This is a genomic window from Egibacteraceae bacterium (assembly GCA_035540635.1).
Taxonomy (GTDB): domain Bacteria; phylum Actinomycetota; class Nitriliruptoria; order Euzebyales; family Egibacteraceae; genus DATLGH01.
Window position 1 is genome coordinate 1 of sequence record DATLGH010000063.1, and the last position, 43,642, is coordinate 43,642.

A 43,642-nucleotide genomic window follows, 5' to 3' on the forward strand; every position below is an offset into this window, starting at 1 on the left:
GTCCCCGGGGCCGGAGGGGCTGGGGAGGTGAGAGCAGAAGGCTGCGAGCGGGGCGACCGGCCCGCCGCGACGTCGGCCGTCGGAGCGATCGTGGGCGCGCCGGCCGTCGGCGCCTCCTCGGCCGTGGAAAAGCCGTCCACGACCACGACGCGGTTGCGGGGATCCTGGGGCGAGGTGCCGAACCCGAAGAAGCCGCCGTTCAGCATCATTCCACCCCCGATGAGCACGGCGACGAGGACGAGCGCGCTCAACGCCGCGGCCGGCAAGCCGGTGCGGTTCTGCCCGTCGTCCACCCTCTTCTCCTTCTCCCGGAGGCGGCGAACGCCTCGAGAGGTGCATCGGCACGTGCGCGCCGCTCCTTGAGAGACTCCTCCGTTATCCCCGGACGACAGCCAACCCACCCAGCGCCCAGGCGACCACCACGGCTCCCAGTGTGCACCTCACGGCCGCCTGATGGATCCGCCGGCGGGTGACCCTCGCCACTGTAGCGATCCGCGGTTGCCGCCCGGGGGTGGTGGGCGGCTCACGGCGAGCCGGGCCGGAGGCCGCGACGCGAAAAGTGGGCGGACGGTCGGAATGTCCTGGGGGCGCACGGCGTTGTGCCCGACGTGACCCGCAAGAAGTCGCTGTCCACCGGGCTCTCCCGTTCCGATCGGGCCGCTCTCTCCCGCCTCGTCGCGGCCGAGACCGAGCGGACGACGGCGCGGGTGGCCGCCCTCACCCGTGACCTCAACGCCATCGTGGAGTCCGCGGGCAGTGCCTCGGTCGACGACGAGCACGACCCGGAGGGCGCGACGCTGGCTTTCGAGCGGCCCAGGTTGCGGCGCTGCTCGCGCAGGCGCGCGGCCATCTCGGCGAGCTGGCGGACGCGGACGGGCGGCTGCGCGCAGACGCCTACGGGACCTGTGAGGACTGCGGGCAGCCGATCGCACGCGAGCGGCTCTACGCGCGACCGACGGCGCGGGCCTGCGTGAGCTGTGCCGCCCGCAGCGCACGCTGACCTGTAGTCAGTCCAAAGGGAGTAGTCAAGTCCCGGCTCGTTTCGTCCGAATCAACCGCTAGCCGCGGGACCCGCCCCGGCAAGCGATCTCGAGGAGGACACCCCCATGCAGTCTGAGCCGTCGGTCTCCGCGTCCCTGTTCATCCCTGACGACATCACCGCCGTGTTCGCAGACGACGCGCGCGTGCAGGTCAGAAGCACCCGACCCCCGGCACCCGGCCCCGTCGGCCGCAGGCCAGCGTCCTCGACCACCGGGCTGAACGCGGCGTTGCAGCGCACCAGCCGCCAGCAGCAGCTCGTCATCATGACGGCGGTGTGGATCGCGCTGGTCGGCCTCGGTCTTTGCACCGCCTGGTGGACCAACCTCTCCATGAACAGCGCGTCGGCCGCCTGGACGGCGTTGTCCTGGGGCGGCGGCGCGATCTGGGTGCTCGGCACGGCCGTGGCGCTGTCGGTGCGCTTCGGACCGGTCGAGGACCACGCCCCGGACCGGGCGCAGCGCTGACGCCACCAGGTCGAGCCCGCGTCCCGTCAGTGACCGAGGAGGGCGCCGAACCGCTGGAGGTAGTCGGCGAAGGCGGCGCCCACCCTCGCGGGTGACAGCCCGAAGTGCGCGGCCTCGTACCGGTGCGCTCCGTGGCGATCGGCGGGATGCTCGGCCACCCATCGGCGCATGGCCTGCTCGACGTCAACGTCCATCGGGGCGCCGAGCCGTTCGCAGATGGCAGCCGCTGTGGCCACCGGGTCGGCGACCAGTGCCGGGTAGGACACGTCCAGGAAGCGCCCGGCATCCGTGGCCGCCCGCACGTCGAGTGCCCGCCGGAGAGCGGTGGCGCATCTGCGCAGTGCCTGGTTGCCCGCCACGACGGGCGACACGTCGGCACTGTGAGGCCGTCGCACGGTGGTGATGAGGCTCGCATAGGAGGCCACCGCCTGCGAGGGGTCGCGGTGGCAGTGGACCACCGTCGCCCCCGGAAGCACCCGCAGCAGCGCGTCGAGGTGTCCGGTGTGACCCGGCGACTTCAGCAGCCACTCCCTGCTGCCCCGGTCCTCGCCGAGGACGCGTAGCTGGAGGGCGTAGTATGCGTACTCACCGTGCAGGTCCGCGCCGGCGAACCATCGTGAGTAGGCCTGGGCGTCGAACATGTCGTCGAAATGCTGGCTCGCGAAGGCGTTCTGCAGTAGGGCATCGCATTCCTCAGGGCCATGGGGGGTCAGGGGATGGATGGCCTTGAACTCGGGCGCCAGCGCGTAGAAGCGCTCGAGCCAGCGCTCCGCCCTGGCCACCAGAGTCGCCTCGTCGGGCTGTCCGTCCCCCGGGGGGACCGGGTGCAGCGCCTCCCACAGCCGAAGGGGACGGTAGCGCGGGTGCTTCGCCAGCAGGTTGTGGAGCAGGCTCGTTCCCGTGCGCGGCAGGCCGGTGACGACGACCGGGCGCCCGAGTGGCCGCTCCGGCGTCTCGGGGCGCCGCTGGAGGTAGGCCTGGAGGAGCAGGCGGTTGCGCAGACGCCGTATGAGCAGACTGCGCAGCACGCCCCGGCCCTGCGGGGTGAGACGGCCGGTGTCCTCACACGCCGCCACGAGCAGCGACAGCGGCTCGGTGAAGCCCAGGTCGCCCCAGTCGTCGTGGCCGGCCGCCCGGGCAGCCTCGGCCATGAGCGTCGACGGGTCGAGGTCACCCCGGGTTTGGTCGGGCTCCACCGGGTGTCAGGAGCGCGACATCAACCCCGGCTCCCGCACGGCCGCTTGGGGAGTGTGTCCTCGACGTCGTCGCGCAGATCGACCACCATCTGCGGGTCCGTGTCCTCGGCGGATGGCAGGGGACCAGCCGGGAAGTGCTCGGCGATGAGCATGATGGGCAGACCGCCGGACACGACGCGGTAGACGCGGAACAACAGCTGGTCGGCGCTGTCGCAGCCGAAGTCGCCGGCCAAGGCGCCTACGGGGCGCCGGCCGGTGCGCAGGATCTCCCTGAACGTCTCCACGCGGTGCCTGCGCAGCACCCGGCCGATGGGCTCGGCCGACGACAACAGCGACTCCCGAACCGGCGCGGACAGCCGGTCGAGCACGACCGCGGTGTCGGCGTAGACGTAGTTGCGCCCGGTGCGCCGGCCCCGGAGGAGAACCCTGCGCCGCAGGATCGTCTCGTGCCCGGCCGGCTGGAGGTCCTCGTCGGTCAGCTGGACCGGGGTGATGAACTGCTCGTGTCCGGCCAGCTCGATCGGGTCGTCGAACCATGACTCCAGCAATTGCACCACGGTGCCGTCGGTGGTCAGCAGGATACGCTGCAGGGCGTCCGGTGACGCCCCGGCCCGCAGCCCCGCGTCCAGCGTGTCGTGGGTTCCGGTCATATCCACTCTCCCGTCATGCGCCTCGGTCAACACCAGTTCCTTTCCCACGCGGGCATCGGCCGATCCCCAAAGGACAACTGTAGCCCCCGAAAGGTTGATGGTAAGAAGATATTGTCGCCAGCGGTAGTGGTGGGCGACATATAGGTGCGCATAGCAACGTTGCTGAGCGGGTGTTCTCTAACGCGCAAGGCCGTGCGGTGGCGCCAGACAGGAAAGCAGCGGCTAGGATCGCCCCCCATGTCAGTGCCTGAGGGGGCCCGGTGAGCACCCCGGCGAGCGTGGCGCCGTTGAGCGCGACCCTGGAGGAGGCCTGCCTCCGGTGGTCGCCACGCCCGGCCGTCAGCGCAGCCGGGACCACCCTCACGTACGGCCAGCTGTGGGAGCGGGTCCTCGCCCTCGCGGCAGCCTACGAACGGCTCGGGGTGGGGCGCGGCGACCGGGTCATCTGCCAGCTGCGCAACGGCCCCGAGCACCTCGCGGCCGTCGCCGCCGCATGGCTGCGTGGGGCGGTCCACGTCGGAGCGGACAACGACCTCACGGGCCCGGAGCTGTCACGGCTCGCGCAGCGCCTGGGCGCCGCTGCCCTGCTCTACCAGCCGCCCGCGGACGCCGAGGAGCCGCTGGCCCCACTCGACGTGGTCGCCGAAGGGTCCCCGGCCACCCGCTTGATCGTCCACGGAGCCTCGTCGGGGCCCTACGAGCCGCTGGACCGGCTGCTGGCCTCGGGCGGGCCGGTCACACCTGCCCCGCCCGGTCCGCTCGACCCCGCCGTGGTATTCCTCACGTCAGGCACCACGGGAGAGCCGAAGGCGGTCCTCGAGACCCTGTCGGCCCACTGGGCGAAGATGCAGCTGTTCACCGACGCGTTCAGGCCCGGCCCTGAGGACGTGCACCTGCTCTACCTACCCATGGCGCACGTCTTCGGCCTGCGGCTGGCGTTCCTGGCGCTGCTGCGCGGCGGCCATCTCGTCCTGCTCGAGCGGTTCTCTCCCGACCGTGCCCTCGCACTCGTCGCGCAGGAGCGGGTGACCGTTCTCCCTGCCGTGCCGACTCACCTGCGACTGCTGCGCAACCGTTACGACCCCGACCGCCACGACGTCAGCAGCCTGCGCTGGGTGCTGTCGGCGGCATCCGGACTTCCCCGCCCGCTGGCGGAGTGGGTCTACAACGTCCTCGGCGCCAACATCACCTACGTGTTCGGCTGCAGCGAGGGATTCACCACGGTGACCGCGGACCCGGAGGACATCCTCGCCGGCTCGGTCGGCAGGACGGTGTTCAAGGGGCCGCCCGGCACACCCGCCGACGGGACGGTGCGCATCATCGACCCGGCCACAGGCGCCCCGCTGCCCCCGGGGGAGACCGGGGAGATCGCCTTCGGCGCGGCTACCCCGGTGCGCTACTGGGACCACGCCGACGCAGCCACGGACGGGTGGTACCGCACGGGCGACCTCGGGCGCATCGACGACTCCGGGCGACTCTACGTCGTGGGCCGGCTGAAGGAGCTCGTCAACCGGGGTGGACTCCACGTCTCCGCAGCGGAGGTCGAGATGGCGCTCCTGCGCCATCCCGCGGTGGCGGACGCCGGCGTCATCGCCGTCCCGGACCCGATCCTCGGCGAGGCCGTCTGCGCGTGCGTCGTGCCCGCGGAATCCCCGCCCCCGACGCTGCCGGAGCTGCGCGACTTCCTCGCCCGCAGCCTCGCCCGCCACAAGCTTCCCGACGAGCTCTGCGTCGTCGACGTCATCCCGCGCACGGTCATCGGCAAGGTCGACCGGCCGGAGCTGCGGGTCAGGGTCGTCGAGGGCGCGCTCCCGCGGGAGCGCGCCCGGCCCTGAGCGGGCGGCGAGTCGGTCAGTGCTGGTTGGCGAAGGCCTGCCTGATCGAGGCGGCCACGACGTCGGGACGCTCGAGGGGGCCGAGGTGACCGAGACCGGAAAGCGCCTCGGTGCGGGCGTCACGCAGGCGCCCGGCGAGGTGCGCGAAGATGCGCGCGTCGGCCGCCTCGGAGTCGGCGCCCCGGACGAGCGTCACCGGGCAGCGGACATCGGCCAGGCGGCCGTAGCAGCCGTGCGCCGTGGCCATCTCGTAGATCCGCGCCTCGTCCTCCGGCCGGCACTTCAAGCGAACCGTCCCGTCGCCGACGTCCCGCATGCCGTGCGCGACGTACGCCCGCAGCACCTCGGGGTCGAGGTGCGCGAGTGGCGGCTTGGCCGCGTAGTGCGCGAGGGCCTCGTCCGACGAACGAAACGTCGCGCGCCTCGCGCGGGCACGGGCCGCCAGCCAGCTGTCGGGGTCCCGTCCGAGCGGTGGGTCGGCGGGCACGAGCACGGGCTCGTAGCAGTACAGGGCGGCGAAGGTGCCCGGCCGGCCTTGCTCGGCGAGCAGCAGTGCGGTGCCGCCCGACGAGTGGCCCACGCCGAGCGGCCGGGCGAGCCCGTAATGGTCGACCACCGCAAGGATGTCCGCCGCGAACCGCTCCCAGGCGAAGTCGTGCCCGTCGCCGACCGAGTCGCCGTGAGCGCTGAGGTCGGGGGCCAGGCACCGGAAGTCGCCGAGCTCACGCGCGACGGGGCCCCACACGAGCCCGTGGAAACCTGTAGCGTGCGCGAGCACGACCGGCGGCCCTGCTCCCCCCAGGTCGTGGACGGCCAGGTCCGTCGAGTCGGCGCGCACGGGGATGCGGTGCGAAGGCCGCGTGTGGTGGTCGATGCCCAAGGCGAGGTGACCATACCGGGACGCCCCTGACGTTGACAAGGCGTTCGCTGATGAGGGTTCGAAACCGCCAGGCTCGACTAGACTTCGGGCTTATGCGCGCGTCCGCTTCTCGACCGCAAGAACCCGCGGGTACTGCGGCCGACGGGTCGGAGCCGGCTGACGTGCCCCCTGGGGAAGCCATCCGGACCGAGGGCCTCCGCAAGGTGTATCCCGGTGGGCTCGTCGCGGTGGCGAGCCTCGACCTGACCGTCCGCCCCGGCGAGATCTTCGGTCTGCTCGGCCCTAACGGTGCGGGCAAGACGACGACCGTCGGCATGCTCACCACGAGGATCGTGCCGACGGAGGGGGCTGCCGTCGTGGGCGGCGTCGACGTGGTCAGCGATCCCGCCCGCGCCCGCCAGGTCATCGGCGTGGTGTCGCAGGCGAACAACCTCGACCGGGGGCTGACCACCTGGGAGAACCTGTACTTCCACGGGCGCTACTTCGGCATGGGGGTGAAGGCCGCCCGCGCGGCGGCGGACCAGTGGCTCGAGGCCTTCCGCCTCACGCACAAGGCCAAGGCGCGTGTCGACGCGCTGTCCGGCGGGATGAAGCGCCGGCTCGTGCTCGCGAAGGCCATGCTGCACGGCCCCGCCGTCGTGTTCCTCGACGAGCCCACCGCCGGTCTCGACCCCCAGAGCCGCCTCGCACTCTGGGAGATCATCCAGGCGCTCCATGCCGCCGGGCAGACGGTCTTCCTCACCACCCACTACATGGAGGAGGCCGACCGCTTCTGCGACCGCGTGGCGGTCATGGACCACGGCGGGATACTCGCGCTCGACACGCCCACGAACCTCAAGCGGTCGCTGCGCGCGGGCGTGTCGGTCAGCGTCCGGGCCGAGGGCGACGTCGAGCGTCTCGCCGATCAGCTGGGAGCCGTCGACGGGGCGACGGGGGCATGGGCCAAGGACGGGGCGGTGCGCCTGCACCTCGACAGCGCCGACGGCGCCCTCGGCAAGATCCTGACCGCGGCGGAGCAAGGCGGGTTCCGCGTCACCGACGTGTCGGTGAGCGAAGCGACCCTCGAGACGGTCTTCTTCAGCCTGACCGGCCAGGACCTGCGCGAATGACGACCCCCGTCACCGTCCCCGCCACCCGCGCCACACCCCGCTCCCCCCGGTCGGCCACGCTAGCCGCCTTCCGGGCGCTGGTCGTGCGCGATCTCACCGTGCTCGACAAGAACCTGGGCCGGTTCCTGCCGGGTGCGCTCATGCAGCCGCTGCTGCTCGTGTTCGTCTTCACCTACCTGTTCCCGCTCATCGGGCAGGGGGTGGGCGGCGAGGCCGGTGCGGCACGGTTCTCCACGCTGCTCCTGCCCGGCATCGTCGCGCACTCCATCATCTTTGTAGGCATCTTCACCGTCGGCATGAACCTCATCACCGAGCTGGAGGCCGAGGAGCTCGAGGATCGGGTCCTCGCGCCGACGCCGACCGCCACGGTCGCGGTGGCGAGGATCGCCGCCGGCGCCCTCCAGGCGCTGATCGCCGGACTCGTCGTGTTCCCCGTGGCCGCCTTCCTGCCGGCGACGCCGGTGTACCTCCAGCCGGACTGGCCCGTGCTGCTCACCATGCTGCCGTTGACCTGCCTCACCTCGGCGGCGCTGGGCCTCGCGCTCGGTGTCCTGTTCGAGCCCCGCTCCGCACCCTGGCTCTTCAGCGTCGTCGCCCTTCCGCTGAGCTTTCTCGGCGCGATCTTCTACACCTGGCAGTCGCTCGAACCCCTCCCGGTGCTGCAGTACGCGGTGCTGCTGAATCCCCTCGTCTACATGAGCGAGGGATTGCGGGCCGCGACGGTCACCGGCATGGTGCACCTGCCCCTACCGACCGTCTACGGCGCACTCGTCGTCTTCATCGGCGTGTTCGCCGTGGTCGGCGTCCGCGGGTTCCGCCGGCGGGTCCTGAGCTGACGCCGTGAAGCGCCTCGCGGTCGTCGTCGTCGTCGCCGTCGCCGGTTTCGCAGCCGCCTTCTCCGCCTTCGGCGACGCCGCCCGGCGCGGGTGCGTGACCGACGCCCCGCCCGATCCCACCTACGAAGTGGCATTCGCCGGGCCGGTGCACGTCGGGGAGGACACCCACGTGCTCGGGGTAACCCGCGCCGGCGACCCGGTGACGGGAGCCTGGGTCTGCGTCACCATCGAGATGGCCGGGATGTCGGCGATGGGGGCCAGCGCCGAGGCCCGGGAGGTCGGTGGGGGCCACTACGAGGTGTCGCTGCCGTTCGCGATGGAGGGGACATGGCAGGGCACGGTGCTCGTGGGGGCGCACGAGACCGTTGCGGACGTGGGCATCCCCGTGACCGTCGAGGTCACCGCCGGGGACGCGCACGGGTCGTGATGCCCTCCGGGGCGCCCGCCGGAGGCGCGTAGGCCCATGGTCGCAGGGCGGGCGGGCCCTGCGGCTGACGTGCGGGACGTCAGCCGCTTCTAGCATCCACGCGATGCGGGCAGACGGGCACGGGGCAAGGGTGCCACCTCGTGCGCACCCCTGAGCGGCGCCGGACGCGCGCGAGCCCGTGCGGGAGGCAGGCGAAACGATGGACATGGAAGTCACCGCGTGGATGTCGCTGTACAACGCGATGCACGCGCAGCAGGACCGCCGGCCGTTCTCCACGGCGACCCTGCGACGCATCTTCGCGTTCGCGCGACCGCACCGGCGGCAGCTGCTGCTGTTCCTCGCCCTCAGCGTCGTGACCGCAGGGCTGGCGGTCGCGACGCCGGTGCTCGCCGGGCGTGTCGTCGACGCGATCGTCGGAGGGGCGGCCCTGCGGGTCGTTGTGGGGTTCGCGCTGCTCATCGCCGGGATAGCGGTGGCCGAGGCGGGCATCGGCATGGTGACGCGGTTGTTGTCGGCGCGCATCGGCGAGGGCCTGATACTCGACCTGCGCACCACGGTCTTCGACCACGTCCAACGCATGCCGATCGCCTTCTTCACACGGACGCGTACCGGCGCTTTGGTGAGCCGGTTGAACAACGACGTGATCGGCGCGCAGCGCGCGTTCTCCGACGTGCTGTCCGGGGTGGTGAGCAACCTTGTGACGCTCGTCCTCGCGCTCCTCGTCATGCTCGGCATCTCGTGGCAGGTCACGGTGCTCGCGCTCCTGCTCCTCCCGGTGTTCGTGCTGCCGGCCCGGCGGATGGGCGTCCGCCTGGCCCGCCTGGAACGTGAGGCGGCGAATCACAACGCGACGATGAACACCCAGATGACCGAGCGGTTCTCCGCGCCCGGTGCCACGCTCGTGAAGCTCTTCGGCCGACCCGCGCAGGAATCCGCCGGCTTCGCCTCCCGGGCTCGCCGTGTGCACGACATCGGGGTGCGGACGGCGATGGTCCAGTGGGTGTTCATCACGGCACTGACGCTCGTGTCGGCGTTGGCGCTCGCCCTGGTGTACGGGCTCGGGGGCTTCTATGCGCTGCAGGGTCGGTTGGAGGCCGGCGCGGTCGTGGCGCTGGCCCTGCTGCTGACCCGTCTCTACGCCCCGCTGACGGCGCTGGCCAGCGCGCGGGTGGAGGTCATGAGCGCGATGGTGAGCTTCTCGCGGGTGTTCGAGGTGCTCGACCTCGATCCCCTCATCGCGGAGCCGGCCGACGCCGTGCCGCTGCCGGACGGTCCCGTGTCCGTCGAGTTCGCCCATGTGCGCTTCAGCTATCCCGCAGCCGACAAGGTGTCGCTCGCTTCGCTGGAGGAGGTCGCGAGGCTCGACACCCGCGGGGGCGTCGAGGTGCTCCACGACGTGTCGTTCCGCGCTGAGCCGGGACAGATGGTGGCGCTGGTCGGCTCGTCGGGCGCCGGCAAGTCCACGTTGGCCCAGCTTGTGCCGCGGCTCTACGACGTCGACGCCGGCGCCGTGCGGCTGTCGGGGGTGGACGTGCGGGACCTTTCGGCGGAGGCGATCCGCGAAGCCGTCGGGATGGTGACGCAGGACGGGCACCTGTTCCACGACTCCGTCCGCGACAACCTGCTCCTCGCGCGACCGGAAGCCACGGAGGAGGAGCTGTGGGACGTGCTCCGCCGTTCCCGGCTGGGCGATCTCGTCGCCGGCCTCCCCGACGGCCTCGACACCGTCGTCGGGGAGCGGGGGTACCGCCTGTCCGGCGGCGAGCGCCAGCGGCTGACCATCGCCCGCCTGCTGCTCGCGCGGCCTCGCGTGGTGATCCTCGACGAGGCGACCGCACACCTCGACTCGACGTCGGAGGCCGCTGTCCAGGCGGCGCTGGGCGAGGCCCTCGCCGGGCGGACGGCCGTGGTGATCGCCCACCGCCTCTCGACCGTGCGAGCCGCAGACCTCATCCTCGTCATCGAGGACGGGCGCGTCGTCGAGCGCGGCACGCACACCCGGCTGCTCGCCGGCGGAGGGCGCTACGAACAGCTGTACCGGACGCAGTTCGACCAGTCGCCGGCGCCGCAGCCGGCCGCCTGAGCACGCTGCGTCCCGCCGGATCGCAGCATCGGTCGCCCATCATGCGACCGATGCTGCAACCTACGCACCAAGGGGGCCGGCCTCAGGAGCGCCTCTTGGTCGAGAAGATCTCGTAGACCGTCCCGTGCGTGAGCGAGACGACGTAGAGGTTGCCGTTCGGGCCGGTCTGGATGTCGGTGCTCACCCCAAAGCCCTCGCCGAACAGCAGCGTCTCGCTCTCCGTGCCGTCGAACTTGTGGTGGTTGTCGGCGACGCGATCCTCGAGGCGGGGGTCGTCGACGGCGACCTCGCGCCGGTTGCCGGTCAGCTTCATCCGCAGCAGGTGGCCCTCCGCCAACAGCGGCCGTGCCGCTCCCACGAACAGGTCACCGTCGAACTGCGGGCCGAGGCCGCGTCCACGCATGAAGCCCATCCCGCCTGGCGCCACCTCGTACCTCCAGCTGAACGCCGGGTCGCGGTAGTGGGCACCGGGCAGCATGAACAGGCGTGACAGGGCCTCCTCCGGGGTGTCGGCGATGTTCTCCGGGGACCAGCGGAGCTGCTGAAGCCCGAAGTAGACGTTGCCTGCCAGGGGATCGCGACTGCTGCTCGTCTCGATCGCCTTGTACTCGGCGATGCGGTCAACCGGTCCCATGATCTGGACCCAGCCGCCGTTCATCCCGGCCAGCACCCGGTTCAGCTCGGTGAAGGTGTCGTCGCCGTTCTCCGCGAGCCACAGGTTCCCGGAGCGCGGGTCGAAGGCCATGCCGATCGCGTTGCGGTGCCCGTAGGAGAAGATCTTCTGGATGTTGGCACCCACCTCGCCGCCGAGGGCGGCGCCGGCGGCGGCGAACGGGTTGTCCGCCGGGGTGGTCCCGTCGTCGTTGAGGCGCAGGACCACGCCGGTGAGGTGGGCGTTGTCGGGCTCCGGTCCGCCGAACTGGTCGTCGGGGACCGTTGGCCCCGGGCAGGTGGCAGTCGGGCCGCACGGCAGGTTCTGCAGCTGGCCCCGCCGCCCCACGTCACCGACGAAGACGTGCAGCTTGCCGTCGGGACCGAATCGTATGACCCCGCCGTTGTGGTTGCCGCGCGCGGGTTGACCGGCGTCCTCCTGCAGCGCACGAATCCGCACGAGGTTGCGGTCGAAGGTCAGCGTGGACCCGTCCCAGTTGAACCGGTCCACCCGGTTGCCGAGCAGCGGCGTGTTCGCGAGCACGTTCGTGTCGGCGCCGGTGGTGCTCTCCGTCCAGTACAGGTACACCCCGGGGTTGGCCGGGAACTGCGGGTGCAGCGCCATGCCGAGCAGCCCCCGCTCGGAGGCGAAGTTGACCGCGAGGTCGAGCACCGTGCTGTGCAGCGCGCCGCCGACGATGCGCTGGACCTTGCCGGTGTTCTTCTCCGTCACGAGCATGTCCCCGGCGCCGAGGAAGGCGAGGCTCACCGGCGTGACGAGACCCGATGCCGCAGTCCGCACCCCCAGGTTGGGATGCGCGATGCGCGGCCCGTGGTTGTCGGCGGCCACGCCGCCCACGCCGGCTGGTACGAGCAGCGCGACGGCCAACGCAAGAACGAGAAAGCGACGCATGATCTCCCACCTCACCCGGCTGGCCGGGAATTGCCACAGCGCTGGCCCACAGACAGCGCGCCCGGGAGCCAGCATACGCCCTCACCGTCTCGATGAGAAGGAAAAACCCGGCGCAGTGGGTTTTATTGCCGCGCCGGCACGGCACGGCGCTGACCGTGGGACGGGGGTCACCCGAAAGCCTGCCGCTGCCGGGAAGATGTATCAGGCGGGCCGCCCGGTACCTCGGTAGGGGAAGACGAAGGCCAAGGGGGGAACCATGCCGACGATCCGCACCATCTGCCCTTCCTGCCGGGGCGACGTGCTCTTGGAGGCAGGACACTGCGCGCTGCTCGGCGGTCACGACGGCCAACCCGTCGCCTACGCGTTCGTCTGCCCTGACTGTGGGGAGCCGGTCGTGCGGCGAGCCGACCGCCGGGCCGCTGCGCTGCTCACGGCCTGCGGCGCGTCGCCGCGCGGCGTCCGGGAGCGGGCAGCCCGCTTCCCCCATCCCGAACAGCCCGGGGACGGGCCGCCGCTCACCGCGGACGACCTCATCGACTTCCACATGCTGCTCGCGGACCCACACTGGGCGGTGCAGCCGGCCCCGGACGCGCCGCCGCCGCCGCCCGCCTCAGTCGAGCAGTGACACGGCGAGTTCGCGCAGTCTTCCGGTGCTCGGCGCCGCGGGGTCGTGGTCGACCGGTGAGGCGCCGGCCCGGTCTGCGGCGAGCACGGCGGCTAGCGACGGGAGCGGACCCGGGCGAGGACGATCCGACCGACCTCTCGCCCCTGGTCCTTGCCGGCCTCGACCCCCATGGGGAAGTGAATGCCCCCATAGATGCGCGACTGCGCGGCCTCTTCGGCGGCGTGGAGGAACGAGGCGAAGTGGCGTGTGCGCTCGGCGTCAGCCAGGTCGCCGACGAGGTCGTGACGGTCGGCGTACGGGAAGGACCCGAGCAGGTCGGTGAGCACGACGGCAGCCGCCACGGAGGACACGGAGTGGCCCGAGGTGTACTCGGGGAACGGCGGCGTGCTCATCAGCGGCAACCAGGAAGGGTCGATGTGGGCCTGCACGTACGTCACGGGGCGCAGGACGTTGAGCATGTACTTGCAGTGCCAGCACGACAGGAGGGCGTCCGCGAGCGCGATCCCCGTCCGGGCGAGGGCCTCCACGGTGACGTCGAGCTGCAGCGAGCGCTGCGCCGCCACCTGCCCGACGGTCAGCATCCAGTGTCCCGGCGGCAGACCGGACTGGAGCGGGTTGTCCGCCCAGAACCGCGCGACGCTGCGCTGCTCCGCGGTGAGCACCAACCCCGCTTGGTAGGTGCGCAGGGCCTCCCCGTGGAACGGTGACCCCCGCTCCTCGGAGAAGGGCACGGGGGGGTCGGGCGTGACCTCGCCGGCGCTGCGCAGCACGAACGGGCGGATCCCGCTCCAGTACGGCTCCAGCGCAGGGGCGAAGCTCGGTGGCGTCGGCTGCCACAGGCCCGGGCCCGTGGGTGGCGTGTAGCCGTGTTCGGCGGCTCTCCGGCGGACGTCGGTGTAGCCGTCGGCGTCGATCCATGGCCGCAGGGCCGATGCAACGGCCTCTCCGTGCGCGAGTGACGCGGCGATCGTGGCGGCCGGCACCCCGGCCTCACGGCGGGCCCGGACCTGCGCGATGTGGAAGGCGTCGATGTCCTGCCGGCTGGCCTGGCGGGTGAACAGCGAGCTTGCGGTGCCGGCCACGGCCGCCGACAGGGCGGTCGGCCAGTCGTGGCGGGTCGCCGGATGGGCGCTGGGCATGGTGGGCATGCCCGTGAGCTGGCCGGCAAGCGACCGGTGTGCGTGCATGCCGCCGACGACCGCCTCGTACATCGCGATGCCGGCGTAGGCGTACAGCCGAGCCGCCGAGGTCGGCGTGAATCCCTGGAGGTGGTCGAAGCCGTCGGCGTTCTGCTGCCCGCTCGGCGCGCTGCCCGTTGGCGCGTACCCGTCTGCCCGCACGCGCAGGAAAATGCGGCGTATCCACGCCTGCGCGATCTCGTGGCCGTGGTCGCGGGTGAGCACCCGCGGCCCTGGGCCGCGCGTTGGGGCTCCGTGCGCGGCCACGGGCGTCGCGAGCAGCGTGGGGCTCAACGCCGCAAAAGCGAGCGTGCTCGCGTGCCGGAGGAACGCCCGCCGCGACGAGCGCAGCTCGCCGTCCGCTCCCCGCTGCCGACCGCCCGCGAGCCCTTCTTCAGCCATGCGCGGCGGGCACCCACGAGCGACGCCGGAAATCAGCCACGGGAAACCCCCCGTCGGAATATCCCCACCGCGACCGTGCGGAGTTACGCGGCCTGCGGGCCCGTGCACAAAAGCCCCCACCAAAGTACGGCTTACGGCACCCGCCCTGGGTGCGCGGAGCATTATAGGTCCTTCGAGAACCAACCGTCAATGTCGGACAGCCGGGAAATAGGATGGGACGCCAGCGGTCAGCGCGGCGGGGGCGCGGCCGCCTCCCTCGCCGGCGGCCGGAGCCGCTCCCGGGGCCGGTCCACCTCTCCCGCGAGGGCCGACACCGCCGCGCGGTCGATCTTGCCGACACTCGAGCGGGGGATGGACTCCACGACGCAGAGCTCGTCGGGGAGCTTGTGGCGGGCCAGGCGCCCAGCGAGGTGCTCGCGGACCTCCGGGAGCGTGGGGGGCCGACCGCCGGCGGGCACGACGCAGGCGCAGATCGCCTCGCCGAGGACGGGATCCGCAGCGGGTACCACGGCGCAGTCGGCGACCGCTGGGTGCTCGGCCAGGACCGCCTCGATCTCTCCCGCGGCCACCTTGAGCCCCCCACGGTTGATGACCTCCTTGAGGCGTCCGGTGATGAACAGCCGTCCGTCCTCGTCGAGCCTGCCCAGGTCGCCGGTGCGGTACCACCCGTCGGTGGCGGCCGGCGGCTGACCCCAGTAGCGAACCGGGCGCGTCGCGCCGAAGGCGATCTCGCCTTCCTCCCCCGCGGGCAGGCGGATGGGGCGGTCGGGGTCGAGGATCGCCACCGACCCGTCCGGGGGCGCGGGCGGGTTCGCCGTCGACCCCACGAAGACCCGGCTGCCCACCGAGCCCCGCACGATCTCGTCGGGGTCGGTGGTGCAGGTGAGGAAACCCTCGCTGCAGCCGTAGACGTAGAGCAGGTCGACGCCCAGGCGCTCGATGAGCGCCGGCACGAGCCGGGGGCTGAGCGGCGCGGCGGCGGTCACCACCCAGCGCAGGCTCTCGACGCGGTGGCGGTCTGCGTCGAGGTGGCCGACGAGCAGCGTGAGATGCGTGGGGCTGCCCGAGACGACCGTCACCCCTTCGGCGCCTACGAGGCGCAGGGCCGCCTCCGGCGAGAAGGGATCGAGGAGGACGAGCCGTCCGCCGGTCCCGAGCGCCATGAGTGCGAGCTTCAGGCCGAAGACGTGGGCGATCGGCAGGTAGACGAGATGCACGTCGTGGGGCCGGGGGGAGAGGGCGTCGGCGAAGAACCCGATCTTGGCCCAGAGGCCCGGGAGGGTCTCCTCCACGGCCTTCGGCTCGCCGGTCGTCCCCGACGTGCGCAGGAGCAGTGCCGTGTCCCCGGAGGTGACGGGAGCCGGCGGGTGAGGGTGAGGGCTCGGTCCGGCGAGCAGGGCGGACAGGACCTCCACGTTCTCGGGGGCGTCGGGGAGGCCGTGCGCGATGACCCTCGGGCGGGGCCGAGAGGCATGGACCGCGCGCAGGGACGCGAGCGGGTCGTCGAGGCGGGGCGGGGGCTGCACGACGACCGCCCCCGCCCCGGTGCGCTCGACGAGCGCCGCGAGCTCCGGTGGCGTCAGGTCACGGTGAGCACCGACGTGGACCGCCCCGCAGGCCCACGCCGCACCTGCCGCGACGAGGTGCTCCGGGCAGGTGGGCAGCTGGCACACGACCCGGTCGCCCGGCCGGATGCCGAGGGCCTGATAGGCCCAGGACAGGGCCAGGACCTGCTCCCAAAGCTGCCCGTACGTGAGCGTGCGGCCCCGGAAGGTCACGGCGGGGCGTTCCGACCATCGCTCGCACGCGGCTTGGAGATCCGGGACGAGGTCCGCACGGCTCACGGCAGCACCCGCCATGGGCTCCCGGGGACCGACGCACCAGCACCGAGCGGCTCGAACAACCCGTTGAGCCGGGGCTGGTCGGGCAGCGCGCCGAGGTCGGTGCAGACCTCGGCGCAGGCGACACCCTCCTCGGCCAGTGCCGCCTCCCAGACGGCACCGGGTTGCCCCGCGATGCGGTCGGCGATGACCGGATCGAGGCCCTCCCCCAGGGACGGGTCGACGTCGCAGACGCGGCACAGGCGCCGGACGTCCTCGTCGTCCTCGACGGTGACGACGAGGAAGCCGTCAGCGGTCGGCAGCGGATGGTCCAGGGGACCCCAGACCGGACGGCCGCGCCGCCGCCCCTTCTCCTCCCCGGAGGCGATCGCCTCGAGCACGTGCGCCTGGAGGGCCACCGCCCCTGACAGCAACGAGGCGTCGACCCGCTGTCCGCGGCCGGTGCGCTCGGCGGCGTAGAGTCCGGCAAGGACCCCCTCGCAGGTCACAAGGGCGCCCGCGTAGTCGGTGAACAGCGCTCGCGACGGCAGCGGGGGCTCGCCGGCGGGGCGGATGCCCGCCCCGAGACCGGCGTGGGCCTGCACGAGGAAGTCGGTGCCGAGCAGGTGCGCGAGCGCCGGGCGGCCACCCCACCCTGACGCGTAGGCGTACACCAACCGGCCGTTCGCGGCGGCGAGGTCCTCCGCGGCGAGGCGCCACTCCGCCGCCTTGCCCGGCCTCCAGTTCTGGAGGAACACGTCGGAGCCGGCCGCGAGGTCGACGAGATCGCTGCGGCCGCTCGGCGTGGCGAGGTCGAGCTCCACGGGCTCCTTGCCCCGGTTGAACGACAGGAAGAAGGAGCCCGTGTCGCCCAGCAGGGGTGGCACGGTCCGGAAGAGGTCCCCGCCGGGGGGTTCCACCCGCACGACCGACGCGCCGAGCATCTCGAGCAGCAGCCCCGCCAGGGGTCCCTGCATGCGGTTGGTCGCCTCGAGGACCCGCACGCCGGTCAGCGGCAGTGCGCCGAGCCCCGCCGGCACACCGGCGCCGGGCCGGGGATGGTGCGGCTCGCCGAACGGGCGGCAGCCGGGGTGGCCGTCGGAGGGGCCGAGCTCGTCGGCGATCTCGTCGTAGTCACGGACGCGCCGCAGGCTCACGTTGCACGCCTCGGCGGCGGCGGTGATGTGGTCCAGCCCCAACGCGCGGGTGGCCTCGTGCAGCCCGGGGGGCAGGGTGCAGGTGCCGCGGAAGTAGCGGGGGCGGAAGAGCTTCCACGCCCAACCAAGGTCCGCGCCGCCCGCGCCGAGACGCTCCCAGAACGCCTTCCATGCGAGCGGGTCCAGGGTTTCGATCTCGAACCACGGGCCGTCCGCGCTGCGGAACGGCGGCCCGGGGGCGGGACCGGCCGGCGCGGGGACCCACTCGTGTCCGGAGCTGTCCGCGGCGAGCCGGTGGGAGACGAGCAGGAGGCCCGCCTGCAGGACGGAGCTCTCCACGCGGGTGACGGTCAGCCCCCGGATGCGGGCGATGAGGGTCGCGAGAGCGGCGTGGCCGGCGAGGATGCCCGCCGCGACCGACGCCACCTCGAGACCGATGCGGCGGGGCCCGTCGCTGTCGCGGCCGTGCACCTGCATGAGGCCCGTCATCGCCTGGACGGCCGCTTCGCTACCGCGCCGTGCCGTCATGGCCGCGGGTCCGTACCACGACAGGTCGAGCTCGATCGGGTCGCCGGCCATGCGCCCGGACTCTCCCCAGTCGAGGCGAACGCCACCGTCGCCGGGCGACAGCGACGTGGCGTCGGCAGGTCGTGCGCCGATCGGCGCGAGACGTCTGGCGCAGGTGGCCACGGCCAGTGCGGGTCCACGCACCTCAAAGGGGATCACCATGGTCCTCCTCGATATTCGGCGGGGGATGCTACGGGCAAGCGGTCACCCGAATAAAGGCCTGACACACATAGATCGATTGGTGAATCGCCCGGAGTGGGAAAACGGGTGCTTCGAGGTCGTGGCCGGATGCCTGCTCGCGGCCTCGTGGACGCCCCCGCTCAGGGGCTCAGGCGGTCGGGACCGCGGAACAGGTAGGTGACCTCCCGGACGTCGCCGACACCGAAGAGGCTCATGAGCATCCGGGTGAGCCCGAGACCGAAGCCGCCGTGCGGGGGGCAGCCGTAGCGGAAGAAGTCGAGGTACTGGTGGACGACGTCCACCCGCACGCCCCGGGCCCTCGCCTGCGCGACGAGCCGGTCGTAGCGGTGCTCGCGCTGGGCGCCGCTCGTGATTTCCAGACCTTTCCACAGCAGGTCGAAGCTGCGCGTCTCGACCGAGCCCTCGTCGCAGCGCATGTGATAGAAGGGCCGGGAGACGTCGGGGTAGTCGGTGACGAAGACGAACTCGTGGCCGTGCTCCCGGGCGACGTGGGCGGCGAGGCGCCGTTCCCCCTCCGCGTCGAGGTCGTCGGCGTCCCCGCCGACCCCCCATCCCGTCGAGGCGACGATCTTCTTCGCCTCCGCGAGGCTCAGTCGCGGGAACGGCATGCGCGGCACACGCACATCGGTGCTGAACCAGCGGGAGATCTGCGGGGCGTGCGCGTCGCGCACCGCGCCGAGGACCCGGCACAGCAGCTGCTCCTCGTGCACGAGCAGGTCCTCGAGACCGTCGATCCACGACATCTCGATGTCGACGCTCGTGAACTCGGTGTCGTGGCGCGCCGTCGGGTCGGCCTGGGCACGGAAGACCGGCCCGATCTCGAAGACGCGGTCGAAGCCGGCGGCCATGGCCATCTGCTTGTAGAACTGCGGCGACTGCGCAAGCCAGGCCCGCTGACCGAAGTACGCGACGGCGAACAGCTGGTCCCCCGACTTGTTCGGGATCGGCTTGAGCTTGGGGGAGTGGACCTCGAGGAACCCCTGCTCGTGCCAGAAGTCGCGCATGGCACGCTCGGCCGTCGTCTGGACCTCGAAGATCAACCGGTTCCGCGCGTGGCGCAGGTCGAGGTAGCGCCAGTCGAGCCGTTCGTCGAGCGGGGAGGCGGCGGTCACCGGCAGGGGTTGCGCCGCCCCGCCCGCGACGCGCAGGTGGTCGAGGGCGACCTCGACGTGGCCACGCGCACCCGTTACCGTCCCGGTCGCCTCGACGGCCGACTCGACGGTGACGTCCGTCAGCGCGCCATCCCCTCCCGCGAGGGGCGTCCCGACGAGGATGGCCGTCCCGGTGTGGTCACGCAGCACGATCGCCGGCGGGTCGTCCGTGCCGCGCACCTCCTTCGCCCACCCGCACAGACGGATCCGCTCGCCGAGCCGGCGCCCGATCTCGGACACGAGCGTGCGCGGGAGGGGATGCGCCGTCACCGGGTCAGCGGGCCTCGGCGACGGCGTGCTCGACCGCGCGGGCGAGCTCGGCCACCGTCGGCTGCTCGAAGACGGCGGTCACCGGCAGGTCGATGTCGAACGCGTCGCACAGCCGGGCGACCACCTGCGCGGCGGCGAGCGACTGGCCGCCGAGGTCGAAGAAGTCGTCCTGCACGCTGATGCCCTCGCGTCCCAGCACGGCCTGCCACACCGCCACAACCGCCGACTCCGCCTCGCTGCGCGGGCTCTCCGCCACCGGGGCGGTGACCGCCCGTGCCACGAAGCGCTCGCGCAGCTCCGTCTTCAGCACCTTGCCGGACGGGTTGCGGGGGAGACGGTCGACGAAGAAGACCTGGCGGGGGACCTTGTGCTCCCCGAGGCGCTCGCGGGCGAAGGACTGCAGCTGCCGCACCTCGACCCCCGAGCTCGCGACGACGGCCGCGGCGACCGCCTGCCCGAGCACGTCGTGGGGGATGCCGAAGACCGCTGCCTCCCGCACAGCGGGGTGCGCGGACAAGACGTTCTCGACCTCCACGGAGGAGATGTTGAGCCCGCCGCTGATGATGAGGTCCTTCTTGCGGTCGACGAGGTAGAGGTAGCCCTCCTCGTCGAGGTAGCCGAGGTCGCCCGTCCGCAGCCAGTCGCCCGCGAAGGCGTCCGCCGTCGCGTCGGGGTCCCGGTAGTACACGCGGCGGGGCGCGCCGGCCCGCCGCAGCCAGACCTCGCCCGTCTCACCGGCCGGCAGGTCCGCCCCCGTCTCGTCGACGACCCGGACCTCGGTGCGACCTACGGGCCGGCCGACCGACCCCGGGCGTCGCGGGTCATAGCCCATGAGGGTGCGGGCACTGCCCGACTCGGTGAGGGCGTAGGCGTTCCACAAGGTGGCGTTCGGGAAGGCGGCGGCCAGGCGCGGCAGCAGCGCCGGGGGCACGGGTGCGGACGACAGGGTGACCCGCTCGACCGACGAGACGTCGTGGCGCGCCGCCGCCCCGGAGGAGACGACCATCTCCGCCATGGCGGGCACGAGCTGCAGCCGCGAGATCCGCCGTTGCGCCACGAGCGCGCAGAGGCGGTCCGGGTCGAACGTCGGCAGCACGAAGGCGGTGACCGGCCGCCGCAGCGGCATGCGCAAACACTCCTGGCCGGCGTTCGTGCCGACCGGGAAGGCGTGCACGAACGCGACCCTGCCGCTTGGTGCCTGCGGCGGCAGGTCGTGGACGAGGATGCTTTCGTGGGTGCAGGCGACGCCCTTGGCCGTGCCCGTCGTGCCGGAGGTGTAGATGATCTCGGCGAGGTCCCCCGCGTGGCTGGACGGCGCGCTCAGCGGGGGGGCGGCGGCGCCTGCACGCTCGAGGAAGCCCGGCTCGACGACGGGATCCAAGCCCGTCGACGCGGTGAGGTCGGAAGGTCCGACCGTCATCGCCACGCCCGCGTGCTCGGCGATCGCCGCGAGCTCGGCCGGGGAGAAGCGGGACGACAGCGGGACCGCGACCGCACCGAGCTTGAGCACCGCGAGGTAGCACACGGCGTAGTCCGTCCATCGCGCGTTGTCGAACAGCAGCACGACCCGGGCGCCGGCGGTGACCCCCTCGGCGGACAGGCCGCGGGCCGTCGCGTCCGACCGCTCGTCCCAGTCACGGTAGGTCAGGGCAGGGCCCCCGTCCACGACGAGGGCCAATGCGTCAGGCTCCGCGGCCGTTCGAAGCCGAAGAAGATCGGGAACACGCGTCGCCTTGGGCTTCATCCGCGCAAGAAGGTTACCACCGCGTACGGTGGCGTTGACGGTCTTCTCGACCGTGCAGTACCGTCGCCACCATGGCCCCGTTGCGTGTCATGTGCACCTGCCTTCCCGGTTGGGGTCACTTCCTGCCGATGCTGTCGCTGGCCCGGGCGGTCGCCGAGGCCGGCCACGTCGTCGCCTTCGCGACCGCCGAGGACTTCTGCCCCCGCATCGAGCAGACGGGGTTCGCTGCGTTCCCCGCCGGCCTCAGCCTCCCGGAGCAGCTTGCGCAGGCGGCACGCCGCTTCCCGGAGCAGCACGCCCTGCCGCACGGCAAGGAGCGCTTCTGCGAGTTCGTTCCCCGCATGCTCGCCGGTGTCGCCGCTCCCGAGCGCGCCGGCGACCTCATGAACGTGTTCGCGCGGTGGCGACCCGACATCCTCGTGCACGACGAGACCGACTTCGGCGGTCCGGTCGCCGCGGCCGTCTGCGGGGTGCCCTACGCCGACCACAGCGTCGGGTTCCTGCGGCCCCTCCGCATGGCCCGTCTCGCCCGGGCCATTCTCCACCCGCTGTGGGACCGGTGGGACGTCGACCTCGGGGAGCACGGGGGGCTGTTCCGCTACCTCTACCTCGACGTCTGCCCGCCGAGCCTGCAGTCGGCCGAGATCGGTGAGATCGCCGTCGCCCACCCGATGCGCAACACCGACGTCGACCCCGGCGGCGACACGCTGCCCTCGTGGGTTTCCAAGCTGCGGCCCGCGCCGACGGTCTACGTGAGCCTCGGCACGATCTTCGACCGGGGGCAGGAGGTCTTCGCCGCCGTGCTGGAGGGCCTGCGCGACGAGTACCTCAACGTCATCGTCACGGTGGGCAACCAGAACGACCCCGCAGCGCTCGGCCCCCAACCCGACAACGTCCACATCGAGCGGTTCATCCCTCAGGCGCTGCTGCTGCCCTTCTGCGACGTCGTCGTGAACCAGGGCGGCACGGCGATCCTGCCGATCCTCGCCCACGCGCTGCCGCTGCTCGTCCTTCCGCAGCGGGCGAACCAGTTCCACAACGCGGAGGCGTGCGTGGCCGCCGGTGTGGCACGCCGGCTGCTGCCGCACGAGGTCACCGCCGAGGCCGTGCGGACCGCTGTCCTCGCCCTGCTGCGCCAGCCCACGTACCGGCGGCGAAGCCGGGAGGTCGCCGAGGAGATCGCCCGCATGCCCCACCCCGCGGAGGCCGTCCGCCTCCTGGAACGGCTGGCCGAGGAGCGCGCGCCGCTGACCCGGGCTCCGCTGTAGACCATGACGGGTCTGCGGTTCGAAGACCGGTTGGCGGACCTCGACGAGGAGCGCCTTCCCGCCGTGCACACCGACATCCCGGGGCCGCGTTCGGCGGCCCTGTGGGAGCGCGACGCACGTTTCCACGCGAGCAACGCCTCGTTCCCCGCGCAGTCCCTGCGTCTGGTGATCAACGACGGCTCGGGAGCGCTCGTGCGGGACGTGGACGGCAACGTCTTCATCGACTTCTCGTCGGGGATCGTCGTCACGAACCTCGGCCACGCCCCGCCCGCCGTCGTCGAGGCGCTGACTGCCGAGGCCGGCCGGCTGCTGCACTTCTTCGACTTCGCCACACCCCCGCGGGTGGCGTTCTTCGAGGCGCTCTCGCGAACGCTGCCGCCGAGCCTGCAGACCTATCAGATGTACACGACCGGAGCGGAGGCGGTCGAGGCAGCCATGCGCCTGGCCAAGGCCTACACGGGCAACTACGAGTTCATCTCGTTCTTCGACGCCTGGCACGGACGCACCCTCGGGGCCATGTCGCTCATGGGCGGGTTCCCGTTGAAGCACGGCTACGGCCCCTTCGCACCCGGGGTCCTGCACAGCGCGAACGCGTACTGCTACCGCTGCCCGCTCGGACTGGAGCGCGACCGCTGCGAGGACGCGTGCGCGGCGTTCGTCGACCGGGTGTACGCGCAGTCGAGCGAGCGGCGGCTGGCGGCGGTCATCATCGAGCCCGTCCAGGGCGTCGGCGGAGCCATCGTCCACTCGCCGGCGTTCCTGTCGCACCTGCGCGAGTTCTGCGACCGCACCGGTGCGCTGCTCATCTTCGACGAGATCCTGACCGGGGTCGGGCGCACCGGCTCCATGTGGGCGTTCGAGCAGACCGGGGTGGTGCCCGACATCCTGATCGCGGGCAAGGGTCTTGCGTCGGGGTACCCCGTCTCGCTCATCGCCTCGCGCCGCGAGATCCTCGACGTCCTGCCCTTCGGGCAGCCCGGAGCGGGGGCGTCGACGTTCGCAAGCGGCAACCTCGCGTGCGCCGCGGGCGCGGCGACGCTCGACCTGCTCGCCGACGGCACCGTCCTGGCCGGCGCGCGCCGCGTGGGCGGCGAGCTGTTCGCCGGGCTGCGCGAGCTCGCCGAGCGCCACCCCATGATCGGTGAGGTCCGCGGGCAGGGGCTGCTGCTCGCCCTCGAGCTCGTCAGGGACCGGCAGACGAAGGAGCGCGTCCCCCCCGAGGTCGGGCGGGAGCTTCTCGCAGCCCTCGCCCGGCGTGGGGTGCTCGTCGCCGGCGGGGGCGCCGTCGTGCGGATCACGCCGCCGCTCGTCGTCAGCCAGACGCTTGCACGGCGTGGGCTCGCGCTCCTCGACGAGGCGCTGACCGAGGTCGAACAGGGGCTCGCCATGGGGGCCCCGGGAGGATGAGCGGCACCGCCTTCGGGGGCGTGCACCACGTCGGCATCACCGTCACCGACCTCGCCGCTGCCGCGGCCTTCTGGGAGCGCCTGCTCGGCGCTCCCCCGCGGGACCGCCGCACCCTCGACGGTCCCCAGCTCGGCACGCTGGTCGGCTACCCCGGCGTGCGGATCGACTCGTGCTGGTTCGATCTGCCCGGTGGCGTCGCGCTCGAGCTCCTGCACTACCTCGACCGCCCGGAGGCCCCCTACGACCCGGGGACTGCCCACCCCGGCAACGTCCACGTCTGCCTGCGGGTGGACGACATGGCCGCCGCCCATGCCCACGCGGTGGCCTGCGGGGCCCGGCCGGTCAGCGAGGCGCCGATCGAGGTCTTGCACGGTCCCCGGGCCGGCACGAAGGTCGCCTACCTCCGCAGCCTCGACGGGGTCACCATCGAGCTCCACCAGCCCGGGAGGGCAGATGGCTAGCGGATCGGGCACGAGGCTCGTGCTGCTCGGGACCGCCGGCGGGCCCCTCCCGTCGCCGGTGCGGGCGGGCATCTCCCAGGCGGTCGTCGCCGGGGGTCGCGCCTACCTCGTCGACTGCGGCAGCGGCGTCACCCGCCAGCTGCGCCGCGCCCGGCTGCTGTCGAGCCTGCACGCGGTGTTCCTCACCCACCTTCACTCCGATCACGCCTGCGACTACTTCAACCTCTTCCTGCTCGGGTGGCCCATCCTGCAGTGGGGTCCACCGGTCGACGTCTACGGGCCCGGCAGCGCGGGCCGGCTGCCTGCGCCGACCACGGAGCGCCCGGCGGACCGCCCCCTGTCCATCGTCAACGCCTCCAACCCCGTGCCCGGCCTCGCCGACCTCACCCGCTCGCAGATCGCCGCGCACGCCTACGACATCAACGTGCGGATCCGTGAGGCGGGCCGCACCGACCTCACCGAGCTGGTCGTGCCGCACGAGATCGCGCTGCCGCCCGACCTCGAGGCCGGCCCGGGGCGTGTGGCTCCGCCCATGGCGCCGGTTCTCGTGGCCGAGGACGACCGCGTGCGGGTGACCGCCGTGCTCGTCGAGCACGCCCCGGTCTTCCCGGCCTTCGCCTACCGGTTCGACACCGCCGACGGTTCGGTCGTCGTGTCGGGCGACACGGCGCCGTGCGGGAACCTCGTCGCGCTCGCGCGTGGCGCCGACGTCCTCGTCCACGAGGTGTTCGCCGACGACATCTGGGCGCAGCGTCCGGAGGAGGTGAGCTGGGAGGCCAGCCAGCGCGAGCATCATCTCTTCACGGCCCACACCGCGCTGAGCCAGGTGGGCAAGGTGGCCAGCGAGGCGGAGGTCGGCCGGCTGGTCCTCACGCACTTCGTACCCGGCGACGACGTCCTGCCGGACGAGCACTGGCTGCGCGGACTGCGCGGGACGTTCGACGGCGAGGTGACGGTCGGCAGCGACCTGCTGGAGCTGCCGCTGTGACGACGCTGCGCGGCCCGACCATGCCGCTGCCCGAGGACGCGACGCTCGCCACCCTCGTAGAGGCTCAGGTCGACCGCACCCCCGGAGCCGTCGCGCTCGTCGGCGGCGACGAGCAGGTGACCTACGCGGCGCTCGACGACCGCGCGAACCGGCTCGCGCACCACCTGCGGGCCCGCGGGGTCGGTCCGGACGTCCCGGTGGCCGTCTGCGTCGAGCGCTCGGTCCACCTCGCCGTCGCCCTCCTCGGCGTGCTCAAGTCAGGCGGCGCCTGCCTGCCCCTCGATCCCGCCTACCCCGCGGCGCGCCTTGCGTTCATGCTCGCCGACGCCGCGCCGCCGGTCGTGCTCACCGTCGACCGCCTCACCGGGGCGCTCCCCGCCTACCCCGGCCCCGTCGTCCGGCTCGACGCCGACTGGTCGGAGGTGGCCCGCAACCCCGCGGACCGCCCGGACGCCGCGGCCGACCCCGACCACCTCGCGTACGTGATGTACACCTCGGGCTCCACCGGCCAGCCCAAGGGTGTCATGCTCGCCCACCGGGGACTCGTCAACCACAGCCTCGCCGTCCGCGAGCTCTACGGGCTCCGCCCCGACGACCGGGTGGTGCAGTTCTGCTCGATCAGCTTCGACGTGAGCGTCGAGGAGATCTTCCCCACGTGGGCGTCCGGTGGTGCGGTGGTCCTGCGACCCGACGACGTCCCGGTGCTCGGGCGCGCGTGGGTGGAGTGGCTGCGGCGCCTGCGGGCCACCGTGCTCAACCTGCCGACGGCGTACTGGCACGAGTGGGTCCGCGACCTCGCGACGCACGACGAGCGGGTCCCCGGCGACGTCCGCCTCGTCGTGGTAGGCGGTGAGAGGGCGCTGGGTTCGGCCTACCGTTCGTGGCTCGAGGTGGGAGGTGACGTGGTGCCGTGGGTGAACGCCTACGGGCCCGCCGAGACGAGCGTGCTCGCCACGGCCTACCAACCGCCGGTGGGTGCGCGCCTGCCCGACGGGGTCGACCCGCCGATCGGGCGCCCCCTGGCGAACACGACGCTGCACATCCTCGACGCGCGCGGCGAGGCGGTGTCGGCCGGAACCCCCGGCGACCTCCACATCGGCGGGGTCGGCGTCGCCCGCGGCTACCTCAACAGCCCAGATCTCACCGCTGAGCGCTTCGTGCCGGACCCCTTCTCCACCGCGCCGGAAGCCCGCCTGTACCGCACCGGCGACCTCGTGCAGGTGCTGCCCGACGGCAACCTCGCGTTCGTCGGGCGCGTCGACGAGCAGGTCAAGGTGCGGGGATTTCGCATCGAGTGCCGGGAGGTCGAAAGCGTCCTCACCCGCCACCCCGCCGTTACCGAGGCGGTGGTCGTCGCCCGCGAGGACAGCCCCGGGGACCGGCGCCTGGTCGCCTACGTCGTGGGCGGCCAGGAGCCCGCCGAGCCGGGGGGGCTGCGCCGCTTCCTCGCCGAGCGCCTGCCCTCCTACATGGTGCCGGGCGCGTTCGTCCACCTCGACGGCCTGCCCCTGTCGCCCAACGGCAAGGTCGCCCGGGAGGCGCTGCCGCCCCCCGGCGACGCGCGCGCCGAGCTGCCGACCCGGTGGGTGGCTCCGCGCACGCCGACCGAGGAGGCGATCGTCGCCATATGGTCGCGGGTGCTCGGCGTGACCGACGTCGGTGTCGACGACGACTTCTTCGACCTCGGGGGGCACTCACTGCAGGCGACGCACGTCGTCGCCCAGGTGCGTGAGCGCTTCGGTGTCGCGGTCGGCGTGCGCGCCCTGCTCGACGCCCCGACGGTCGCCGAGCTCGCCGCAGCCGTCGATGCCGAGCGCGGCCACGACCCCAAGGCGCCACCGCTGCGGCCCCAACCGCTGCGTCCGGGGCAGCGCATCCCGCTGACCCTGTCCCAGGAGCAGATGTGGCGGCTCGAGACGACCGCCGACCCACCGGGCCTCTTCAACGTCACCGCCCTGCACCGCTTCTCCGGGCGCGTGGACGAGGCCGTGCTGCGCGGGGCGCTCGGGCACCTCGCCCAACGCCACGACGCGTTGCGCACGAGCTTCCACGTCGACGACGGCGAGCCGCATCAGACCGTGGCGCGTGAGGTGCCGGCGGTCCTCGATGTGACCGACCTCACCACGACCGACCCGGCCGAGCAGGAGGACGCGCTGCGCCGGCGGGTCGCCGCGCAGGACGCCGCGCCGTTCGACCTCGCCGCACCACCCCTGTGGCGCGCGTGCCTGTACCGGCTCGACGACGAGCGCTGCGTGCTCGCGGCCACCTTCGACCACCTCGTCTGCGACGGGACCTCGGCGTACGTGTTCCTCAGTGAGCTGTCGGCTGCCTACGACGCGCTGGCGGCCGGCCGGACACCGGCGTTGCGGCGGCTGGCGGTCTCCTACGCCGACTACGCCCTGTGGCAGCGCCAATGGCTGGCGGAGGAGCGTCTCCAGGCCCAGGTCGACTACTGGAAGCGCAAGCTTGCGGGGATGCCGCTCGGCCCGGCCGTGCCGTTCGACCGGGTGCCGGAGCAACCGAGCCGGCGCATCGTCGCCCGCCCCATGTCCGTCGCGCCGGAGATGTACGAACGGCTGCAGCGGCTCGCCCGGCGCACCCGCAGCACGGTGTTCGTCACGACCGCCGCCGTCGTGCAGGCGCTCTGCAGTCGCGTCGGAGGGGCAACGGACGTGGTTTTCAGCACGACGCTGAGCGGGCGCCAGCATGCCGAGCTCGACGGGCTCGTCGGCTGCTTCCACGGCGTGGGGAGGATCCGTACCGACCTCTCCGGGGATCCGCCCTTCGCCGAGGTGGTCGCGCGGGTCCGGGAGAGCGTCCTCGGGCTGTTCGAGCACCAGGACGTGCCCTTCTGGCGCGTGCGGCAGGCGGTGCTCCCCCACTTCCCGTCCTCGGGAGCGGCGCTGCTCGCCGCCGCGCCGACCGAGTTCCAGTACTTCCACACCGCGCACGACGAGTGGGCGCCCGGCACTGGCGTGGTCGAACGCCCCGGGCCGGACAAGGGGCCCGACGAGCTGTACTTCCGGGGCCAGCTCCACCCGCTTGCGATCACGTTCCTCGACGACGGCACCCAGCTCTGGGGGGAGCTGCGCTACAAGAGCGACTTCTACGACGCCGACACGATCGAGCGCCTCGCGGTGGGGCTCGACACGCTGCTCGGGGCTGTCACGGAGGACGTCTCCCTGCGCCTCTCCGAACTGGTCGTGGATCCCCGCCAGTCGGCGAGGCCATGACCGCCGCTCGCCCCGACACGGCGGGAAGGACGGTCTTCCTCCAACCGCGTGACAGGGCCAGGCAACCGCACTCGTCCCTCATCACCCCGCAGCCAGCGCCACGCCCTCCCGTGCGCGCTGGCTGACCCATGCGCCGGGCATCCCAGCGGCCGCATCCTCGGGAGCATTCCTGGGCGGGCTCAGCGCGCGCTGACGCTTCTGACCGCCGCGGTGGGGCCGGCGACGGATCCGCTTCCCTCGTTCGCGACGCACGGCTGGTTCACCGTGCCGAAGCGGTTGCGGGTCCAGCGGTTCGCGCCGCAGTCGTCGTTGCCGTCGACGCCGTCGATCGCGTTGTTGCGGCCGCGGTTGCCGGTCAACGTGCTGTCGGTCACGCCGGCGAGGCCCTCCGACGGGCCCTCGAGGAGGATGCCCGCGCCGCGGTTGCGGTTGACGACGTTGTTGCGGATGGTGTGGCCACGCGACTCCCGGCCGGCGACGGAGATGCCGTGGCCGAAGTTGTGCGACGAGTTGTTGCCCTCGATCGTGACGTCGTTGGGTGGGCGCACGAACGCCGGCCCCATTCGCATGACGGTGATTCCATGGGCGTGGGGGTCCATCTCGTGGGTGCTCTTGCCGGTCTCCGACACGCGGTTGTTGCGGATGACCGTTGCGTCGTTCGGCGGCGTGCCGGCCTGCGCGTTGTAGCTGTGCACGGCGATGCCGGCGATCGCGCTTCTGCTGACGCGGTTGCCCTCGATGACGTTGCGGTCCGCCCCGGGGCCCTCAACCCGGATGCCGATGTTCTGCACCGCTCGGCCGCGCCCCATGGGGCCCTGCCCGGGGCCGGTGCCGCACGTCGTCGGTCGCCCGTCCGGCGTCTGGTTCAGCACGTCGTTGTCGCGCACGTCGTTGTGGGCGACACGGTTGTCGTTGGAGTCGCCGACGAGAGCGATCCCTGACAGTGGGCCGTTTCGGTAGACGCGGTTGTGCGCGATGACGTTCTCGCTCGAGTCGGTCACGGTGATGCCTTCGCCGAAGATGCAGATGATGTCGTTGTCGACGTCGACGTCGTCGGGGTCGGCGTTCCTGCCGGTCAGGACCCGGTAGTTCACGTTGTCCTCGGCGGTTATCTCCTCGACGGTGTTGCCACCGCCTCCCTGGATGGCCACGCCCGCGTCGAAACCCGTGACCGTGCCGTTGCGGACAGTGACACCGCGGACACCGCGGAGGAGGATGCCGGCCCGGCACCGGCTGTCCCGCGCGGTGGGGTCGCCGATGATGGTGTGCCCGTTCAGGTCCACGGTGATGTCATCGGCAGTTATGACGAGGCCGTCGCCCGAGCACGGTCCGACGTCCTTGTTCAGGGTGATGCTGCGGGTGATCTCCTCGCCGCAACTGACGTCACTGGTCTCGTTCACGTTCCGTCTCCTCGTCGAGGTGGCAAGACGGGGCAGTCAACACCAACCTGGCATTTGCCGGTAGTTGCGGGGAACATCTACCCAAAGGTGCGCTGTGGCTGCCCAGCGCGAGGGGAGGGTCAGTAACCACCGCCCCCTTCGGCGAGACGCGGTCCGTACGGTGCGGCGTCGAGCCACCTGCCCAAACGGGGGACGCGGGTGGCGAGTCGGGCAGCGGTCTCCTGGCGGAGGCGCGTGCCAAGGCCTTTCGCCTCCATGAACGCCAGCGCCTGCCGCGCGGCGTCGCGGTTGCGCAGCGCCGCCGCCCGCCGTTCGCCGGCGAAGGTGTCGAGCGCCGCGTGTGCCACGGCGGGATACGCCGCGTGGAGTGCCTGCACCGCCGCCGCGGCGGCCGCGTCCGCGTCCGCCACACCGGAGTTCAGCCCGCGCGCGCCGAACGGCGCGAAGACGTGCGCCGCGTCGCCGACGAGCATCACCCGCCGGCCGGGGTCGACGAAGCGCTCGGCAACCGCCTGCTGGAACCGGTACGTCGACACCCAGGTGACACGGTTGGCGTAGCCTGTCGGCAGGATCCGGCGGACCCAGGCGCGTGCGCCCTCGGCGCTGCCGAGCGCGTCGGCGTCGTCGCCCCGGCGCAGCTGGACGTCGATCCTCCAGCCGCCCGCGAACGGCACGAGCAGGACGTTGCGCCCGTCCACTGCCGGATGGCGGTAGTGGTAGACCCGCTCGACCGGAAGGGGCCCCTCGTCGGCCTCGGCGACGTCGACGACGACGAACGGGGCGTCGGACCGCTCGCCCTCCAGCGCGACACCGAGACAGGCCCGCACGGTGGAGCGGGGACCGTCCGCGGCGATGACGTACGGCGAGGTCCTGCGCTCGCCGTCGGGGCCCGTGAGCTCCACGACGTCGCCGTCGACCTGCACGCCGCGGACCGGCCAGGCCCATGCGACGTCGACCCCGGCCGCCGCGCAGGCCGCGAGCAGGACCCCCTCGATCGTGGTCTGCGGCAGGCTCGTGAGCGGGGGCAGGCGCGAGCCGTCCCATGGGGGGTAGGTCTTCGCGTAGACCTCCCGGCCCTCGAAGAAGGTCCGCTTCGTGGGCCACACCACGCCCCGCCGGGCGAGCTCCCACCCGAGGCCGGGGCGGTTGCGCTCGTAGAGCTCGAGGCTCGCGCGGTGCTGGAAGATCGCCCGGCTGCCCGGGCGAGCGCGGTTCGCCGGCTCCGCCTCGACAACGAGCAGGTCGTGGACGCCGCGGGCGCGCAGCGCGAGCGCGACGGTCAGCCCGACGGGGCCTGCGCCGACGACGATGACCGCGCGCCGATCCTCCACGTCGCCCTCCTCAGCCCGGGGATCGTTCGACGGTGGCGGAGGGCGGCCGGTTGGCGGCGATGTCGGCGGCGAGGGTGTCGACGGTGCGGTTGCGGGTCACGTGAGCAGCGGCGACCGGCAGGCCGGCCTCCCGGGCGCGCGCGAGCACCTCGAGGAAGGAGAAGCGCTGCCAGTAGTTGCCGTCCGCGGGGACCTCGTCGACGCCGAGGACGTCCGCCCACAACGCCGTGAGGACGCGTGCCGCCCCGCCCGCACCGGTGGTTTCCGGGGAGGCGGAGCCGTCAGCCGATCCGGTCGGGTCCGCGCCCGGGCCCTCTACGGCCACCACGATCGCCGCAGGGCAGGCGTAGCCGGGCAGCCGTGCCCACAAGGCCCGCCGGACGTCCGCGACGCTGGGAGGCCGCCCCTCCGGGACGACGTGGGCGACGAGGGCCGGGTCGCCGTGCTCGTCGCGGTGGACGGTCACGGCGGCCCCCCGGACACCCGGGACCCCGAGCACGGCGGCGCGGACGCGTTCCGCGTCGACCCGAAAGCCCCGCAGGTCGACCACGGCGTCGCGGGATCCGAGCAGCTCAACCGTCCCGTCGGGCAGCGCCCGTGCGAGCTGGCCGGTGGGCCAGAGTCGCGGAGCGGCTCCGCGGGCCGGGGTCTGCACGAAGGGTCCGGGGGCCGGCGCGCTGACCGCAGGCATGACGCCGGGGCCGCCGAGGTGCAGCTCACCGGTGGCCCAGGGCGGCACGGGGCGTCCCTGGGTATCGAGGACCAGCGCGTCCATGTTCGCGAGCGGGCGTCCCGCCACCGGCCGGGCGTGGTCGCTCACCACGGCGGCGGTCGCGGCGAAGGCGCACTGCGGCGGGCCGTAGACGGCGAGGGAGCGCAGGGTCGTCGCCCCGCGAAGTCGCCGCCACGCCGCCTGGTCGAGGCCCCGGCGCCCGCCCACCACGAGCACCGGCTCCGCATCTGCACGCCCAGCCCGCTCGAGCGCGTCGGGCAGGCCGGCCTGGAGCAGCGCCGAGGCCTCCTCGGGTGCGCAGTCGAAAAGGTCGATCATCCCCGTGGCGGCCAGGGCCACGATCCGCTTGGGGTCGCCCGGCGTCCCGTCGTCGCCCACGCACAGGCGGTGACCGTCGAGGAGGGCGACGAGCTGGCGGACGAAGCCGTCACGGGTGGGGGCGGGCAGCCAGATCCGGCGTGGGTCGCCCCCCTGTGGGAGGAGCCCACGGAGCCCGGCCGCGAGGTGGAGCAGGTTGCGGTGGTCGAGCGCGACGCCGTCGGGGACCGCGGACGCTCCGCTGCCGAAGAAGACGGTCGCCGTGGCGTCGGGCGACAGGGCGGGGGGGTCGAGCGGCGGGGCATCGTTGGTGTCGTCGACCAGCTCGGCGGCGCGGAGCGGGACGTAGCGGGAGAGACTGCCGTGCGGATCGTCGCCGACGACGACGCCCGCGGCGGTCTTCGCGAGGATCTGTGGGAGGCGCTCGTCCACGGGGTCCAGCGCGACCCACGCGGCCCCTGCCTTCCACACGGCGAGGGCGGCGACGACGGCGGCGGTCGAGGGGCCGAGCGCGATGCCGACGGTCGCGCCGGGTTCGACGCCGGCGGCCTGCAGGCGCCCGGCGATCCGATCGGACCGGGCGTCGAGGTCGGCGTAGGTGATGGCCCGGGTGGGTGTGCGGACGGCCACGGCCTGTGGGATCCGTCGCGCCTGGGCGCGGAAGGCGTCGTGGACGGTCACTGCCGGCACCTCCGAGGCGGGGCCACGCGCGCGACCGACCACCTGAGCGGCATCCCGCTCGTCGAGGATGCGCAGCCGCGAGGCCGGCCGGGAGGGGTCGGCGACCGCGTCGGCGAGCAGCGTCGCGTAGCTGTCGAGCAGCCGGCGCACCGCCGGCCCGTGGAAGGCCCCACGGGCGACGCAGCTGAGCGCGTCGTCGGTCTCGGCCACCGACACGATCACGAACGTCCCCTGGTAGAGGCCCGCGCCCCACGCCACTGCCGGCTGGTCGGGGGTGGCGCCGTCCTCAGCCGCGAAGTGGGCGCGGCGGGCCGACGCGGCGGTCGCGAAGCCGGTCGACGCCGAGCCGGGAAGGGCGAGCTCCTCGCGGGGGGTCTCGCCCTGGAAGACGAGGGCGACGTGCGGCACGAGGCCGTGCGCGGCGGCTGGTTCCGCCAGCACGCCCTGCACCATGGTCTCGAAGGCGAGGTCCTGGTGGGACAGGGCGCCGAGCAGCGCCGTGCGGGTGCGCGCGACCACGTCGGTGAAGGGGGGGTCGCCGCCCAGCTGCAGCCGCAGCGGCACCTTCTTCGTGAAGCAGCCGATCAGCCCCTCGTGCTCGGTGCGGTTGCGGTTGGCGACCACGGTCGCGAGCAGCAGGTCCTCTGCGCGTGCGAAGCGATGCACGAGGACCCCGTATGCGGCGAGCATGACCATGAAGACCGTCGCGCGGTGACCCCGGGCGAACGCGCGAAGGCCGGCGTGCACCTCCGCGGGCAGGTCCAGCGAGACCGGCTCGCCGGCGGCCTGGGGAGTGCCCTCGGGACGCGCCGGGTCGTCGACCGGCAGCTGGGTGGTGAAGGGGGCGCCAGCGAGCTCACGTCGCCAGAAGGCCATCTCGCGCGTCCCGGCCGGACCGGCGAGACGGCGCCGCTGCGCGCGGGCGAAGTCGCGGAAGCCGAGGGGCAGCGCGGGCAGGGGACTCGCCCGACCGGCGGCGAAGGCGGCGTAGAGGGCGGCGAGCTCCCGCCTGAAGACCCCGACGGACCAGTCGTCGAAGACGCTGTGGTGCGTGCGGATGACGAGGACGTGATCCTCCGGCCCGAGTCGCAGGAGAGTGGGGACGAACATCGCGTCGGCGGTGAGGTCGAACGGACGCCGTCCCGCCTCCGCCACCCGCCGGGCGACCTCCTCGTCGCGTTCCGGGAGAGCCACGTCGGCGAGGTCGACGACCGTCAGCCGCATGGGGCGGTGCGGCCGCACGTGCTGAACGAGGCGTCCCTGCGTGAGCGCGAAGGTCGTGCGCAGCGGCTCGTGCCGGCCGACGATCTCGTCGAGGGCACGCGTCAGCGCCCCGGCGTCGAGCGGGCCACGGTAGCGGCGCGCGAGGCCTGGCAGGTTCTGGCAGCCCGGCGCGAAGTGCTCGTGCCAGAGCATGCCCTCCTGGGAGAAGGCGACCGGGGCCGCCGCCCCCTCGGGCGCGGGAGCCTGCCGTTCGACCGCCACGGTCAGGCCCGCCACCGTCGGTGCGGAGGCGAAGGCGTCATAGGGCACGCGCACCCCGCAGGCCTCCTCGACCAGGTCGAGCATCAGGCGCCCCGCAAGGGGGTCACCTCCGAGGGAGAAGAAGTCGTCGGTGGGCCGGATGTCCCGGCGCCCGAGCACGCGCCGCCAGGTCGCTGTGACCGCCCGCTCGGCGGGTGCGGGCTCGCCGGCTGCGCCCGCAACGTCGATCGCCGGAGCGCTCTCCGTGCCTCTCCCGAGGCGGCGGCGGAGCTCGGCGGCAAGGAGCACCCCGGCGCGGTTGCGCGGGAGGTGGTCGACGACGTAGACGGCTCCCGGCCGGTTGGCCTCGCCGATGCGGGCGCCGACCCATGCCTGCAGCGCGGATGGTGCGGTCCCCGAGCGCAGGGCGACGGCGGCCGCGACGGTGTCCGCCGCGGCGTCGTCGGGCAGTCCGAGCACGGCCGCGTCGACGACGTCGGGGTGGGCGCGCAGCGTGTGCGCGACCTCCGCCTTGCACACGCTCGCTCCCCGATGGACGACGACGTCGTGCCGACCCGAGACGAGGTAGAGGAGACCGTCACCCTCGACGTACCCGACGTCACCCGTCCACACGGGGCTCGACGCCTCCCCCGCGAGGACCGAGACCCGCCCGACCTGGCCGGGACGGGCGGTCTGACCGTCGGGGTCGACCACGGCCACGCGCGTTCCGCGGCCGGGTCGTCCGGCGGCGCCGGGCCGGGCCCGGTCGTGGAGGATGACCGTCCGCACCGCCGGGCCGTGCCCGAGCACGTCGACGAGCACGAGTGCGGCGCGGGGGAACAGCACCGCGAGTCGGGTGAGCAGCCCTGCGGACACGCCCCCCGAGGCGAGGACGAGCCGGGTGACGTGCGCGACGTCGTCAACAGCGAGCAGCCCCGACTCGAGGACGGCGTGCGCAGCTGCGGGATGCAGCGCACAGGCGGTGATGCCCCGCCGCGACACCAGCGCGCACCACCGGTCGACGGCGAAGACGGGAAGCACCACCGACGGCAGGGCGTCGTCGGCGAGCAGCGCGAAGAGCGCGTCCTGGCCGGCCAGCGTCCCGGGGGGGAACGCGTGCAGCAGCGGCGGTGCGCACGGCGGCGCGTCCCCGGCGCCCCACGGTCCGGCGCGAACGTCGGGGGTGCGAGTCACGATCTCGGGCGGTGCGAGCGGGTGGGGCACCGCGAGCAGCTCGGCTGGGGGCCCGGGCGGGTCGAGGGAGACCGGCGGCAGGCCTCGCCCGGCGCTGTCGAGGTCCCCCACGGCGACCGTGGGAACCCCCGCGTCGCCCAGGGGCAGGCCGTCGGCCCCGACGACGACCGACACCCCACAGGCGTGCAGCGTCCGGTTCAGGGCGGGCCCGGCCAGGTCGCCCGGCAGCGGGACGGGGACGGCGCCCGCTCGCTGGACCGCGACGTAGGCCGCCGCGTACTCGCGCCAGCTCGCCGCGTCGAACCGCAGGGCCACCCGCTCGCCGGGAGGGATCCCCTCGCGCCGCAGCCCCCGCGCCAGGGCATCGGCTCGCTCCTGCCAGGCGCCGTACGTGAGCTCCCCGCGCCCGTCGACCGTCATCGCGACCACGTCGGATCGGGCGGCGCCTGCCTGCCGGAGGCGAGCGTGCAGCCCGCCGTTCGCCGTCATGGTGGTCGCCGCGGCGCCCGCGGGTGCGAGGGCGCCGCGCGGTCACGCACCGCCCGTCTCACCCGGCGAGATCGGCCGCATCGGAACCGGCCGCGCAGCCCCGAGTGAGGAACCGGTCGAGCTCCTCCTGGCCGGTGGTGAACGCCGAGCGTTCGCTGACGTGCCCGTCGACGACGCGGAAGACCTCGACGGTCTTCCAGCCTCGCGGACCCTCCCCGAAGTCGTGCACCGCCTCGGCGAAGGCGACGACGTGCTCGCCGTGGACCACGATCTCGTCGTCTTCGACGCGTGCGGGAGAGGGCCAGAGGGGGGCGAAGTAGCGTTCCCAGGCAGCTTCGCGGCCGAGGTATGACCCGGCCATGGGGTTGTTGCCCTCGACGTTCCAGACCGCATCCTCGGCGAGGCAGCCGAGGAAGCGGTCGCGGTCGCGGTCGTTGAAGGCTGCGTGCACCGCGCGTACGACCTGCGCGGCGGGTCCGTCGTCGTGGGCGGCCATGGGGTCTCCTGCCGTTGATGGGGTGGGGCGCTGCGGCGGGAGTATGGCACCCGCGCTCGTGTAGCGAAGCGGCAGCGCCTCCCATTAGGGTGCGCCCGTTGACGTCGTGCGGAAGGCGGTCAGGTATGGGTGAGGCTCCGCGGCCGCGGCCGATGAGACCCGACGACGTCGCGGCGGTCGACGCGCTGTCGACCCGGTGCTTCGACGACCTCGCCCGCCGCCTCGACCTGCCGACGCCCTCCGACGGTCCGCCGAGTGAGGCGGAGACGGCCGCGAGCCACGGCCGGCTGCGCCATCTGCTCGCCTTCCACGGCGACGGCGCCTGGGTGGTAGACGGTGACGACGGCCTCGCCGCAGCCGCACTGGCCCTTCGCCGCGAGCGCTTCTGGGGACTGTCGCTGCTCGTCGTGGACCCTGCTGCGCAGGGCCGCGGGCTGGGCCGGCAGGTGCTGCAGGCGTCGATGGTCACGAGCGCGGACGCTGCCCGCGCCATGGTGCTGTCGTCGCAGGACCCCCGGGCGACCCGGCTCTACGGTGGAGCGGGGTTCGCCGAGCATGCCGGCCTGCGTGCGGTGGGAACGGTGCGGCGCGCGGGGCTGGCCCACGAGGCGGCGGTGGTGCGTGACGGGCGTGACGCGGACCGCGAACTCGCCGCCGAGGTCGACCGGGGTGTGCGCGGCGGCCCGCACGCGGCGGAGCTCGACGTGCTGCTCGACCACGCCGCCGGCTGGTGGGTGGTCGACGAGGGTGCATGCCGGGGATACGCCGTGCTCGTCCAGAACCGGGTCGCGCTCCTCGCCGCGACCGATGCGGAAGCCGCCCGCGCGCTGCTCGTGCGCTGCCTCGGTGCGGCCGATCCACACCGCCAGGTCGCCGTTCCCGCGCTCGGCGCCGAGGCATGGGCCGTGGAGCTCGTCCGCGGGGCCGGTTTGACGGTTCACCCGAGCGGGCCGACGTTCACCCGGGGGCTCGGCCCCCCACCGTGGTACCTGCCGAACCCGGCGTGGTTGTGACGCGCTAGTCACGCACGGCGACCGCGCCGGCGGTGCCGTCGACGACGACCAGGGCGCCGTCGGGGATCCTCCTCGTCGCCTCCCGGGTGCCGACCACGGCGGGGATGGCGAGCTCGCGGGCGACGATGGCGGCGTGCGACAGCAGGCCGCCGCGGTCGGTGACGATCGCTCCGACGAGGGGCAGGACCGCGTTGAACGCCGGGGTGGTGGACGAGGTCACGAGGACGTCGCCCCGGGCGATGCGGTCGAGCTCCGCGGCGCTGCGGATGACGCGGGCACGACCGGTGGCCGTGCCGGGGCTCGCCCCGAGGCCGTGCACGGAGGCCGCGGGAGCCCGTGCCTCGACCGGCGCCGCCTCCTCCGACATCGCCCGCACGTAGGCACGGAACGCACGCTCGGTGCGGTCAGCGCCTGCGGGGAGCCACTCGACGGGTATCGGCCGGCGCGGGGGGTCGCCGAGGACGGTCGGAACCCCGGCCTCCGACGCGTGCTCGCGGTAGTGGGCCCGCGCGGCGAGCTCATCGCCCGAGAGCCCGGCTGTACCCGCGAGCAACGAGCGGATCTCCTGCCGTCCGGCCTCGACGAGGTGCTCCGGCTGGGCGATGACGCCGGCGTCGGCGAGGCGGCTGCCCGCGGCGAGGATCGCCCGGCGCGCCAGCCCGTACGCCCACACGTCGCAGTAGGTGGCCCGCTCGTCACGCACCCGGTGGGTGGCCCGCGCCTCGGCGAGCAGCCCGTCGAAGGCCTCCCGCCTGCTGCGCGGCACGGCGGCCCGCACGCCGCTGAGGCGGTCCGCGAGCTCTTCGGACGGCTCGCTGCGGACCCGACCGGACCGTGCGGCGCGGATCGTCTCCACGAGGAGCTGCGGCATCTCACGCAGGCACGGCTCTCCCACGTCGGACCCGCTCCCGACGCTCCAGCCGCCGACGAGGACGAGGTAGTCGCTCGTTGCCGGGCCGACCGGCGGGGGGCGTGCCGTGAGGGCGGCGAGCACCCGTTCCGGGGGCGGGCCGCCGGCGAGCGCCGCCGCAGCTGCGGGGTCCTCCCGCAGCGCCTCGGCCAGGCGAGCAAGCTGCGGAGCCGCCCCGACCGCCAACGGACCGTCGCCGCGCACGAGCGCCACGAGCTCACCGTGCGGGCGACCCGTCCACTCGGCGGCGTGGACGAGGAAGTCGCCGGCGGGGACCACGGGAGCGACGTTCAAGCGGTGATGATGGTAGACGGACCCCACGAGGTTGTCCCGGCAGCGGTCCACATGGGTTGCGAGCTCCCCCGCGTGGCCGCCCGACGGGGCTGCTGCCTGCAGCGCGAGGTGCCCGCGACGCAGCCGGGGCTTGGTGTGCTCGTCCCACACGCGCACGTCCTCACGCCACGGCCGGTCGGTGAACACGCGGGCGCTCGTGGCGAGACGGGTGGCGAGCGCGGGGGTGGCGTCGACGAGGCGGTCCCAGTCCCGCCTCGCCAGCCCGGCGCCAGCCTCGGTCAGGGCGGGCACGGGACGCGGGCAGAGATAGGCCCACCGGTGCACGAACCCCCATGCGATGTGGTCGAGCAGGAGCCCGTAGCGAGCCGTCGCCTCCTGGAAGCCACGCCGGGCCGCGTCCCCGAAGACCTCGATGACGAAGTGCGTGGCGGGCCGGGGGAAGTGCGCGGTGTCGAGGCTCCACGCCCCGGGTCCCGGCGGCGCGAACGCCAGGGGATGCTCTGGGCGGCTCGGCACGCCGGGAGGATAGCCCCCGGGTAGCCCGGTTCGGGGAGGTCAGTGTTCGGCGCACTTACCAGCCGGCTCCGGGGGACGTACCGTGCGTGGGCGCTGTACGGCAATTGCGTTCACAGGGGGCGAGGGGTGACCGAGGACGAGGCAGCTCACGAGGACGCGGCAGCGCTCTCGGTGACCCCCGCCGACCGACGCACGCTCGAGGAGTGGAGCGCCCGCGGCGACGACTCCGCGTTGGCCCGCCGGGCGCGTATCGTCCTGCGGGCGAGCGAGGGAGCGTCGACGAGCCGCATCGCCTGGGAGCTCGGTGTCAGCCGCCCCACCGTCACCTTGTGGCGTGGCCGGTTCATCGAGGCTGGCCTCGACGGGATCGCGAGGATCAAGCAGGGCCGCGGCCGGCGGTCGACGCTGCCGCCGGAGAAGGTCCGGCTGATCCTCGACGTGAGCCACCGACCTCCACCGCCGGGCCATGCGCGGTGGACGGTGCGCGCCATGGCCGCGCATGCCGGCGTGAGTCCCGACACCGTGCAGCGCCTCTGGCGCGACCACGGCGTCCGCCCGCACGCTGCCCCGGCAACCGCCGTCGGCGAACGTCCCGGAACCGAGGACCGCGGTCACGCCCCCATGCTCGTCGACCCGCCGGCGAGCGCCACCGAGCCGGCACACCACCTGCCCGTCCCGTTCAGCAGCTTCGTCGGGCGTCAACGGGAGCTCAGCGAGGTCGCGGGCCTGCTCGGCGGGACGCGTCTCGTGACCCTGACCGGCGGTCCGGGGGTCGGCAAGACCCGTCTCGCGCTCGAAACCGCGACGCGCCTGCTGCCCGAGCGTGCCGGTGACGCCTGCTTCGTCGAGCTGGCGCCCGTCGCCGCTCCCCGCCTCGTCGCCTACGCCGTCGCGTCGGCGGTCGGCATCCGCGAGCACGCCGGCGAGGAGCTGGCCGAGACGCTCGTGGCCGGGCTGCGCCACCGTCAGCTCCTGCTCGTCCTCGACAACTGCGAGCACGTCCTCTCCGCATGTGCCGACCTCGTGCAGGCGCTGTTGCCCGCCTGCCCGCACCTCACGGTGCTCGCCACGAGCCAGGAACCGCTCGGCGTCCCGGGCGAGCGGGTGTGGCAGGTTCCCCCCTTGGCGCTGCCGGCTCCGGACGACAGCTGCGAGGCGCTCGAGTCGTCGGAGGCCATCCGCCTCTTCTGCGAGCGCGCGGGCGCGCAGGTGGAGACGTTCGCCCTGACGCGTGAGACCTTGGCCGACGTCGCCGAGATCTGCCGGCGCCTCGACGGCAACCCGCTGGCGATCGAGCTGGCCGCGGCGCGAGCGGGCGCGATGAGCCCTGCCGCGATCCTCGAACGCCTCGAGCAGCGGTTCCGGCTGCTCACCTCCGGTCGGCGAGGCGGTCCTGCCCGGCATCGCACGCTCGAGGCGGCCATCGCCTGGAGCTTCGATCTCCTCCCCGATCGTCACCAGACCCTGCTGCGCCGGCTGTCGGTCTTCGCGGGGGAGATCACCCTCGAGGCGGCCGAGAAGGTGTGCGACGGCGACGGACTGACCGGTGACGTCTTCTACCTCCTCGCATCACTCGTCGAGCGGTCGCTCGTGGTCGCGGAGGTCGCGGGCCGGCATGCCCGCTACCGCCTGCTCGAGACCATCGGGGCGTTCGCCCGGGAGCGCCTTGTGGAGTCGGGGGAGGCGGACCGGGTGAGGAGCCGCTTCGTCGCCTGGTGCACCGAGCTCGTCGAGCAGGCCGAGCCCGAGCTGACTGGCGCGACGCAGCAGGACTGGCTGTCGCGCCTGGAAGGCGAGCACGACAACATCATCGCCGCCATCGAGTGCAGCCTTGCCGCGGGCCAGGTGGAGCAGGCGCTGCGCATCGCCGGGGCCATGGCGGCCTTCTGGCGCCTTCGCGGCTACCTGCGCAAGGGCGCCAACCTCCTCGAGGGATGCCTCGCCGCCGCGGGCTCCGGGGTGCCGGAGGACGTGCGGTTGAAGGCGGCGTGGGGAGCCGGGCTCCTCGCAGCCATGCTCGGTGACTTCGCCACCGCACAGGTCCGGGGGGAGGAGAGCCTTCGGTCCGCCGAGAGGCTGGGGGACCCCGCCGCGGCGGCGCGGGCGCTCACGCTGCTCGGCTCCGTCCGGATGTACCGGGGGAGCCCCGCGGCCGCGGCAGAGCTCCTCGAGGAGGGGGTGCTCCGGGCGCGCAGGGCACAGGACATGAGGTGCCTCGTCGACGCCCTCGGTCGCTGCGGTCAGGCGCACATGCTTCGCGTCGACTACAAGGCCGCCCTGCCGTTGTTCGCCGAGTGCTACGACGTCGCGCGGCAGCTCGGCGACCGGCAGGCGGAGACCTTCGCCCTCGTCGGCCAGGGCTGGGCGGCCATGGACCTCGGCGACGACGCCGTCGGCGAGACCCGCATCCGCCAGGCGCTGGAGATCGCCCGCGCGCTCGGGGACCGCTTCCGGACGGGGGAGACGCTCGCTTTCCTCGGTGAGCTGTCCCGCCGTCGCGGGGACCTGCCGGAGGCGGAGGCCCTCTTCGCGGAGTGCCGCCAGGTCGCCCAGGCCATCCGTGCGCCCCTGCTCCAGGCGCGCTCCTTGGGGGGCCTCGGGCGCGTCGAGCTCAGCCTGCAGCGCTACGAGGCCGCCCGGGCCTACTTCGACCGGGGGATCGCCATAGCCCGGGAGGTCGGGTTGCCCTATGTCCTCACCCGCATGCTGCTCGGGGCCTCCGCCTGCGCGCACGCGCTCGGCGACGACGCCGCAGCGGAGGACCTCCTCGCCGAGGCGCTCGCGCACGCCCGCACGCACGCCGATAGCCAGGGGACGGCCACGGCCCTCTATGCGTCGGCGGTATGCGCGCGGAGGAAGGGCTGCCTCGACCGGGCGGCCCTCCTCCATGCGGATGCGCTGCAGATGCACGTCGACGCCGACGACACGGAGTCGGTCGCCCGCTCCCTGGAAGGCCTTGCCGGCATCGCGCTCGACCGTGAGCAGTTCGTGTTCGCGGCGCGCCTGTTCGGCGCCGCCGCCGCCAGCTGGCGCCGGGTGGGCTGCCGGTGCGCGAGGTGGCCGTGGGAGCAGGAGCGCTATGACCGTGACCTCGCCCGCCTCGGGCGGGCCCTGCCGGCCGATGCCCTGCGGGCGGCCTGGCACGAGGGGGCGGAGCGCTCCCGCCAGGACGTCGTCGGCTACGCCCTGCGCCGCACCGGCGGGAGGCGGCGCAGCGCAGAGGGCCGCGCAGGCCTCACCCCCTCGGAGCTGGAGGTCGTCCGTCTCGTGGTCCAGGGGCTGACGAGCCGGGAGGTGGCCGAGCGGCTGTTCGTGTCACCCCGCACGGTGGACGCCCACCTTGGGCGCATCTACCGCAAGCTGGGCATCCGCTCGCGCCAGCAGCTGCGCGAGCTCGTCGAAGCCATGCCTGAGCTTCAGCTCACCGGCGCCTGAACGAGCGCGCACCGGTCCGTCCGCTCAGGGCTGTCGACGAGGGGCGCGCCGGTGGCCGGCTGCGGCCTCGAGCCAAAGCATTTGTCGGACGCACGGGCGCGGAGGCGCCACGCGATTTCCCGCCATGGCCGGGCATAAGCGCACCCGTAACCCATTTCCCCGGCCATGCCGTAGCCGGCTCGCGCGGGCAGCGCGCGCTGGCATCACTCTGTGTGCGTTCCACAATACTGAGCGGCGGAGAGCGCTTCCCCAACAATAGGTAGTTCCTACCGATGCCCGCGTAGTCCGGATGGGCCATGCTCGGTCCTCGGCGGCCGCGGTGGCTGCAGCGCTCCGGCGCAAGAGAAGTGGCGAAGGTCACGTGGCGGCTCCTGCGTGGCCACCTTTCGCCGCCCGACTCAATTCCTCATAAACACGGTCGAGGGGGACCAAAATGGAACAAGCCACTCAGGTGCGCGCTCTGCGTCACACCGTCGTCGTTGCTCTGGTGCTCAGCATGCTCGTCGTGCTACCCGCGGTACCGGCGGCGGCGAACCACGTGCAGTGCGGTGACGTGATCACCCAAAACGTGACCCTCGACGCGAATCTGGGTCCGTGTCCGGGTCATGGGTTGATCATCGGTGCGAACAACGTGACGGTGAACCTGAACGGGTTTGCGATCATCGGGGATCCGGCGGCGCGTCCTTCGGGTGAGCTGGTGCAGGGCAGCCGTGACCGTGCGGGGGTGTTGTTCCGGCAGGTGACGGGCTCGATGGTGATGAACGGTGAGGTCCGCGGCTTCGACGCGGGTGTGGCGATCATGGGTGGGGGC

30 protein-coding genes are annotated in these 43,642 nt (G+C 73.3%); 15 read left to right on the plus strand and 15 right to left on the minus strand.

From position 1 onward, the window contains the following. The coding region (locus tag VM324_10755; GenBank protein HVL99758.1) for a hypothetical protein at positions 1-293 on the minus strand (293 nt) is incomplete at its 3' end. Positions 294-1,106: 813 nt separating this feature from the next. Between VM324_10755 and VM324_10760 the strand changes: the two genes are divergently transcribed. Then, a complete protein-coding gene (locus VM324_10760; protein HVL99759.1) occupies positions 1,107-1,505 on the plus strand; it encodes a hypothetical protein in 399 nt (132 codons plus the stop codon). A gap of 26 nt (positions 1,506-1,531) precedes the next feature. Here the strand turns inward: VM324_10760 and VM324_10765 are convergent, their stop codons facing one another. Both VM324_10765 and VM324_10770 read right to left on the minus strand, forming a co-directional pair. Beyond that, positions 1,532-2,701, minus strand: coding sequence for a sulfotransferase (locus tag VM324_10765; protein ID HVL99760.1), 1,170 nt, complete (start codon positions 2,699-2,701; stop codon positions 1,532-1,534). A gap of 20 nt (positions 2,702-2,721) precedes the next feature. Beyond that, on the minus strand, positions 2,722-3,351 hold the full coding sequence (locus tag VM324_10770) for a chorismate pyruvate-lyase family protein (GenBank protein HVL99761.1): 630 nt from the start codon (positions 3,349-3,351) through the stop codon (positions 2,722-2,724). 260 nt (positions 3,352-3,611) lie between these two features. On the opposite strand from VM324_10770, the gene VM324_10775 reads away from it, so the two are divergent. After that, positions 3,612-5,186, plus strand: a complete 1,575-nt coding sequence (locus tag VM324_10775; protein HVL99762.1) for a class I adenylate-forming enzyme family protein — start codon at positions 3,612-3,614, stop codon at positions 5,184-5,186. 16 nt (positions 5,187-5,202) lie between these two features. Here VM324_10775 and VM324_10780 read toward each other — a convergent pair whose 3' ends face one another. After that, the gene (locus VM324_10780; protein HVL99763.1) at positions 5,203-6,066 is read right to left on the minus strand and encodes an alpha/beta hydrolase; all 864 of its coding nucleotides are present in this window, start codon (positions 6,064-6,066) and stop codon (positions 5,203-5,205) included. Positions 6,067-6,227: 161 nt separating this feature from the next. Between VM324_10780 and VM324_10785 the strand changes: the two genes are divergently transcribed. The 4 genes from VM324_10785 (at position 6,228) to VM324_10800 (ending at position 10,521) form a co-directional block, all read left to right on the plus strand. Next, the gene (locus VM324_10785; GenBank protein HVL99764.1) at positions 6,228-7,175 is read left to right on the plus strand and encodes an ATP-binding cassette domain-containing protein; all 948 of its coding nucleotides are present in this window, start codon (positions 6,228-6,230) and stop codon (positions 7,173-7,175) included. Further along, positions 7,172-8,011, plus strand: a complete 840-nt coding sequence (locus VM324_10790) for an ABC transporter permease (GenBank protein HVL99765.1) — start codon at positions 7,172-7,174, stop codon at positions 8,009-8,011. The genes VM324_10785 and VM324_10790 overlap by 4 nt, the downstream gene beginning before the upstream one ends. Before the next feature lie 4 nt (positions 8,012-8,015). After that, positions 8,016-8,438 (plus strand): FixH family protein, encoded by a 423-nt coding sequence (locus VM324_10795; protein HVL99766.1) that lies wholly within the window; start codon positions 8,016-8,018, stop codon positions 8,436-8,438. 205 nt (positions 8,439-8,643) lie between these two features. Further along, complete coding sequence (locus VM324_10800; protein HVL99767.1) at positions 8,644-10,521, plus strand: ABC transporter ATP-binding protein; 1,878 nt, start codon at positions 8,644-8,646, stop codon at positions 10,519-10,521. An 82-nt stretch (positions 10,522-10,603) separates the two neighbouring features. Here the strand turns inward: VM324_10800 and VM324_10805 are convergent, their stop codons facing one another. After that, positions 10,604-12,085 carry a PQQ-dependent sugar dehydrogenase gene (locus VM324_10805; GenBank protein ID HVL99768.1) on the minus strand — a complete coding sequence of 494 codons (1,482 nt, stop codon included), beginning with the start codon at positions 12,083-12,085 and terminating at the stop codon, positions 10,604-10,606. 256 nt (positions 12,086-12,341) lie between these two features. On the opposite strand from VM324_10805, the gene VM324_10810 reads away from it, so the two are divergent. Further along, on the plus strand, positions 12,342-12,710 hold the full coding sequence (locus tag VM324_10810) for a hypothetical protein (GenBank protein HVL99769.1): 369 nt from the start codon (positions 12,342-12,344) through the stop codon (positions 12,708-12,710). A gap of 92 nt (positions 12,711-12,802) precedes the next feature. On the opposite strand, the gene VM324_10815 is transcribed toward VM324_10810, so the two are convergent. The 5 genes from VM324_10815 to VM324_10835 form a co-directional block, all read right to left on the minus strand. Beyond that, positions 12,803-14,290, minus strand: a complete 1,488-nt coding sequence (locus VM324_10815) for a vanadium-dependent haloperoxidase (protein ID HVL99770.1) — start codon at positions 14,288-14,290, stop codon at positions 12,803-12,805. A 227-nt stretch (positions 14,291-14,517) separates the two neighbouring features. Further along, on the minus strand, positions 14,518-16,134 hold the full coding sequence (locus tag VM324_10820; GenBank protein ID HVL99771.1) for a class I adenylate-forming enzyme family protein: 1,617 nt from the start codon (positions 16,132-16,134) through the stop codon (positions 14,518-14,520). Next, positions 16,131-17,996 (minus strand): CoA transferase, encoded by a 1,866-nt coding sequence (locus tag VM324_10825; protein ID HVL99772.1) that lies wholly within the window; start codon positions 17,994-17,996, stop codon positions 16,131-16,133. The genes VM324_10820 and VM324_10825 overlap by 4 nt, the downstream gene beginning before the upstream one ends. A gap of 158 nt (positions 17,997-18,154) precedes the next feature. Then, on the minus strand, positions 18,155-19,456 hold the full coding sequence (gene aspS, locus VM324_10830; protein HVL99773.1) for an aspartate--tRNA(Asn) ligase: 1,302 nt from the start codon (positions 19,454-19,456) through the stop codon (positions 18,155-18,157). Positions 19,457-19,460: 4 nt separating this feature from the next. Then, on the minus strand, positions 19,461-21,200 hold the full coding sequence (locus VM324_10835) for a non-ribosomal peptide synthetase (GenBank protein ID HVL99774.1): 1,740 nt from the start codon (positions 21,198-21,200) through the stop codon (positions 19,461-19,463). 71 nt (positions 21,201-21,271) lie between these two features. On the opposite strand from VM324_10835, the gene VM324_10840 reads away from it, so the two are divergent. The 5 genes from VM324_10840 to VM324_10860 are packed head-to-tail and all read left to right on the plus strand — an operon-like array spanning position 21,272 to position 28,557. Continuing rightward, on the plus strand, positions 21,272-22,468 hold the full coding sequence (locus tag VM324_10840; GenBank protein ID HVL99775.1) for a glycosyltransferase: 1,197 nt from the start codon (positions 21,272-21,274) through the stop codon (positions 22,466-22,468). Between the two features lie 3 nt (positions 22,469-22,471). Next, entirely contained in the window at positions 22,472-23,875 is a 1,404-nt protein-coding gene (locus VM324_10845) for an aspartate aminotransferase family protein (GenBank protein HVL99776.1), read from the plus strand. Continuing rightward, a complete protein-coding gene (locus VM324_10850; GenBank protein ID HVL99777.1) occupies positions 23,872-24,336 on the plus strand; it encodes a VOC family protein in 465 nt (154 codons plus the stop codon). Before VM324_10845 ends, VM324_10850 begins: the two co-directional genes overlap by 4 nt. Further along, complete coding sequence (locus VM324_10855) at positions 24,329-25,324, plus strand: MBL fold metallo-hydrolase (protein ID HVL99778.1); 996 nt, start codon at positions 24,329-24,331, stop codon at positions 25,322-25,324. Before VM324_10850 ends, VM324_10855 begins: the two co-directional genes overlap by 8 nt. Next, on the plus strand, positions 25,321-28,557 hold the full coding sequence (locus VM324_10860) for an amino acid adenylation domain-containing protein (protein ID HVL99779.1): 3,237 nt from the start codon (positions 25,321-25,323) through the stop codon (positions 28,555-28,557). Before VM324_10855 ends, VM324_10860 begins: the two co-directional genes overlap by 4 nt. 179 nt (positions 28,558-28,736) lie before the next feature. Here the strand turns inward: VM324_10860 and VM324_10865 are convergent, their stop codons facing one another. The 4 genes from VM324_10865 to VM324_10880 form a co-directional block, all read right to left on the minus strand. Beyond that, positions 28,737-29,957 carry a right-handed parallel beta-helix repeat-containing protein gene (locus tag VM324_10865; GenBank protein ID HVL99780.1) on the minus strand — a complete coding sequence of 407 codons (1,221 nt, stop codon included), beginning with the start codon at positions 29,955-29,957 and terminating at the stop codon, positions 28,737-28,739. Positions 29,958-30,076: 119 nt separating this feature from the next. Next, positions 30,077-31,288: an FAD-dependent monooxygenase gene (locus VM324_10870; GenBank protein ID HVL99781.1), complete on the minus strand. Its 1,212-nt coding sequence runs from the start codon at positions 31,286-31,288 to the stop codon at positions 30,077-30,079. Between the two features lie 10 nt (positions 31,289-31,298). Further along, complete coding sequence (locus VM324_10875) at positions 31,299-36,167, minus strand: AMP-binding protein (protein ID HVL99782.1); 4,869 nt, start codon at positions 36,165-36,167, stop codon at positions 31,299-31,301. 58 nt (positions 36,168-36,225) lie between these two features. Continuing rightward, positions 36,226-36,663 carry a nuclear transport factor 2 family protein gene (locus VM324_10880; GenBank protein HVL99783.1) on the minus strand — a complete coding sequence of 146 codons (438 nt, stop codon included), beginning with the start codon at positions 36,661-36,663 and terminating at the stop codon, positions 36,226-36,228. 152 nt (positions 36,664-36,815) lie between these two features. On the opposite strand from VM324_10880, the gene VM324_10885 reads away from it, so the two are divergent. Continuing rightward, a complete protein-coding gene (locus VM324_10885) occupies positions 36,816-37,676 on the plus strand; it encodes a GNAT family N-acetyltransferase (protein HVL99784.1) in 861 nt (286 codons plus the stop codon). Between the two features lie 4 nt (positions 37,677-37,680). Here VM324_10885 and VM324_10890 read toward each other — a convergent pair whose 3' ends face one another. Then, complete coding sequence (locus VM324_10890; GenBank protein HVL99785.1) at positions 37,681-39,396, minus strand: PEP-utilizing enzyme; 1,716 nt, start codon at positions 39,394-39,396, stop codon at positions 37,681-37,683. A gap of 126 nt (positions 39,397-39,522) precedes the next feature. Between VM324_10890 and VM324_10895 the strand changes: the two genes are divergently transcribed. Together VM324_10895 and VM324_10900 are read left to right on the plus strand one after the other, a co-directional pair. Further along, positions 39,523-42,831, plus strand: coding sequence for a tetratricopeptide repeat protein (locus tag VM324_10895; GenBank protein HVL99786.1), 3,309 nt, complete (start codon positions 39,523-39,525; stop codon positions 42,829-42,831). Positions 42,832-43,327: 496 nt separating this feature from the next. Further along, positions 43,328-43,642: hypothetical protein (locus VM324_10900; protein ID HVL99787.1), on the plus strand; the 315-nt coding region annotated here is incomplete at its 3' end.

What these genes read in the sequence shown, in the direction of transcription:
- VM324_10855 (HVL99778.1), top strand. Translation starts at nt 24,329, where the DNA reads ATGGCTAGCGGATCGGGCACGAGGCTCGTGCTGCTCGGGACCGCCGGC.
- VM324_10850 (HVL99777.1), top strand. Translation starts at nt 23,872, where the DNA reads ATGAGCGGCACCGCCTTCGGGGGCGTGCACCACGTCGGCATCACCGTC.
- VM324_10810 (HVL99769.1), top strand. Translation starts at nt 12,342, where the DNA reads ATGCCGACGATCCGCACCATCTGCCCTTCCTGCCGGGGCGACGTGCTC.
- VM324_10770 (HVL99761.1), bottom strand. Translation starts at nt 3,351, where the DNA reads ATGACCGGAACCCACGACACGCTGGACGCGGGGCTGCGGGCCGGGGCG.
- VM324_10875 (HVL99782.1), bottom strand. Translation starts at nt 36,167, where the DNA reads ATGACGGCGAACGGCGGGCTGCACGCTCGCCTCCGGCAGGCAGGCGCC.
- VM324_10790 (HVL99765.1), top strand. Translation starts at nt 7,172, where the DNA reads ATGACGACCCCCGTCACCGTCCCCGCCACCCGCGCCACACCCCGCTCC.
- VM324_10885 (HVL99784.1), top strand. Translation starts at nt 36,816, where the DNA reads ATGAGACCCGACGACGTCGCGGCGGTCGACGCGCTGTCGACCCGGTGC.
- VM324_10825 (HVL99772.1), bottom strand. Translation starts at nt 17,996, where the DNA reads ATGGTGATCCCCTTTGAGGTGCGTGGACCCGCACTGGCCGTGGCCACC.
- VM324_10800 (HVL99767.1), top strand. Translation starts at nt 8,644, where the DNA reads ATGGAAGTCACCGCGTGGATGTCGCTGTACAACGCGATGCACGCGCAG.
- VM324_10880 (HVL99783.1), bottom strand. Translation starts at nt 36,663, where the DNA reads ATGGCCGCCCACGACGACGGACCCGCCGCGCAGGTCGTACGCGCGGTG.
- VM324_10760 (HVL99759.1), top strand. Translation starts at nt 1,107, where the DNA reads ATGCAGTCTGAGCCGTCGGTCTCCGCGTCCCTGTTCATCCCTGACGAC.
- VM324_10815 (HVL99770.1), bottom strand. Translation starts at nt 14,290, where the DNA reads ATGGCTGAAGAAGGGCTCGCGGGCGGTCGGCAGCGGGGAGCGGACGGC.
- VM324_10805 (HVL99768.1), bottom strand. Translation starts at nt 12,085, where the DNA reads ATGCGTCGCTTTCTCGTTCTTGCGTTGGCCGTCGCGCTGCTCGTACCA.
- VM324_10835 (HVL99774.1), bottom strand. Translation starts at nt 21,200, where the DNA reads ATGAAGCCCAAGGCGACGCGTGTTCCCGATCTTCTTCGGCTTCGAACG.
- VM324_10845 (HVL99776.1), top strand. Translation starts at nt 22,472, where the DNA reads ATGACGGGTCTGCGGTTCGAAGACCGGTTGGCGGACCTCGACGAGGAG.
- VM324_10840 (HVL99775.1), top strand. Translation starts at nt 21,272, where the DNA reads ATGGCCCCGTTGCGTGTCATGTGCACCTGCCTTCCCGGTTGGGGTCAC.